Raw genomic sequence first — 45,489 nt, 5'->3', positions numbered from 1 at the left:
GCGGGTGTTTTACCGGCGTGAGGTTCCGCGGACGATGTCGCCTTCGATGTAGGTGAATCCGTCTCCGCGGCCGTCACGGAGCGCGAAGTGGTAGTCCGCTTGGATCCACACGGTATCGAAGTGTCCGGCGTCGGTGAGTGTGCCGAGTAGGTCTCGGTCGGCACCGTTGGGGAAGAACGCCACTCCGGACGAGGGCGGGTAGTAGCGGTTGAGGGTGTCGATCAGGGATTCGACGCTTCGGCATTCGGCGGCCGCGTCGAGGGCCTTGTCGTAGGTGGTCCAGTAGTCGTCGATGTCGTTGGCGCTCATGGGTTGTGCTCCTTCGTCGGGTTGGATTCGGTGATCGAGGCCGGTTAGATCGTGCCGTTGCTGGCGTGCTGTTCGGCGAGTGTGGGGGTGTCGCGGCCGATGGCCCATGCGGCTTCCTCGTAGCCGGGAAGCATTGCGATGACGGCAGTTTCGAGGGCGGCGCAGAAGTGGTGCGCTTCGGTGTCGGTCCAGTTGTCGACTTCGCCTGCTTGGTAGCGGTAGCAGTTGATGGCTTTGAGGACTTCGACGGCTGTACGCCAGCCACGGGGCGGGGTGTGGGTGTAGATCTGGAGGTCGTCGTCGTTGTAGCGGTGGTTCACGCTGGCGGTGTTCTGGTCGAGGAGCATCTGCCCGATTGCGTCGACGCTGGCGCGGGTGAGGCTCCGTGTGCGGGTGTTCGGGCGGTTGATCGACCATCCTGCGCCGACGCCGTTTCCGGTGGTTGCATTGAGCGGGAGACCGCCGTCGGTGGGTGCCGGGATCTCCCACTGGAGTGGTTTGTGGTCGACGGCGAGTCCGGCGGTGAGCAGGACTGCGATGTGTTCGTTGCTGACGGTGAATGCGCTCATGGTGTGGGCCTCTCCCCTACTGGTGTGCCGACTGGACTTGCTGCTCTGCCAATTTCTTGTCGCTGTCATCTGGCGTGAGGAGAGACAGCAGCGCACGGGGACGACGGGGCAACGCCGCGGCTGGACAGTTTTCGTGGGAGCGCAGCGACTGCTCTACGAAAAGTGTTCGGAGCCTTGGCCGTAGCGCAGCGGAGCGAGGGGTTGAGGCGGCGGGCACGGGTGATGCAGTATCGCCGGGAGCCAGATGTGCGACAAGAAATTCGATGTCTTTTCACGGTGCGGAGCGCAGCGGAGCTCGGTTCGGGGGACGCCCGCAGGGTGGCCGGCACCGTGGACAGGCGGAATGCGAGACCGCTCGTCGACGCCGGCGGCTGGGCCACCTCCCGGCCGTGGAGCTCGCAGCGTGATTGTGCGGGAGCGACGGGTGTTGACCACGCTCGGTGACGCGGTAGCTCTCAGGCCTGGTCGGTAATCGTGAATTTGTGTCTGGGAGCGCAGAAGTCAGTTCGGGAGTATTGTTCGGAGTGGTCCTTTTCGACGGGAAGAGGCGACGGAACCAACTGGAGGTAGAAGATGCTCAGTCGTAATGCGCAGGAGATGGCCGCGGAGATCGCTGGTCACGATTGGTCTGATGCGCCGTATCGTCTCGATCGTGCTGGTCACGATCGGAATTCGGATACCAAGCGGACCGATGACGCTCTATCGAGCGATGAGACCGATCGTGTGCGGTGGAACGTGGTGATGGTGACTGCGCAGGTCTTGCTTTTCCAGGATCCTGACATGGATATTGTCGAGTACGCGATGGCGTGTGGGTTGCCGCGTAGGTTGACGCACAGGTCCAACGGCAAGCCCAACGGTGGTTTGACGATGGGGTTGCGGTTGACCTAGCCGTTGACCAATCGGGTTGTGTGACAGTGGGACTCGGGTGTTGAGTGAGTCCCACTGCCGTTGGTCCAGCCCCCGTCCGATCGGAGATGAATTACCGGCGGTTCGACGGCCTCAGGTCGCGGGCATCCGAGCTTTGATGTCGTCGAGGTTTTGGTTTAATTCGCCGAGTTCTTTCCGCACTTGTGCAGTGAGTCCGTCGACCGCGTCCGTAGCCCCGTTCATTTTTTCATGGAAGGCGGTGAGTACGTCTTCCGCTACGGCGAAGGCGGTGGCGGAGTTCTGGAGGGTGGCGAACACTTGTGCCTGCGCGGTGAGGTACGCCGCCCGTTCTTCGTTGCCGTTCTGGTCGGCTTCGTCGGCCTGCCGAAGCAGTTCGAGCGCCTTGTTGTGAAATTCTGTGTCTACCATCAGTGTTCGCCAATCTGTTTGTCATGAGCTGCTTTTCGTTCGTCCCGGATCGTTGCTACGCGATGATTCGGTTCGCTTCTCGACCGTACCTGCCAGGGCGGTCACGGCAGTGGATCCCACAATGGAGTGATTAGATTCAGGTTGGTATCACTCCAAAGTAAGGCTGGTGGCGGCAATGCAGTTTCCGATCTACCTGACATTCAAGCAATTTACGGACAATGCTCCCGCTGAGAGACGTGCCCAGCCTTGGCAGGTTTCGTGGAACGACTACCTGGCGTGGACAGAATTGTTTTCGCACCGCACATTCGAGATGGCCCGCGAGCAGATCCCGGCGGGTGCACCGGCGGAAGGCGTCGATGGTTTCGCACGCACGGTCATCACAGAGGGAATCATGCGAGCGCACTTCGGGGACGATTGGTTCGACTCGGTGTACAACGAGGAGAAGAGTTCACGCACCACCAAGGCGTTCTTCTACCCGAATGCGGCGTACGAGGAGCTGGCGGAACTAACGCATCACCGTAAGGAGGAGCTGGCGCGGCGGGTTCATCAGCTTCAATACGCTGACTGGTTCGATCTGGTTGTGGCCAAGGTTGCCAGTGGTGACGCACTCTCCGGCGTCGCTTTCGAGCTCGACGCCGCCCTGTACCTGATGAACCTCCCCATGAACGTCGAGCAGAAGCCTGCCTCCGGGGAGCGGGAGGGAAAGGGCTCGGATTCCGGACGGTCGTATGACCTGCGGTTCTGGGTCAGCGATCCGCCGAAGGCGGTCGAGGTCAAAGCGAAGCGCGATGACACGCCATTTACAAAGAAGACAATTGATAGCTCAATTAAGGACGCCTCCGAGCAGATTCCCGAAGGCGAATCGGGTTTTGTGTTTCTTCGGCTACCACCAGCTTGGGTTGGACAGGGTTTCGAAGACACATATGCGGACTATCTGGGCGCGGCGCTGCGACCGCGCGCAGAAAAATCGACTAGAAGCAGGGTTTCAGTGGTGTTCTCCGCAGTAGACAAGATATCCACGTCGCCCGGTGGCCGAAAGGTGGTTACGAGGGTGTGGCAGCCGTTCAAATCCGAGTGGTGTCCGCAGGACGACTGGAAGCTCGCGATGGACCTGAAGCAGTTCCAGGAGGCTGGGCTCACTGCAATGGCACCACCAGACCCGTTCTAGATTGCCAGCTACCAGGTGGTTGCGCCACGCCGCAAGCGATCACTGTCGCTCTAAGGCGAGAAGTGACGGTAGAGGGTGCGTTTACTGACTCCGAGTACTTCTGCAATATCTCCGATAGTGTTGCCCTGGTTGCGCATTCGGGTTGCCTCCCGCTTCTTGGTGACCGTAAGTGCGGGTGGGCGTCCGCCGACCTTTCCTCGCTCCCGAGCTGCGGCGAGGCCTGCATGTGTGCGTTCTCGCAGTAGTTGACGCTCGAAGCTGGCGAGTGCGCCGAAGATGTGGAAGACGAGTTCCCCGCCTGCGGTGGTGGTGTCGATCTGTTCGGTGACCGACGCGAAGGCCACTCCCCTAGCTTTCAGGTCTGCGATGAGCTCGATGAGGTGCGGGAGATTGCGGCCGAGTCGATCGAGCCGCTGTCAGTTTCAGAAGACGACTGCACAGTTTCAGAAGTCGGCTGCACTCCCGACCCGAGCCTCTGATGGTTGTGAACCGCCGATCTCAGGCGGGGGTATTGCGGTGACGTTGGAGGCGACGGACGGCGGGGAAGCCTGTGATTACCCCGAGGACGATGCCGAATTGCATGAGCATCCAGAATGCAGCGTCGGTGGCCGGGGGCATTGTCTCGGTGTAGTGCAGCAGCAGCATCCAGCCACCCATCCCGAGGTCGAACGCCAGTACGGTCAGTGCAGCGACACCGAGCGCAGCCGCGGCTGAACGCCGACGGATGTCCTGTACACCCACGGTCGGTGTGATGACCGAGCGCTCGTATACGAAGAGCATCCCCGTGGCCAGTACCGCGATGACGATGATCATCACCCAGAGGTCGATGCCGGCGATGGTGAGCCCGGAGGCGATGACCAGCGGCACCCCGATGAGGTGCGCGGCGGCGGAGGCTGTACCGCCGGGGAGTCCTGCGGCCACACCATGGGGTGCCGCCTGCATCGTGGTACTCGTGTCGGGGATGACGCGGCCGTGACGGCGATATGCAAGGAGGGCGAAGGGGCCGAGATAGAGACCGGAGCCGATCCACACCAACTCGGTGGCAACGGTGAGATGGCGGTGCCCGCGGCGGTAGATGTCGTCGGCTATGACCGCTGACGAGAAGAGGGCGAGGGTGAGGACCACCCAGGCCAGTGGGGTCATCCAAGTGGGCAGAGTCGAACCCATGGTCATGTCCATGTTCATGATGCGCCTTTTCGTCGGGGAGAGCCCCAGCCCCCACCACTCCGTGGATGGAGCGGTGGAGCGACCCGGGGCCAGTGGTGCGATGAGAGGGGACAAGGCCGACACGACGTGGACGAAACGGCCATCCACGCGGTGCAAGCCCATCGAAAGACAGGGGCTCAGGATTGTGACCCGAGCGACCTGTCAGACCCTGCTCACTGACAGCTGCGCCAACGACAGCACCGTCCACGGCGGCCAATCCGAGCCATGTGACACCTGAAGCCCACGCGTGGGATACCGCCCCGCCAACTCGTCGAGCTCGGCACCCGTTCGTACCCCGAGGGTGAGAGCCGATACGGCGCTGAGCGCAACCACCGCCACCGCGTCCACACACGCGAAACCACCCGCGATTTCGCCGCAGTCCACGCTCTCGTGAGCCTCGCTGGTCACCACCGACACTCCGGTGTCTACGACTGGTGTACGCGCGAGTGCCGCAGCGGTCGAGCCCATTTTCGTGGCGGTCGAGCCCACTTCCGTGGCGGTCGAGCCCATTTCCATCGGAGTGCCGGCAGCCGCGAACGTTGCGGGCAGGCGTTGGCAGAACAGTGCACAGACGGTGACGACCACGACGACCGACACCACGAGGACACGCCGCACGATGCTGGTCAATACCGACATCGATCAAGGGTAGCGTCCCTGGCCCTACCGCAGCGATGGGGTACTACATTACGTCGTAGGTGTAGTCGTGTCCGCTCGCGATGATGCCTCCGCCCCGACAGTAGCGGAGGGTGGGCACCACCCGGTTCGGCGCTACCCCTGGGGGGGGGTATACCCCTGCTACCGTCGAGGGCATGCAATCGGCAGTCGAGCGTGGGCGACGGGGCACGGCCTCGGCGATCGGTGCGCTGATTGCCCTGACGGTGTTCGGTGTGCTGTTGATGCATTCGGTGACACCGATGTCAATGTCCGTGACCGGCTCTATGTCCATGTCGATGGGTATCGGCCATGCCTCGACGGCGGCGCCGTCCCACGACGCCGACTCGGTGTCGATTCCGGTGATGGCCGGGGAACACGACTGCCCGTCGGGGCACCAGATGATGCACCCCTGTGTCGGCACGACGCCGTCGTGGCCCGCGCTGACGGTCCCGGCGCTCAGCACTACCTCCGACCTGGCGACGCCGACATCGGTGAACCGGCTCGTCGGACGCGCCGACTGCACGCTCGAACGTGCGCCGCCGTGGACGTTGTGGGAGTTGGACAGATCGGTGACCTTACGAGTGTGACAGGGAGCCCGACAGACGCATGTCTGTCGGCGGATCGAACGACATCCGAATTCTCTGTATCATTCACTCTTGCAAGGAGTTTCCTCATGCGTACCAAAGCCACTGCCTCACTCGCTGCTGCTGCTGCGAGCGCATTCCTTCTCGTCGGCTGTAGCGACAACTCGGCCGATTCGTCGATGGACGGCCATTCGATGGGCTCGATGTCCTCGATGTCCTCGATGCCGGCATCGTCCGCGCCGGCGAGTTCGTCGGCGCAGTTCAACGATGCCGATGTCATGTTCGCGCAGATGATGTACCCGCACCACGCCCAAGCAGTCCAGATGGCCGACATGGCGAACGGCCGCACCGACAACCCGGACGTGCTGTCACTGGCGGCGGCGATCGCCGCCGCGCAACAACCCGAGATGGACCAGATGACCACCTGGCTCACCGAATGGGGCCAGCCCATGCCCGACATGGACATGAGTGACATGGGCGGGATGGACCACAGCTCCGGCAGCGGCATGATGACCACTCAGGACATGGACGCGTTGATGGCAGCGTCGGGCCCCGAATTCGACCGCCAATGGTTGACGATGATGATCGCCCACCACACCGGCGCCATCGAGATGGCCAACACCGAAATCGCGGACGGTTCCAACCCTGACGCCCTGGAGATGGCCCGCACCATCGTCGCCACCCAACAGCAGGAAATCGACACCATGCAGCGACTGCTCGGCTGACCCGGCCCGCCACACAAAACAATGGCCGCATCCTCTCCGGCGGAGAGGATGCGGCCATCAGCGTTTCCCAGTCGTCAGGGCTGCGTTTCCGGTACGAGATCAGCTCTCACAGTGACGGTGTGCGCTGCGACGGAGGATTGGAACTCCCCTCGTTCACCGCTCCGGCGATGGCGTCGGGCGCGAGGTCGAGGCGACGCAGCAGCTGCGCATTCGCGGCGACGATGATCGTCGACAGCGACATCAGGATCGCGCCGATCGACATCGGCAGCACGAACCCGACCGGCGCGAGCACTCCCGCCGCGAGCGGAACGGAGATCAGGTTGTATCCCGCTGCCCACCACAGGTTTTGCTTCATCTTCCGGTACGAGGCCCGCGAGAGTTCGATCACCGACAACACCGACCTCGGGTCGTCGCTGGCGAGGATCACCCCGGCCGACGCGATAGCGACGTCGGTACCCGCCCCGATCGCGATGCCGACGTCCGCTTGCGCGAGAGCGGGCGCGTCGTTGACTCCGTCGCCGACCATCGCCACGGTGCGTCCTTCGCTCTGGAGTGCAGCGACGGTGTGGGACTTGTCTTCCGGTTTCACCCCGGCGAAGTAGCGGTCCACACCGAGCTCGGTCGCGACGGACTTCGCGACAGCATCGGCATCACCGGTGATCATCACGACCGTGATTCCGCGGGCGTGGAGCGCATCGACTGCGGTGCGTGATTCGAGGCGGATCTCGTCTGCCAGCGCGAGTGCACCGATCACCACACCGCCGGCGAGGACGTGCAGGATGATCGCCCCGTCCCCGCGCCACCGATCGGCGACGGCGAGTTCGGATCCGCGTTCCTGCTCGAGCAGTGCCGGCCCGCCGACCTGGACCCGGGTGCCGTCGACGTCGGCTGCGACCCCGACGGCGGGGGACGACTGGAAGTCTGCTGCAGCCGGGACGGTCAGGTTCCGCGCGCGTGCGGCCGCAACGATAGCCCGTGCGAGTGGGTGCTCTGAGTCGGCTTCTGCGGCAGCAGCCAAAGCGAGGACATTGTCGGCGGTGCGCCCGTTCGTCACCTCGATTGCGGTGACGGTGGGTTCACCCTTGGTGAGGGTCCCGGTCTTGTCGAAGAGCACGGTGTCCACCGTGCGCATGGTTTCGAGTGCGAGCCGGTCCTTGACCAGAACCCCGCCGCGGGCGGCACGTTCGGTGGCGATGGAGACCACCAGCGGGATCGCGAGTCCGAGTGCGTGCGGGCAGGCGATGACCAACACGGTGATGGTGCGGATGACCGCGTCGTCGGGCATCCCGAATAGCGTCCATACCAACGCGGTGATGATCGCAGATCCGAGAGCGAACCAGAACAGCCAGCCGGCGGCGGTGTCGGCGATGCGCTGGGCCCGCGAGGTCGAGTTCTGGGCGTCGGCGACCAGGCGGCCGATGCCGGCGAGGGCGGTGTCCTCCCCTACTGCGGTGACCTTGATGCGCAGGCCGGAGTCGGTGGCGACAGTGCCGGCGACGACCTGGTCGCCATCGCTGCGGCGGATCGTGCGTGATTCGCCGGTGATCATCGATTCGTCCATGCTCGCCGATCCGGAGACGATGGTGCCGTCCGCGGGTACGCGGCCGCCGGGGCGGACGACGACGACATCACCGAGCTGCAGCTCGGAGGGGGGCACCGGCACCACATCGTCGCCCTCGACTCGTTCGGCGGTATCGGGCAGCAATGCGGCCAATGAATCCAGGGCGGAGGTGGTCTGGGCGAGGGATCGCATTTCGATCCAGTGCCCGAGCAGCATGATCACGATCAGCAGGGCCAGTTCCCACCAGAAGTCGAGCTGATGATCGAGTACGCCGAGGCTCGCTCCCATCGACGCTATGAATGCGACGGTGATCGCGAGGGCGATGAGCAGCATCATTCCTGGTGCACGTGAACGGATTTCGCCGATCGCGCCGGTGAGGAACGGGGAACCACCCCAGGCGTACATCACGGTGCCCAGTACCGGGGAGACCCAGGCGATCCACGACGAGTCGGGCAGTGAGTATCCGAGAAGCATCGCGAACATGTTCGATGCCACGATCACCGGAACGGCGAGGACCAGAGCCGGCACCGTCTGGTTCGAGGACCCAGATTCTGCTCAAATCGCGTGGGTCACGTCGTATCACGAACCGCCCCAGATCCTCTCGCCGCGCAACCCACGGTTTGAGCGCGTTCGAGAAGTAGTGCACGTGATCGAGAACGAAGCCCGTGCGCGTCAAACGTCGCCGGATGACGGGAAGAAAGTCCACCAGGAACGCGGTTTCGCCGAGCACCACACGAGGGGCGTGACCAGCTGCGGCTACCTCGCCGGCCCACACGGCGGCCGGAGTGTTCCCAATCCCTGTGTGAACGCTCGCGTGATACGAGGCTATGGCCAGGACCAGCCAGCGCTCCAACTCACGCAATGTCAACGCCGCGTGCTTGTCCGAGTCGTAACTTCCTCGGTCCGCTGGGTTCGAGAAGGTGGTCCCAGGCAGCTCGTGCACCGCCGTCATCGCCGTTCCGATGATGCGTTCGACGATCCCGCCGTAGTGCGGTCGGCCCGGAGGACGGTATTCGAGTGTGATGGCGTGCTGGGCGCATCCGCGGCGCAGCGCTTCGCTTTTGAACTCGGAGGCGTTGTCGAGATACAACTGTTTCGGCTTCCCTGCCATCGGCCACTGCACCTGCTCCGCGAGCTCGCATGCCTCCAGCCATGTCTGCTTCTCGCAGCACACGCGGCCCAGGCACAACCCGACCGATATCGACGACGGCGGCTCCAAAGTGACGACGAACCCGAGTACGGAACGGCTGAAGACATCAATGGCGATCGTCAGGTAGGGGCGGCCGATCGGTTGCCGCTCGTACTCGTCAACGACCATCAGATCGACGACGGTGTGGTCGATCTGGACCTGATCGAGAATCCCCGCAACTGGAGGTGGACTGTCGCCGGCGGACTGACGTGGGCGGGCGGCATCGGGTCCTCCGCGTGACCTGGCCACCGATGCCGGATGGAGCGCGGCGATACGCGCGGTGACGGTATTTCTGGCCGGCACTGGCAGACCCGCGCGGTGGCACGCCAGTGCTATACGTCGGTGCAGCGCAGCGACACTCAGCTTCTGGCGGTGAAGAAAATAGCGGGTGAGATGATCGCCGATCACGTCCTCGACCGCAGCCGTCACTCGGCTGCGGCCACGCCCTCCCGACGAGACCTTCGTCAGAAGATCGGTGACTGTCCCCGTCCCGTTCCTGAGCCTGCCGACCAACGTGTAGACCTGCCGCCTGGACAATCCCAACCGTTGCGCGGCATCGTCGACCGCTTCCGAACGCACCGGATGCATCTCCAGCAAGGGAGTCAGGACAGCGAAACGGGCCTCGGCCTCAGACCACCGCTCCCCCGACGCTGTCAGCACACCGGTCTCCACGACGTCGAGCTTGTCGGGGTCCATCACAAGCCTCCCTGTCACCGAGAGCCGCCCGTGCACCGCACTTCTGACATCAGAATGTCAGAAGACACGTGCACTCACCCTCGAAACGCCTGCAAAGACTGCAGCCGTCTTCTGAAGTTGACAACCGGTTCGGCCGCGGGGTGTCTCGATAGACGATCGTCAAACAGGACACGACCCCTACGCGCGCTCGGCGAACACCAACAACCAAGGCTGCCCGCCACCGCCAAACTCCGACCAAATCGTGACCGTCGCCCACTCCGTCACGTCGAAAGACTCGCGCACATCCTGCTCCCGCCATTACTTGAAGTACCTTGGCTTAAAAGACGCCGCTATTCCAAATTCCGGAGGTACTCTTGCTGGAGCACCTTGCAGTTTCCGTAAAAAGAAACTTCTTCATAGGAGAGAGAATAGTCGGAGGGGATTTTCGGGAAAAACGTGTCGCATTCATATGTGTCGTCCACACTAGAAACAAGGAGAACATCTGCCAGGCGACGCGCAATGGCTTCATCGTAGATCCGCTGACCGCCGAAGAAAAAACACTCTCGACACGTGGATGCGAAAGGGAAGTTTCAAGCGCCTCATCAATAGTGCCTGCCGTTTCAATTCCGTGATCAGGCGGGAATCGGCTAGTCACCACGACATTCAGCCTGTCTCGCAAGGGCCGATACCTTGACGGAAGCGACAGGTAGGTCGACCTTCCCATGATTATCGCATTGATAGCCTCGGGTTTTGTAGTAGATTTTGTGATCTCGGCGACGCGTTTCTGCTCGCCGGGGATTTTCCACGGGATGACACCGCCCTTGCCTATTCCCCGACCACCATCATGAGCGACAATCAGTTTAGTTCTATACGAACCCATGTTGGCCTACTTGTCATAAGCGTGCACGCTAATACTGATTTAAGAATACCACAACAATCTTCAGCTACCTGTTATGACTTCCAAACGCTTTGGTTGTGGACCCGGCGCGGTCTCGCCCGAATCGCAGCTCACGTAAGTAGGAATCAACTACCGGCACGACGTAGTCGTCATCGATAACGGTCCAAGAGCTCCCACCGGACGGCATCTTCACGGGAAACGCCTTCACACGCTCGACCCATCGAAAGAGACGAGACGCTACAACCAACACATCCCGAGAGAACCAGAACGAAAGGCTACGCGGCATGGTTGCACAACATCACGTCACGGGACGAGAAACCCCAGAGAAATGAATCTTGGCCAGATTTCCGCCGTGTTCGTGGACGGCGAGCAGGCTCAAACGGGGTTGGCCGATGAGGGTGACGTGGTGGCCGGCGGCGGATGGTTCGGCGATGAGCGCGAGGAGATTCGATCCCGCGCCGCTGACGGTGATGGCGGTTCCGCGGGCCAGGGCCCTGCGCGGGAGCAGTGCGGCCAGGGGCGGGGGCATCGGCATGGTTCGCAGGGTTTGGCAGCGTACGGCGGCGGTGAGCGGTTTGGGCTCGCCGTCGACGGTCGGTGCGCTGGGTTCGGCGCGGTCGGGAGCGGTGATAGCGGAAAGCTCGGCGGGTGCGTGGTCGCGGCGGCCTCCGGGCACGGTGGCCATGCGGCGGCGCAGAACATCGAGCTGGGTGGCTTTGTCGAGACCGGTGAGGTCGGGGACGGCGTCGGCGGTGGCCATGGGGATCGACCTTTCGCCGTACCGGTAGAGACATTGCCAGCGTATCGAACACTAGTTCGACTGTCGAACGTGCCGGTCAGCTCGTCCGGCGGGGAACGGAGACGCCGTCGAGGTCATCCCTGGTGAAGGTCCAGGCGAGATGTCGGTACAGGTGGAGGACGTGTTTGACCTGGTCGAGGGCGTGAGAAACGGCCGGGTGGTCGGGGTCGTGGCCTTCCGATCGGATGGCTGCACGCTCGTCGTCGTCCATGTCTTATTGGACGCACGAGGTGGTGCGGCGGTTCCGGCAACAGTCATTCGATGAAATGACTAGACGGGGAGGTTCGGAGACGCAGCAGTGGCCGCCGACGGGTCGTTTCGAACGAAACAAGGGCCGCGCATCGGTGATGCGTGGCCCTGTTCGATGTTGGGTGACGGTGTTCGCCAGTGCGCCTCTCGGCAGGTGGTCGCTCGTAGCGGCTAATGGTTGGTACCCGGGGCATTGGGATCGAACGCCGTCGAGTTCTACAACGACAGTGCTGTCGGTGGTATTCCAGCCCGTGCGGGAGACAAAAAAGGGGGGTCCCGTTATGCCGATTGCCGCGCCCATCCACCGCGTCAGGGTGCCGTTCATTCAATCGTTCTAACTACCTCGGCAGAGGGCTCCGCTGGAAAGTCAGCGCGGTACAAATATCAGGCGGGAACCGCTCCCGTGTGCCTCTGCCAGATAGTCGAGGGGATTTCATGAAGAAGCGAATCTCAACGGTCGCAGTCCTTGTGGGCCTGCTTTTCGCCCCCGCGGTGGGTGCGACCGCCAGTGCCCAGCCCGCATCGGGTCCGGCCGCAACACCAAGCGTTGTGGCCGACAACGTTCACCTCGCCGCTGACAAAATCAAGTGGTGCGTGTATTCCAAGAACAACTACTCGTCGTTCCACGACTACAACTGGGCGGTCGCTGCTTACTGCTGGGCCACGGGAGGCAAGATCCAGGACCGCCGTCCGTGACGGCGGGTCGTGGGGGCGGCGCTGTTTCGACAACTTGGGTTCCCTGGCCATGTTCGCCGGTACAGAGCTAGCGCGGCTGCCGCAGTCGTCGAGGTCGTGCAAATGCACGTGTGTTTCCCACGGATGCACGGCTCCGATCTGGGAGACGAAAAAGGGGTCCCGGCCCCGTGGTGGGACCGGGACCCCCGTGGGGCCTGGTGCTCAGTGGGTGCACCAGAAGGAACCGACCGGGATGACTGCTCCCGGCTGTCCGGCGCACCACCGGCAGGTGGTGTCGTGCTCGATCCGTCCTAGCACTCCCTCGGCCTCCTCGATGAGGATGGGCAGCTCTGCTGCGAGCGCGAGCGCTTCGGTGGCCCACCGGGCCGCGCGCGGATCTTCGGCGGGGAGCTGAGCGGCATTGCCGATGAGCTCGGTGATGATCTGGTGATCGTTGAGCAGGTTGTTGTTCATGGCAGGGACACCTTCCAAAGGTTCGGATGAGACGTCCCCGATCGACATGACGAGGGTGGACTGTCAAACCGCGTCTTGGGAGCGTGCGACCGCGGTTTGATTGGACGGGGTCCCCGGCATGTCAGGCTGGGACGACTCGTACGACCAAATTGGTGACCCATATGGGGCGGCCCCGGAGGGGACGTGCGACCGCTTGCGGTCGGTTTTCGATGGTTCGCCGATCGCCTACGCGGGCATCCGTCGTCGATGCCCCCGAATCCGTTGTCTCCGATGCTCGCCACTCCTGGACCGCTCCCGTCCGGGCCTGTCTGGGTGTGGGAATGGAAGTGGGACGCAACTGCGCGGGTTCACAGAAACTCGCGGACGATAGCGGCGCAACTCGCGCGTGGGTGGAGCATCAACCCCTGAGGGACAACCGCATTCGCAGACTGGCGACCATCAAACGCCTTCTGCGGCCGCCAGCACAGCCTCGCGTTGGATCCGGCAAAACCACTGCCGTCTACCGATCGGCTCCGGCCCACCCCTTCCCTCATACCCCCACGGGTACTTGCATACCCCCCTAGGTATGTGTCACAGTAGTGATGTACCCGCCAGAAAGGACCGCCATGTGCTACCCCGTCCCGTGCCCGGCATGCGGTAAGACCACCTGGGCTGGCTGCGGTCGACATGTCGACAGCGTCATGAAGAACGTTCCGCGGTCGCAGCAGTGCTCCTGCTCCATGGAGACACCCGCCCCAGCTACACGCGACAACTTCTTTCGTTCCCTGTTTCGTCGCTGACCCCCACCCCAACAGCACTCCACTGCATTTCGCAGGAATCTCTGGGCGTCTTCAACACTTCTGAATACCCCCACCCGTATTAGGAGAAGCAATTGTGACCAAGCCCGCTACCGCGGCGGCCACCGGCCGCCACGACCGCCATCGGCCACCGGCACCCGGCGCACTAGGCCGCCTGGGAAGCACGATGGTCGCGCGTCGCCGGTGGGTGTTCGGCATCTGGCTGATCGCCCTCGTTGCTCTGGGATCGGCTGCGCCATCGGTGTTCTCATCCTTGGCCGGGGCCGGCTGGCAGGCCAACGGTTCCGAATCCGTCCAGGTCCGCGAGCTCGCCCAGCAGCATTTCGGCGGCAATTCCTCTGCAGCAGTGCAGGTGGTCGTTCACTCCGACACCGCCACGATCGAAGACGCAGCGATGCAGCAGACACTCACCGACGTCGCGGCCGTATTCGACGGTGACACTCGCTTCGGTGAGGTCATCGCCCCCCAGCCGGGCATGACGATCAGTCCCGACGGTCACACCGGCATCTTGATCGCCGGCGCAAACGCGAGTACCGACGACATGGTCAAGGCCGTCGACGAGGTGAAGGGCGAGCTGACCGAACTCTCCGGCGACGGCATCGAGGTCTACCCGACCGGATCCTCCGCACTGTGGTCGGACTTCAACAAGGCCAACCACGACGCCATGATTCAGGCCGAATTGTTCTCCTGGCCGGTCACTTTGGCGATCATGGTGCTCGCGTTCGGCTCCCTCGTCGCCGCGGGATTGCCGCTGCTACTCACCGTTGCCGGCCTGGTCGCATCCGCAGGCGGACTCGTTCTGCTCAACGGCGTCACGCCGATCTCGGTGTGGGCGATGAACTTCGCGATGATGTTCGCCCTCGCCCTCGGAATCGACTACGCCCTGTTCATCGTCGCCAGGTTCCGCGACGCACTGCGCAACGCCGATCCACGTGCCGCGGTCGCCGAAACCATGGACACCGCAGGCAAAGCCGTGGTCCTGTCCGGTCTGACGGTCTTGGTGAGCCTCTCGGCCGTCCTGCTCGTTCCCGCACCGGCGGTGCGCACCATGGCCGTCGGCATCATGCTCGCCGTGACCTTCGTGCTGATCGCCACCATGACCCTGCTCCCCGCAACCCTGGGTGCACTCGGTTCCAAGGTCAACGCCGCCTCCCTGCCCTACGCCAAGCGCCAGCAGCACCGCTCCCCGAAATTCGCAGCCTGGGGTGAACTGCTCCACAAGCACCCCTGGCCGTTCGCTCTGGTCTCCGTCGGCATCCTCATTGCGCTGGCCCTTCCGGTCCTCGGACTGAAAGTGGCGATGCCCTCGATCGCCGTCGTCCCCGAAGACGCACCGGTTCGCCAGGGTTACGAGCTCGTCCAGGCCCAGTTCGGTGCCGGCGCACCCGGCGCACTGCAGATCGTCGTCCCGTCCGCGGATGCCGCCGCGACCGCCACGGCAGCCAGTACCGTCGACGGGATCTCGATGGTCACTCCGCCCCAGCCTGCCGCGGACGGCTCGAACTACTCACTGCTACAAGCACTTCCCACCGTTGACCCCTCGGACGAGAGAATGGGCACCATCCTCGGTGACCTGCGCGCCGAACTCCCGGAGTCGGCGTTGGTCGGCGGTGCCCCAGCGGAGAACCTCGATCTGCAGCAAGCACTGAACGACTACCTACCGCTGGTGATCGGTATCATTCTGGCGCTCGGTTTCATCCTGCTGCTCGTCGCACTCCAAGCACCGCTGATCGCGATCCTCGGCACCGCAGTCAGTCTGCTCTCGACCGCCGCAGCGTTCGGGGTCGCGAAGCTGATCTTCCAGGACGGGCACGGCGCATCACTGCTCGGATTCACCCCGCAAGGCTTCCTCGACGGCTGGGGTCCGGTGTTCTTCTTCGCGATGATCTTCGCCATCGCCATGGACTACACAGTGTTCCTGCTCGCCACCGCGAAAGAGCACTACGAGAAGACCGGGGACCCGAAAGCCGCTCAGGTCGACGGCCTCGCCCACTCCGGCCGGGTCATCTTCGCCGCCGCCGCGGTCATGGTCGCAGTGTTCTTCACCTTCGCACTCTCCGATCCGCTCCCACCGAAGGAGATGGGCATCATCCTCGGCGTCGCGGTACTGCTCGACGCCTTCTTGATCAGGCTGATCCTGCTGCCGGTCCTGCTGCGTTTGAGCGGACACGCCGCATGGTGGTCACCGGCCTGGCTGCGCAAGGTGTTGCCCTCGATCAGCTTCTCGCACTGACCACCCTTACAACCCGAACTGAGCAATCATGATCGATCCGAACACCACTCGCTCGTCCGCGTTCGCGGGCTGGCCGATCGAACGTATCGTCCCCGCCCTCGCCGCCGGCGTCACCGCCACCGGCCTGGCCCTCGGCGAACTCCACGCACCGCAGTGGCGACTGCTCAGCGCGTTCGCTGCCGCGAACCTCGCCCTTTACGCAGCGGTCGGCTGGTGCCCGGCCAGCGCGCTTCTCACCAGGGTGGGCGTGCCGAGTATTCGCCAGCCCCGAATCGGGTAGGCCCAGATCACCGCAGTTCGACGACCGAAAGGAACTTCCCTTATGAACATCGCACTCTCGACCACTCTGACCGACACCGACTTCGACACCGCAGTCGACGCCGTCAAAGCCTCCCTCGCAGATCAGGGCTTCGGTGTTCTCACCGAAATCGACATGCAGGCCACGTTGAAGGCCAAGCTCGGCGAGGACATGGAGCAGTATCTGATCCTCGGTGCCTGCAATCCGTCCCTCGCGCACCGCGCCGTCGGGGTCATGCGCCAGATCGGCTTGCTGTTGCCGTGCAATGTCGTCGTCCGCGCCGACACCTCCGCTTCCGGATCGGTCATTGTCGAAGCGATGAACCCCGACATCATGGTCCAAGCGACCGGCGAGCCAGCACTGTCCGACGTCGCGGCCGAGGCCACCACCAAGCTCCAGGCCGCCATCGACGCACTCGGTGGCCAGGACGCAGCCCACAGCTGATGACCCTGACGCTGGCACTGGTCCTCGGCGTCGCCGTCGGCATCCTGCTCGGTCTCCTCGGAGGCGGCGGGTCGATCCTCGCCGTCCCGGTTCTCGTCTACGCCCTGGGAATGGACCTGTCGGAGGCGATACCGGCATCGTTGCTGGTGATCGGTGTCGCCTCGGCGACCGGGGCCATCCCCAAGGTGCGGGCGAAGCTCGTCGAATGGCGACTGGCGGCGATCTTCGCGGCCACCGGTATCGTCGGCACGCTGGTCGGCAGCGTCCTGGGCAGGCATCTGCCCGAGGCCGCAGTGATGATCGGCTTCGCGATCGTCATGATCATCGCCGGGGCGCGGATGCTGCGCAGCACCGACGATGTCGGAACCGCTTGCAAGACAGGAAGTTCCGGGATCGATTGGCGGCGATGCGCACCACGGTCCATACCGACCGGGTTCGGGGTCGGTGTCCTCACCGGACTGTTCGGCGTCGGCGGAGGATTTCTGATCATCCCCGCTCTGGTGCTGTTGCTGGGAATCGAGATGAGTGTCGCTGTCGGAACGTCGCTGGTGGTCATCGTCGCCAACTCCGCCGCCGGACTGATCGCTCAGGCCGACGGGCTCGGCGGGAACTGGCCACTGAAAGCGGCGTTCGCCGGTGCTGCGATCGCAGGCTCGCTGGTCGCCGGAAAACTGAGCACACGCATCGACACCGACAAGCTGCGCACGTGGTTCGCCTACCTGGTGTTCGCCGTCGCGGGCTATGTACTTGTCGACACCCTCGTTCTTTCATGACCGACTGCACACACCGAACCGATGCCCCCGGGGGTAATCTGGAACGACTACCACCATCACACACCCTCAGGAGACCGCAATGATCGGCGACGAAGACAGCATCGCATTGGTACTCAACCGTCTGCGCCGCGCACACGGCCAACTCGCCGGTGTGATCGGCATGATCGAGAACGGACGCGACTGCAAAGACGTCGTCACTCAACTCGCCGCCGTCTCCCGCGCCCTCGACAAAGCCGGATTCAAGATCGTGGCCACCGGCCTTCGTGAATGCATGACCGGCGACACCGCAGACAACAAAGAGCCCATGACCGAAGCAGAACTGGAAAAGCTCTTCCTCGCACTGGCCTGAACGAGGACGTTTCACGTCAGAAACGAGGCCGACCCGATTACACCGTAGGAGTACCCCGTGAGCACCACCGATCCAGACATCGCAATCATCGAAACGTCGAGCCTCGGCGACCGCAGCTACCTGATCAGCCACGACGGCATCGCCGTCGTGATCGATCCCCAACGTGACATCGACCGCGTCCTGGCACTGGCCACGGAGAAGAACGCCGCGATCACCCACGTACTCGAAACCCACATCCACAACGACTACGTCACCGGCGGACTCGAACTCGCACGCGCCACCGGAGCCGAATACGTTGTCCCCGAGGGCGACCCGGTCGAATACGAACGGCGCGCAGTCGGCGACGGCGATGTCGTCGAAGCGGGATCGGCGACATTTCAGGTGATGCACACTCCGGGCCACACACATCATCACGTCAGTTACGTGCTGCGACTCGGCGACGAACCGATCGCGATCTTCACCGGTGGCTCGATGCTGTACGGATCCACCGGCCGCACCGACCTGCTCGGTTCCGAGCACACCGACGAGCTCACCCACGCGCAGTTCCACTCGGTCCGTCGTATCGCCGCCGAGCTGCCCGCTGATGTCGAGGTCTACCCCACCCACGGGTTCGGTAGCTTCTGCTCCGCGACCCCCACCAGCGGCGACTCGTCGACCATCGGTGAACAGCAGCAGTCCAATCCCGCGCTGACCCAGGACGAGCAGACGTACGTCGACGAGTTGATCGCAGGATTGTCGGCCTACCCCGCGTACTACGCCCACATGGGCGTCATCAACACCGAAGGTCCGGCCCCGATCGATCTGTCCACCCCGGAGCCTGTCGATCCCGACGAACTACGCAGGCGCATCGACGATGGCCAGTGGGTCGTCGACCTCCGCGCACGAACCGCCTTCGCTGCTGGACATCTCGACGGCTCCCTCGGTTTCGAGCTGTCGACGACGTTCGTCACCTACCTCGGATGGCTCTACCAGTGGGGTGCGCCGCTGACATTGATCGGTGACACCTCTGACCAAATCGACGATGCCACACGAGAGTTGGCGCGCATCGGCATCGACCGCCCCTCCGGTTCGGCTGTCGGTGAGATTCACTCACTCGCCGGCGACGGCCACGTGCGGTCCTACGAGGTGTCCGACTTCGCCGGACTTGCCGCAACCGACTCCGACATCACTGTGCTCGACACACGTCAACAGTCCGAGTACGCGGACGGCCATATCCCCGGTGCAGTGAATATCCCCCTTCACGAACTGCCGCACCGACTTGCAGAGGTCCCCGACGGCGACGTGTGGGTGCACTGCGCCTCCGGCTACCGAGCTTCGATCGCGGCCTCACTGCTCGACCGCGAACACCGCACCGTGACGCTGATCGACGACGACTACGACCACGCCGTACAGCTCAAGCTTCACACTGCGCGCACCTGACGGACGCGCCGCACAGGCCCACCCGCCAACACGAGTACACGCCTACAACTGAGTCGCCTGACTGAAGTGCTTGACCTTGAAGCCCGGGTCCTACAGGTTCGGAAGCTCGCTCGCCGCTTCCCCACCTCCGGCGACGTTCGACGTCGAGCCGCTTACGGCGCGGTGGGATCGACGTCGAATTGTCCGGGGTGAGCGGTTCTGACGTACCGCACTGCGGTGGTGTTACCGATGCCGAAAACGGTCATCAACCTGACGGGATCGCCGGTCTGGGTTGCTTCGTCGAGGATGCGATCGACCCGTAATTGCCCGGCGGTCAGGCCGATCTCCCGGAACGGTCTGGTGATGTAGTGGCGGCTGACGGGCACTGCGGTCGGCGCGGTGTATCCACTGATCAGCAGGTAGGGGTTCGCGCTCGATGGCCACCGTACGTGTCGATACGCCAGCCAGCTGTGCAGTAATTCGGTGGTGAGCTGGTCGAACCACACCGTGTGCCGTGTGTGAGGTCGGACGATGGTCGCTCGGCCGCTCGTGCGGTTGATCTGGTCCAGACGCAGATCGATGATCTCCTCGATGGTCAGTGCGTGAATTGCCACGAGTGCCAGGATGATTCGATGATCGGCGCGCTCGAATTGCTCGAACAGTCCGTGCAGTCGGTCCGAAGAGACAGGGCGAAGCATCCGGCGGTTGTAGCGCCCGGCGACAGCTCGTGCCGGATCTGCGAATACACGCCGTTCTCGCTTGAGCCCACGAAAAAGCGACCGCAGAGCGGTGTGAACGTTGTGCCGTGACTGCCCGGCATGCCCAACCAGAGCCTCTTCGATGTCCCGGACTTCGACGGCACGCAGGCTTTCGTGTGTCTCGCCCCAACCGATGAGGACCGGCAGCGCGAAGTTGAGGTAGATCGCGATCGTCGCCTCCGACAGCGGACGCGACGGCCGTCGGCCCCGACCACCCAACGCCGCGACCCAAGCTCGAACGTCCTCCTGGAACTGCGGCGGAGTGTCGTCGATCATGCGCAACGTCCGCTGGGTATGACGGGCGGCATTGCTGGCGATCGACCCGGTCGTGGGGCTGCAATCAGCCATCAGTTCGGGGGTGGCACTCGGCGGGTACCGCGCAATCTTTTACCGGTCACAGGCGACGACGGCCTTACTCGATCGCCGACTACACGTGCTACTGGTTGCTCCAAGTGGCTGGCAGCAGCCTCTTCTGCCTGCATCAGATCGCCGACGGTGCAGTTCAACGCCGAACAAATCTTGTCGAGATCGTCGAGACGCACGGTGATGGGGGCCGAGGACCACAACGCTGCGGCCTTGCTGAGCGAAGGATGGAAATCGACTTCCTCGAATGCTTTCAGCAGCTGCGTTGGGCGCCAGATGTCTCGTTGCGCCGCGACCATTCGCAAGTTCCACTTCATAGTTCTCAGTTCTCCGTACTCAAGCGCCGTACAGCGCGCTGTGTCGATTCGATGACCGCCCGTTCCGGGTCACCTCCGGCCGACGCCAGGTAACCCACAGTCGTGCTGGCCCACTCGTGTCCCAGCAGCTTCTGCACATCCCACAACGGCATGCCCTGCTGGTAATTGTGTGTGGCACAAGCGTGGCGCAGCAGATGCGGATACAGCTCGGTTACCGGGCCGTTCAGGTGACGGAGCGAGGCAGTCTTGAGGTTGCGCCGAAATGTCGAGGGCTGAATTGCTGGTGCCACAGCCAGGTCAAGCGCCACCACAGCAGTTGGTAGACGCTCCGATGGCCATAGAGGTGCGCCGGCATCGGTGGGGTCATCGGTGAAGTCACCCCGAATTTGTTCGAGGTACCACCACAGCAGATCACGGCCTTCTTCGAACAAGAACGCTTGCCGCTCCCGCGGCCCTGATCCACGTGCGCCCTTGCCCTTGACGACAAAGCGTCCCCACTGACCAACTTCCCAATGGATATCACCGATCCGTACGGCGCACAGCTCCGACGCACGTACTCCAGATAGGTACGCAATCTTGGCCATGGTGTAGTCACGGGCGTTGACGTGGTACTTCCGCGAACACGGAAGCGCGTCACGCCAGTCAGCGAAGAACGCCGTCATCGCCCGGTGAGACGGCGGGATCCTGAGCTTGAAATCTCCTCGGTGCCGGGGCCGGTTGAACGGATCGACTGGCGATTCGACACCGACGCCGAAAGACCTCAAAAGCTCACCCGCGTATCGCTGCTCAAGGAACCGAAAATAGTTGTCGATCTGGACTGTCTTCTTGCGCACGGTTGCGTGGCTGCGTTTACCAGGACCCGAGAAATACTGGTCGAACTGTTTCTGCGTCAATCGCCATGGCACACAATCGAAGTAGTCGCACACCTCGATAACTGGATACATGATCTGTTGCAGGGTCGACGGAGTCAGTCCCGCGACGTCTCGGGCCCATCCGTATTCGACCAGGGTGTTCCGGTAGAACTCGCGCTCGTCTACATCAGGATCGAGTCGCTGCAGCGACTCGACATCGGCTAGTGCCCGCGCCGGAGTAGCCGCGCCAGTCGGTGCCGAGTCCGCAGCAATGCGCTGCCTGCGACGAGTAGCGAAATCTGACACAAACGGTGAAGTTACGCAATCAACTGGCAGATTCCGCTAGTTGTGGGTGAAATCTGGGTGGCTACCGGATGAAGAGAACCACCGGCCCTGACCAGCGGTGCAGTATCGATACCAGGAACCAGCGAACGCCGGAACCCGCTCGAACTCCAGTGGCCAACGCGGGGTCAGCGTTGTCGACGGCGCATCGCGGGTGAAGCTTTTCTCGCGCAACGGAAACGACATCTCTGCCTCGTTCCCGGACGTGGCGGCGGCGTTGTCGGAGACGACGGCGGGTCGATCGGTGACCCTGGACGGCGAGTTGGTGGCACTGGATTCGGGCGGTCGGCCCGATTTCGGGCTGCTGCAGCGCCGAATGCATGTCGCGCGGCCGTCGGCGGTGTTGTTGAGGTCGACCCCGGTGACGTATTTCGTGTTCGATGTCCTCGACGTCGACGGCGAATCGGTCCGAACGCTGCCCTACACGCAGCGCCGTGCGCTGCTCGAGGGCCTCGGCGTGGCCGACGGGCACCGGGTACAGGTGCCGCCGGCCATGACGGGAATCGACGGCGAGACGTTGATGGGCATTGCCGCCGACAACGGCATCGAGGGGGTCGTCGCGAAGAAAGCGGCGTCGGTGTACCGATCGGGGATCCGGTCGCCGTCGTGGATCAAGGTACCGATTCGGAACACACGCGAAGGCGTGATCTGCGGATGGGTTCCGACGGGCGGCCGCGCCGGCGGGACACTGGCGGCACTGCTCCTCGGAGCGTACGACGAGGCGGGCGAGTTGGTCTACATCGGCCGTGTGGGAACGGGTTTCACCGATCGGATGCGCCGAGAGCTGCGGAGCGCGCTCACCGAGCGCACTCGTCCGGACAGTGCGCTGCACGGTCCGGTTCCGCGCACCGACGCAGTCGGAGTGTCCTGGGTGACACCGGAATTGGTGGCGACTGTGGAATACCGCGAACAATCGGCAACGGGGCGTTTACGGCATCCCGCATTCAAAGGAATCCGATCCGATATCGCTCCCCGCGATGTCGTGACATGAAAGGGTGCAGCTCATCGCCACATTCGTTGGTTACGCTGTCCGGTACCCGAGTCCGTGACATTGCGTGTGATCGAAAGGTTTTCCGGCTGTGGCCAAACGAGTGACAACCCAATTGGTGGACGATATCGACGGTTCGGTCATCGACGACGATGCCGGCGAGACCATCGAATTCGCGGTCAACGGCGTCGAGTACGTGATCGACTTGAAAGCGAAGAACGCCAGCGAGTTTCACAGGAAGCTCGACTACTACATCGAGCATTCCACTCGGGTCGGTGGCCGCAAGCGTAAGCCCTCCCCCGCCGGCGCGACGACGCCCGCGAAGACCGGGACACCGGCCACCCGTGACCCGGCGCAGACACGCGCGATCCGGCAGTGGGCCGCCGACGAAGGCTACGAGATCAACGATCGGGGCCGCATCCCGGCCGCCATCGAAGAGGCATACAACGCCGCGCACTGACCTTTCGTCAGCCGCCTGCCCGTCGTGAGCAGTCCGGTGGTGGGGCGTCGAGCGGGGGAGCTCGAGGGGCTGCCGCAGGCCCCCTCGACCCGGGCCGGGGACGCTCCCCCACCTGCGCTGCGGGGCCGATACTGTCCGGCGATGGACAGATACCGAAGTGCCGCCCTCGGCCTGTACGGGCTCGCTGTTGTCGCCCGGCTGTTGACCTGGGGTGAGCTCAGCGCGTCCGAACGCAGCGAGAGCGCAGTGATGCTGCTGCTCGTCGGTGCCGCCATCGCGGCGGTGCTCAGCCTCGGCAGTACTCGCACCAACCGCAGCGACGGATGAGGGGTGGCGGGCACATGATGCCCGCCACCCCTGCTCCATTACTGGTCGGCGGCGTTGTCCTCACTGGGCGCGGTGAGCGCGTCGTACGCCTGCTCGGGGGTGAGCATTCCGGCTGCGGCCTGCTCGACCACGGTCAGCACGTGGCCGTGCTGGTCGAGGAAGCCCAGGTAGTTGTCCTGGTTGCCCCAGGACGTGCGACGCCAGGAGTCGTTGCCCTTGCCGCTCACTCGTGCTTCGTAGGCGGCGAGGATCTGCGCGAGCAGGATCACCTGCGCGCGGGTCTCGCTGGGCGTCTTGTCGATCATGGCGACGAGCGCTCGCCGCGCGGCTTTGTCCGCGACACCGGGGTATCCGGCGCTGGGGCTGGTGTCGGCGGGCACGGTCACACCGAGCAGCTCTGCGAGGTACTGCGGCGCTTTGTTCTCGGTCAACAGTCCCGGCTCGTCGACGAGGGTTTCGGTGATCCACTTCCCTGCCCCCTTCGGCAGGGTCTTGCGGGTGAGGAACTTCGTCAGCCATTCCTTGCGGACGATCGTCGCGGCGGCGCTGGCCTTGTTCAGTGCGACGGTGCGCCGCCGAGTGGCCTTCTCGGCTTCCTTCTCCGCGAGCGCTGCCTGCGCTGCCTTCTTCTCGCGTGCCTTCCTCTCGGCTACGGCCTGGTCGTCGGACGCGTCGGGTTCACTCGACGCTGCGGCCAGGATCGGCCCCAGCTTCACACCGGCCGCGTCGGGGTCGGCGGTGAAGTACTCCGGCACCCACACCTGGGCGACGGTGACGTCCTTGTGGTGGTGGTAGCCCTCGGTGGCAACAGCCTTCGGGGCTCCTTCGGTCGCCCAGTCGATCGACTCGGACTCGATCACCTCGCCGCTGGCGGTGAGGGTGATCTGCTCGTTCGGGGTCAGCCACACCGCCCAGTGCTCGGCCGCGCCGTCGATGACGGCCTCGGTGATCGGGTCTCCGTCTGCGGTCACCAAGTCCTCAGCGGCGACGTAGGGGCTGTCGTAGAACGGCTCGTCTGCCAGGACCGTCAGGCCCTTGTCCGCGTACGGGGTACCGGCTTCGGCGCGGGCCTTGCGTTCGGCGCGGTCCGCGATCAACTCCTGCGCGACGGAGCGGAACCGTGATCCGGCGTCGAGCAGTTCCTCGACAGCCTCGGTGTCGCCGTCGGCGTCGAACACCGCGACCACTGCCGCCTGCTCGAGGTCGAGCTGTCCGGCGTCGAGCGCCTCGCGGGCGGTCTGCGAGCGACCCGCTGTTCCTGCTGCTTTGGCGGTCTCCCGGCTGTCGTACTGCATCGTCTTGGCGATCTTGGTAGCCGACAGACCCAGCTCGAACATCTCGGTCACCGCTTTCGCGCGTTGACCGTCGGTGAGGGCGATACGGCGGTCGTTGGTGTTCACCTGCTGGGTGAGGCGTTCGATTTCGCGGTCCTTGGCCTTGCTCGCAGTCGGCCGAATCAGTACCGGAACACTGTCGACCCCGGCTTCGAGAGCGGCGAGGGTGCGGACCTGGCCGTCGATGACCACGATGCGGTCGCCGTCGCGGCGCGCGAGGATCGGCAGGAGCACACCGTGTTCGGTGATGGAGGCGACGACGGCGCGGAACTCATCCGAGTCGGTGTCGACCTCGTCGCGGACGTTGGGGCCGACTTCGAGGGCGGTGGGGTGCAGGCGGGCGAACTCCTCGCCCGCCCCCACGACCGGCGTGGTGCCGGTCGTGGGGGCTTCGGTTGCGGCGGTGGTGGTTTCGATGCTTGCGGTCATGGTGGTATCTCTCCCTGGTAGATTCTTCGGTTGGAGACACCGGGCAGGTAAGAGCTGTCCGGTGTTTTCTTGTTTTCCGGGCCTGTACGGGCCCGGGGGTTATTGCTGAGCGGTGGCTGCCTGGTGGTGGCCTGCCTGGCGTGCGGCGTGGATTTCGGCCTCACTGGCTCCGTTTTCGCGGGCGGTGCATGCCCAGAACGCGGCCCGCTCGAGGTGCGCATCGGCGGTGGTCGAATTTGCATCCTCAGCAGCTCGGTTGACCTGCTCGGTGTAGGCGGTGACCTGCGCGAGTGCGTGGGTCTTGACCTGCGCCGGTACCTGACGGATCGCGGTCATGACGGCGGTGTGCAGTCCCACCGTCCTCGGTCCTGTGATGGTGTCGTGCATGTCGCTACGTCCCTTCTCAACTGATGGCCAGACCCTGTTGCCCTGCCACGTTTTTTCGCCGTTTCTGGCGTGAGGAGAGAAATCAGCGCACGGGGACGACGGGGCAACCCTTCGGCCGGGCAGTTTTCGTGGGAGCGCAGCGACTGCTCGACGAAAAGTGTTCGGAGCCTTGGCCGTAGCGCAGCGGAGCGAGGGGTTGAGTCGGCGGTCACGGGTGATGGATGCTCGCCGGTAGCCAGAACCGGAGTGAAAACGTTTTTGCTCTTTCGAGTGCGGAGCGAAGCGGAGCTCGATTCGGTGGACACCGCCAGGTGGCCTGATCCGCCGGCCGGAACTCTCGGCCGGCGTACCTACCCCCACCGAGCTACGCGGCTTCCCCGGTCTCGGTGTCCTCGCCGGCGTCCGACGCGGCGGCGGCGGTGTCAAGTGCGTCGGCCAGCTCGTGGACTGCGGTCAGTACTGCTTTCGCGGTGGCGGTGACCTGCTCGAGGTCTCCTGCTGCCCATCCGGCGATGTAGCCGACGCTGTAGGCGCTGGTGTCGAGTCCGAGCATCCCGGCCAGGACGTAGGCGACGGATTCGGCTTCGACTTCCATCCGGCCGCGGTGCAGGTCCTTGCGGGCTTCGGGGCCGATGAGGTCGGGTGCGTGCATGATCGCGTGCGCTGCCTCGTGGATCATCGTTTTCGCGGCCGCTGCGGGTTCGAGGGCTGCATCGACGACGATCCGGTGGGAGCCGTCGGTGGTGGTGTAGCCGTTCGCGCTGCTGGCGATCGCCTCGCGGGTGACGGTCCAGCCGCGCCCGGTCATGATCGCGGCCACGCGGTCGTAGATCGCGTCCGGATCGGCGCCGGTGAGAAGCTGGGCGATTTCCTCGGGCTGGGGGTGTCCCTCGATCGGGTCGGTTTGGGAGTGGTCGAACACCGACAGAATCGGGAACGTGGGCACCTTGCGGGTCTCTTCGTCGCCGGTGCCGGGGTCGGTCTCGGTGACGATGCGGGAGCTGTAGCCGTAGATCCGGATCGCCCTCTGCCCCTTGCGGACCTGCCGCCCGCGCTGTTGCCAGGCACGGAATCCGGCGACCTGCGTGGCCTCGGGCTTCTGGGCGAGGATCAACAGGACGTTGTTGAAGAAGGATGCGGAATAGCATCAGGTGCACGATCGCCGCCTCGCCCGTTGCAGCCGAAACGATCTCACCATGAACTGACCCCCGTTGTGGCCGCACCGGCACGCCATCCGATTCGAGGGCAGACTCGCTCGTATGAAGGTGGAGATCTTGTACTTCGACGGATGCCCGAACTGGCAGGAAGCTGCGGACCGGGTTCGTGCTGCAGCCAGCCTGATCGGACAGTCAGACATCGAGATCGGACACCGGCTGATCTCCTCCGACGCCGAGGCAGCGGCGTCGGCCTTCGCAGGCTCACCGACCATCCTCGTTGACGGCGTCGACGCCTTCGACGATGCCGTGCAACTGACCGAACTTGCCTGCCGCGTCTACTCGACCGACCGCGGCCTGGCGGGTCTGCCGACCGTCGACCAACTCGCCGCGTCGCTGCGATCCAAAGGCGAAGCGTTGCAACGATGAACGCAGCGAAGGGTCGCGTCACGCCGACCCGGTCGAACGCCGAGCGGTAGCGTCCGCGCGGCGACCGTGCACCTCGGCCCGCACGCACTCCCCGAAGGCACGGCAGTGTTCGCTTCCTCGTGCCGTTCGTTGGCGTTAGTGTTGCCCATGCGTATGTCCAGAGCGGTCCCCGCACTGCCGGTACGGCACATCGAGACAGCTGTCGCTGTCTACACCCGCTCCTTCGGCTTCACGGCGCAGTACTCCGATCCCACCTTCGCCAAGCTCACTCGAGACGACGTCGAGATCCACCTGTGGGCCGCCGACGACGACAGCTGGAGCAGCCGGCCCGACACCGCACCCTGGCCTGTGTGCAGCGGAGCGGAGACCTTCCTCGCGGGAACGGCCAGTTGCCGCATCACTGTCGACGAGGTCACCGCGCTGTACGACGAACTCTCGCGCGCGGGCGTTCTGCACCCGGCAGACGCCGGCCACCCCGTCGCGACGGACTGGGGGACGATGGAGTTCGCGACCGTGGACGGAGACGGCAACCTGATCACGTTCTCCACGAACACTATCCGGACCGAGAGCTCAGTCGTCGACGGTGACGGTGACGCTTTCACCACTTCCTGACCGGCGGTGCCTGGTTTTGCACGATCAGAGTGCGGGGCGTGGCGGGATGACGACGGCGGAGATCATTGCGGCCAGTGCAGCAGCGGCTGCGGCGAAGAGGAACGCGTGTTGGAACCCGGTGTCACCGCCACCCGCGACGAGGCTGAGTGCAGCGATGCTCGAAACGGTTGCCACGCCGATGGATGCACCGAATTCGTGGAAGGTGCTCAGCAGACCGGATGCGATGCCGGCCTCCTCGGGGCCGATCTGTCCGAGCGCGGTGGCTGAGGCGACGACGAACAGCGCGCCGATACCGAATGCGCCGAAGCTGACGCCGATCGTGGTCGCCGCGGTGGTTGCCCACAGGGCTGGCACAAGTAATCCCAACGCTGCGATGAGCATCCCGGCGGTGCCGAGGATTCGTGCGCCCCAGCGGCCGATGAGGCGTCCGCCGAGGTTCGCTCCCGTCATCGTTGCCACGGCGATCGGTAGGAACAACAGTCCGGTCACGAGGGGGCCGTGCCCGGCGGATTGCTGGAAGTAGAAGGTACCCAGGAAGAACACTGCGACCATCAGGGCTGTGGCGATCAGGATCACGAACACTCCGGCCCCGACGGGACGTCGGCTCAGCAGCTCTAGGTTCATCAGCGGGGAGGACGCAGCCTGCTGTCGCCAGTAGAACAGCAGGTATAGCGCTGCCGCGGCCCCGGCTGCGGTGAGGGTCTGCGGGTTGGTCCATCCGATTTCACCGGCGACGGTCAACGAGTAGATTGCCGATCCGGTCGCAGCGGTGACCAGTAATGCACCGAGAACATCGAGCGCGGGCCGCGGCCCGGGTGCTGGGGTAAGGGGCGGTAGGACGCGCAGAAGGCCGAAGATGACGATCAGTCCGACCGGGATGTTGATGTAGAACACCCAGGGCCATCCTGGCCCGGCGGTGATCAGGCCACCGAGCAGGACGCCGACCGCCGCGCCGCCGCCGCCCAATGCAGACCAGATGCCGAGGGCGCGGTTGCGTTCGTCGCCGTCGAACAGGCGCACCACAACCGACAACGCCGCCGGTGAGAGCATCGCTGCGCCGATGCCTTGGACTATGCGTCCGGCGAGCAGGAACTCGGCATTGGCAGCCAGTCCGGCCGCCAGGGAGCCGGCGGTGAAGACGGCCAGGCCTGCGAAGACGATCGGTTTGGACCCGAACAGGTCCGCGCTACGCCCACCGAGGAGCATCAACCCGCCGAAAGTCAGGGTGTACGCGGCGACGACCCACGTCACCGCCTCCCGCGAGAGGGCCAGGTCCATGCCCATCTGTGGCAGCGCGATCGCGACCACTGTGACGTCGAGAATCAGCATGAACTGCGCTGTGCCCAGCAGGGCCAGTGCGAGCCATCGCTTCGGGTGAAGCCCTTCGCCCGCTTCCGGTGTCGTTTTCGACGTGGTCACCACGGCCCCCTAAGTTGTACATAGTTGTTTGAGTTGGACACTGGTACCGTAACTCATACAAACGTGTTCGGGAAGTGAGGGTTCATGGCGACCGATACGTCGCAGGTCGTCGGTAAACGAGCCGACGCGGTACGCAACGTCGAGCGGATTCTCGATGCCGCGATCGTCTGCCTGTCTCGGCGGCAGAACGCCACGATGGGCGATATCGCACGGGAAGCCGGTCTCGGGCGGGTGACGCTCTACGGTCACTTTGCCTCTCGCCCAGCGCTCATCGATGCCGTGGTGGCGCGTGTGATCGATCGCGGTGAGCAGACGTTGGCTGCGGTCGATCTGGGTGGGGATCCCCGAGAAGCGTTGTCCCGGCTCATTCACAGCAGCTGGGAGCTGGTGGACCGGTCACGATCGGTCATTGCCGCCGCCGAGGAAGAACTTCCCCCAGCGCGTATCCGCGAGCTTCACGACGGCCCCGCGAGCCGGGTCGAATCGTTGATCGAACGCGGACGCAGTGCGGGACTGTTTTCACGTGACATGCCCACCTCGTGGCAAGTCGCCGTGCTCCATCAGGTCCTTCACGGTGCCGGAGCCGAGATAGCAGCAGGGCGACTGGATTCGATGGACGCACCCGATTTGATCGTGAGGACCGTCCTTGCTCTACTCGACACCCATTGAGGCTTGGGCGCACCACCTTCCGCTCGGGCGAAGGCACACCTTCGGTTCGGTCGGCGTAGATCGGTGAACCGTCGCCCTCGTTCACGCAAGACCTTGCCGTTACCTGTGGCGTTGTCGACGGCGGCGGGCGTCCTGGTTGTGTCGTTGTGGGCGAGCGGCGCGCCCTCGATGGTCTATCCGCTCTTAGCGGATCGGTGGCGAGTGGGTGAGGTCGTCACGACCGCGTTGTTCGCTACCTATCCGGTAGCGCTGGTTCTCGCTCTCGTCGCGTGTGGGTCTCTCTCGGACTCGATCGGGCGACGCCGCGTACTGCTTGCCGGCGTCGGCATGGTCGCCGTCGGCACTGCGCTGTTCGTGGTCACAAGCGGTCTCGTCCCGATCTTCATCGGCCGCACTCTTCAAGGACTCGGGGTCGGGCTGGCGATGAGTGCGGCCAGCGCCGCACTTGTCGAGTTCGCACCGCGCCGCACCGCGGCACTGTCCACTTCCGTCAATACTGCGGCGACGGCCAGCGGTACCGCACTCGCGCTCGTTGTCGGCGGTGCGCTCGTGCAGTACTCCGCCTTGCCCACGACGTTCCCGTTCGCCATCTTGCTCGGCGTGACGATTGCTCTGCTGCCGCTGGCGTGGTTCCTCCCCGAGGAGGCCACGCGCAGCAATGTTCGATGGCGGCCCAGTCGGGTGCGAGCACCCGCGAGGAATCGAATGCAGTTCGCCATCGGTGTTGCTTCCCTCACCGTGGCCTTCATGATGGGCGCGGTGTTCATCGGGCTCGGTGCGCAGATCGTGAGGGATCTCGTCGGTACCGTCGACGCTTTCGTCGCCGCGTGTGCACTTGCGTGTTGGGCTGTTGCCATCGTTCCCGCGTCCATCCTTGCCCGGCGCGGTTCGCCGACGTCCGCATCTTTGGCCGGTTCGGTGCTTTCCGCCGCCGGGTCTGTCACCCTCGTCGCCGCATCGCACGTGGACTTGCTCACGGTCTTCCTGCTCGCTGCGGTCATCAGTGGGGTGGGGTACGGCCTGATGTTCTACGGCGGGCTCGGGATGGTCGTCGCAGCCTCCGAGGCCGAGACGCGGGCCGCGACACTGTCGTTGATGTACTTAGTGGCGTACCTGTCGCAGGGTCTCACTGCGGTTGGGATCGGCGCGCTCGCAACCTTCTGGGGGCTCGACAGGGCGATCGTGATCGCGATGCCGACGCTCGCGACACTCAGTATCGCGAGCGGGATGTTGGTTCACTGGTTCGCACGACCGAGAGCTGACGTCCGACTGGCCAGCTGAACGATGCACCGACGGCTACCCCTAGGGGGTATGCCCTGTTACCGTCGAGAGCATGAACTCGACGATTCGGCGCTCTCGACGGGGCACAGCCTCGGCGATCGGATTGTTGATTGCAGTGACGGTGTTCGGGGTGTTGTTGATGCATTCTGTGACACCGGCATCGTCGATGGCTGGCCAGATGTCGGAGTCGATGAGTGGTGGTCATGCCGCGATGGCGTCGAGAGCCCCGGGCAGTAGCTCGGCTTCGGTGATGTTCGGGGAACACGATTGTCCGTCGGCGCATCAGATGATGCATCCCTGTGTGGGGACTCCGGTGTCGTGGGCTGCGTTGTCCGTCCCGACGATGAGCACCGAGATAGGCCAGTCGCCGACAGCGGTGGACGGGATCGGCGGGCGCACAGACTCCACCCTGGAGCGCGCACCGCCGTGGACCTTGTGGGAGTTGGACAGATCGGTGACCTTGCGAGTGTGACAGGGAGCCCGGTAGACGCGCGTCGACCGGCGGACCGAAACACGTCACACACCCCTGATTGTCCACTCTTGCAAGGAGATTCCACATGCGTACCAAAGTCATGGCTTCACTCGCTGCTGCCGCCGCCAGCGCGTTCCTCGTCGTCGGCTGTAGCAACGACTCGACCGATTCGTCGATGGACGGGCATTCCATGGGCTCGATGTCCTCCGCACCGATGTCCTCGGCCCAAGCAAGCGCGTCCGCAGAGTTCAACGATGCCGACGTGATGTTCGCGCAGATGATGTATCCGCACCACGCACAAGCAGTCGAGATGGCCGACATGGCGAACGGCCGCACCGACAACCCGGACATGCTATCACTGGCCTCGGCGATCGCATCCGCGCAACAGCCCGAGATGGACCAGATGACCACCTGGCTCACCGAGTGGGGCCAGCCCATGCCCGACATGGACATGGGCGACATGGGCGGGATGGACCACAGCTCCGGCAGCGGCATGATGACCGCTCAGGACATGGACGCGTTGATGGCAGCGTCGGGACCGGAATTCGACCGCCAGTGGTTGACGATGATGATCGCCCACCACACCGGTGCCATCGAGATGGCGAACACCGAAATCGCGGACGGTTCCAATCCTGACGCCCTGGAGATGGCACGCGCCATCGTCGCCACTCAGCAGCAGGAAATCGAGACCATGCAGCGGCTGCTCGGCTGACCTGGCCCGCTATACACAACGATGGCCGCATCCTCTCCGGCGGAGAGGATGCGGCCATCAGCGTTTCGCAGTCGTCAGGGCTGCGTTCCCGGTACGAGATCAGCTCTCACAGTGCCGGTTCGCGCTGCGACGGAGGATTGGAACTTCCCTCGTTCACCGCTCCGGTGATGGCGTCGGGCGCGAGGTCGAGTCGCCGAAGCAGCTGCGCGTTCGCGGCGACGATGATCGTCGACAACGACATCAGGATCGCGCCGATCGACATCGGCAGCACGAACCCGACCGGCGCGAGCACTCCCGCCGCGAGTGGGACTGAGATGAGGTTGTATCCCGCTGCCCACCAGAGGTTTTGCTTCATCTTCCGGTACGAGGCGCGCGAGAGTTCGATCACCGACAACACCGACCTCGGGTCGTCGCTGGCGAGGATCACTCCGGCCGATGCGATAGCGACGTCGGTGCCGGCCCCGATCGCGATACCGACATCAGCTTGCGCGAGCGCTGGGGCGTCGTTGACTCCGTCGCCTACCATCGCCACCGTGCGTCCTTCGCTTTGGAGTGCAGCGACGGTGTGGGACTTGTCTTCCGGTTTCACCCCGGCGAAGTAGCGGTCCACACCGAGTTCGGTGGCGACGGACTTCGCGACGGCATCGGCATCACCGGTGATCATCACCACCGCGATTCCGCGGGCGTGGAGCGCGTCGATCGCGGTGCGTGATTCGGGCCGGATCTCGTCGGCGAGCGCGAGTGCACCGATCACGCCACCGTCGGCGAGGACGTGCAGGATGATCGCCCCGTCACCGCGCCACCGGTCGGCGACGGCGAGTTCGGATCCGTGTTCCTGCTCGAGCAGCGCGGGCCCGCCGACCTGTACGCGGGTACCGTCGACATTCGCAGAGACCCCGACAGCGGGGGACGACTGGAAGTCAATGGCCGCCGGGACGGTCAGGTTCCGTGATCGTGCGGCACCGATGATGGCGCGTGCGAGTGGGTGCTCTGAGTCGGCTTCTGCGGCAGCAGCCAAAGCGAGGACATTGTCGGCGGTGCGCCCGTTCGTCACCTCGATTGCGGTGACGGTGGGTTCCCCCTTGGTGAGGGTCCCGGTCTTGTCGAAGAGCACGGTGTCCACTGTGCGCATGGTTTCGAGTGCGAGCCGGTCCTTGACCAGAACGCCGCCGCGGGCGGCGCGTTCGGTGGCGATGGAGACCACCAGCGGGATCGCGAGTCCGAGTGCGTGCGGGCAGGCGATGACCAGCACGGTGATGGTGCGGATGACGGCGTCGTCGGGCATCCCGAATAGCGTCCACACGGCGGCGGTGATGATCGCGGATCCGAGAGCGAACCAGAACAGCCAGCCGGCGGCGGTGTCGGCGATGCGCTGAGCGCGCGAGGTCGAGTTCTGGGCGTCGGCGACCAGGCGGCCGATGCCGGCGAGGGCGGTGTCCTCCCCTACTGCGGTGACCTGGATGCGCAGGCCGGAGTCGGTGGCGACAGTGCCGGCGACGACCTGGTCGCCGTCGCTGCGACGGACGGTGCGTGATTCGCCGGTGATCATGGACTCGTCCATGCTCGCCGATCCGGAGACGATGGTGCCGTCCGCGGGTACGCGGCCGCCGGGGCGGACGACGACGAGATCACCGAGCTGCAGCTCGGCCGGGGACACCTGCACTACGTCGTCGCCGTCGACGCGTTCGGCGGTGTCCGGGAGCAGTGCTGCCAACGAATCCAGGGCGGAGGTGGTCTGCGCGAGGGATCGCATTTCGATCCAGTGCCCGAGCAACATGATCACGATCAGCAGGGCAAGTTCCCACCAGAAGTCGAGCTGATGATCGAGCAGGCCGAGGCTCGCTCCCATCGACGCGACGAATGCGACGGTAATAGCGAGGGCGATGAGCAGCATCATTCCTGGTGCGCGGGAACGGATTTCGCTGACTGCGCCGGTGAGGAACGGGGAACCGCCCCAGACATACATCACGGTGCCCAGTACCGGGGAGACCCACGCGATCCACGCTGCGTCGGGCAGCGAGTATCCGAGGAGCATCGCGAACATGTTCGAGGCAACGATCACCGGGACGGCGAGGACCAGCATGATCCAGAACAAGCGACGGAACATACCGACGTGATCACCGTGCCCGGCATGGCCACCGTGCCCGGTATGGCCTTCGTGTTCAGTCTGCTCGCCGTGTCCGGTGTGGGCTGCGCTGTGTCCAGACGGGTCGTGGCCCGACTGTGTGCCCGCTGTCTCGGCCACGCCGACATCGGCATGTGTGTGGTTGTTCATCGTGCGAATCCTTCTCTCCACCGAGTTCAGCGGCTACGCGGTGCGTGAATCTGCGGGTTGCGGTTCGGCTGTGTATCCGGCATCGCGAACGGCGGCGACGACCTGGGCGTGGTCGGGCTCATCGGCGCTTGTCACCGTCAGCGTCCCCGCCGACGCCGATGCTTCGACCGTGTCGACCCCGGCCACAGCACCGACTTCTTCCCGGACCGACGTCTCGCAGTGTCCGCAGGTCATGCCGGTGACTCGGTAATTCGTGGTGATCATGAGGTACTCCTTCATCTTGAGTGATACCCCCAGGGGGTATCTAGCGACGATTCGGACCATACCCCCTCCCCGTACTGTTGAAAAGGGGGCATCCATGTCACCGCTATTGCAACTGCGTCGATTTCCGGGGCGGCCGCGGGCTCGTCGATGGTGTCGGCAGCAGCTGAAGAGCATCGCGTGAACATGCATCGAATGACTGTTACATTCATCCAGTGCCGGTCGACCCTGTTGCCAAAAAGCCCGCGTCCGATGCCAAAGGTTCCGCCGACCGCTTCCTCAGTGACGGCGTCGTATTACTGGTTCCGGAGGAAACGGTCCTGGAAGGAATGATCGACGGATGGGAGACGCAGCAACGTGCGCGGATGCTCGCAAACTTGACGATCGAGCGGCGGACGCAGATCGTGCGGAGGCTGGTCGCATTCACGAACGATTACCCCTGGAACTGGTCGTCGATGGACGTCGAGGAGTGGACCGCACATCTTGTCGATTCGGGGGTCGCCCACTCGACTGTGCGGCTCTACCAGATGGCCGCGTCGCTGTTCTGCGCCTACATCACCGATGTCCGATATCGGTGGGACGAAGTGTGTCAGCGATACTTTCGCGTTCACCCGGTGCAGGTTTTCCATGAATGGAACACCGTCGTCCACCGCGGGGAGTACGAAGGTCGACCGGGAAACCGGCCACTGACGAGGGACGAGTTACAGGCCTTCTTCGACTACTGCGATGAGCGGGTGAACCGGGTTGGGTTGTCCGGCCGCAAGGGATGGCTTGCCAGTTACCGAGACGCGACGTTGTTCAAGGTGATCTATGCCTGGGGGCTGCGTCGCCGCGAGGCAGCGATGTTGGACATCGTGGACTGGACCGCGAACTCCGCGGCCAAAGAGTTCGGCCGCAATGGCGCATTGTCGGTTCGCTACGGCAAAGCCCTCAATGGAGGGCCCCCGCGCCGCCGAACGGTGCTGACCACGATGGGGTGGGCCGCCGAAGCCGTCGCCGAGTGGGTCACCGAGATTCGCCCCCTGTACGACACCGACCATCTCGCCATGTGGCCGACAGAACGTCGGGCACGCGTCGGCACCGAGTCGATTTCGCACCGTTTCGCCGAGTACCGGGACGCAATCGGACTGGAGAAGCATCTCGGTCCGCGCTGCCTACGGCACTCGTATGCGACACACCTACTCGAAGACGGTTTCGACCACCTGTTTGTTCAGCAACAACTCGGACACTCCTGGGGATCTACCACCGCGATCTACACCAGCGTCGGCACCGACTACAAGAACAATGCCCTCCGACGGGCATTGGACCGAGCGTTCACCGCAGAGTAGGACGGAGACAGGGATGCAACAGCCACGCTTGAACTACGACTGGCACCTACGCCGACTGTTGGCCGAGAGGGGAATATTCGCGACGACCGGTTTGGGACCGCTGCTTGCCGAGCGCGGGATCAGTTTGTCCGAAGCTCAGGTGTATCGCCTGGTCACTGGGACGCCGGAACGCCTCAGCCTGCGTACCCTCGCGGCGCTCTGCGACATACTCTCGTGCACACCGAACGATCTGATCGAACCAGTCGCCGACCGGGCGACGGTGCGAGCGACCGGTACAACTACCCATCGGCCCAAGACCGCAGCAACACCATCCGACGCGAAGACGCGCACACCACGGCGAGCGGAAATCAAACGCAAGAAATGACCAATACTGTTTGTGTACTGTGTAATTCAACCGTAGACCGCGTCCAGGTGTGCGACCGCTGCAGGAAGAGACGCCGACAGCATCGCGGCGCGTGCACCGGCTGCGCGAAATCCGACAAGCTGTTGGACGACAACGCATTATGCCGATGGTGCCGCGAGAAGGCGCAGCGAAGCTGCCCGCGATGCCCCAGCGTCGGTCAGCCCCTGATTGCCATGAACGGCGAGCGAATGTGCGCGCGATGCGCGCTTCGCTGCCACCTCGAGAACGTCTTGCCGCCGACCCCCGACGGGCTCCTGGAACCTCTCCGTGACGCCATCATGCAAGCCGAACCGAAGACCACACGGCGATGGCTGAGCCGCAACACGGACCTACTGGGCGGCCTCCACGACGGCACCATTCCCCTTACCCACGGATCACTCGACCTGCTTCCCCGGCCCAAGTCGGTCGACTATCTCCGATCACTTCTCGTCGCCACGGGCATCCTCGACCCTGACGTCCACCGCACCCTCCGGAGGCTCGAGACGGCGCTCCCGCACCTTCTCAATGGACTCGACACGGGCCACCGCAGGCTCGCTAGTCAGTGGACGCACTGGGCTGTGCTGCCGCGTTTGCGAGGACTCGAATCGCACCGACCGATCGGCACCGCCGTACAGAACGCACGTTGCCAGATCCTCCAAGTCATTCAGTTCCTCAACACACTCGAACGACGAGGAACTGAGATGCACCATTGTGCGCAATCCGACATAGACGCCTGGTTCGCGGAGCCCGGTGCGTCCCGATGGCACATACGCCCGTTTTTGACCTGGGCACAAAGAACACGGCACCTGCCGAAAGAGATTACCCTCCCGAAAGAGCGTCGAGCCCATGCAGAACTACCGACCGACGCCGAGGATCGCTGGCAGATCGGCCGGCGCCTTATCCACGACGAGTCACTCGACCCGGTAGATCGACTGGCCGGTGCGCTGGTCGCCCTCTACGCCCAGCCGCTACGGCGAATCGTCAGCCTCACCACCGCCGACGTGATCGCCACCGCGACAACCACAGGTCTACGACTCGGTCCCACCGACGTCCTCGACCTGCCAGATCCGTTCGCAGCCATCGCCCGAAAACTACCCCTCAAGCGGCGCACCGGAACTGCGGAACAACTACCTACGACATGGCTTTTCGCAGGTGGCCACGCAGGCAAACCGTTGAGTGCAACCAGTCTAGGAAACAGGCTGCGCGCCATCGGAATCGAGCCCCGAAAGCTACGACTGTCCGCCACCGAACAGCTAGCCCGTGAGCTCCCGCCGAGTGTGCTCGCGGGAATCCTAGGGCTCAACGCTCATACCGTCGCCAAACACACCTTCAAGACGAACGGCCAATGGGCAAACTACGCCGCCGACCGCCGACCCTGAGCGACGGCATTCGCACCCCCCGAATACACCATCCCTGCCAGTGCTGTAGGAGTGGAACGAGGCTACGTGGTCGAGGTACGCGCGCCACGTGTCGGAGCTGGTCAGCTCGGCTACCTTGTCGGTGATCGAGGCGTGCAGTGATGCCGCCAGCTCGCGGCGTGCTTCGGCCTTGTCCGCTGCGCTGGTCTTGGTCCGTGATGCCATGACTGGCCCCTCTCCCTCGTGACCGGTCCCCCGGCTTGCTCTGCCAATTTCTTGTCGCCGTCATCTGGCGTGAGGAGAGACAGCAGCGCACGGGAACGACGGGGCAACCCCGCGGCCGGACAGTTTTCGTGGGAGCGCAGCGAGTACGGGACGAAAAGTGTTCGGAGCCTTCGGCCGTAGCGCAGCGGAGCGAGGGTTGAGGCGGCGGGCACGGGTGATGCAGTATCGCCGGGAGCCAGATGTGCGACAAGAAATCGATGTCTTTCGCGGTGCGGAGCGCAGCGGAGTTCGGTTCGGTGGACGCCCGCAGGGTGGCCGGCACCGCCGGCAGGCGGAATGCGAGACCGCTCGTCGACGTCGGCGGGTGACCACCTCCCACCCGAGGAGCTCGCCCGGTGACTGTGCGGGAGCGACGGAGACCGACCACGCTCGGTGTCGCGGCAGCTCAAAGACCCTGGATACATTTTTTGTCGAACATTTATCTATTCCGCGCAATTAATCGTGAATATTCGGAAATTAATCAGAGATCTCCGCTGCTTTTAATCCGGTAATAATTCGCGCTCGATAAGTACGCGATTAAACTTATAAACCGGCTTTGACCTGGCAATACGTGGCTACCGGGCATTCTTCGAGAGGGTTGCGGAAAGGCCCTCGATATGGGACTCTGATGGAGGCGAAGCAACCGCTAAGCCAAGATATCGAGAATCCAACCGAAAGGCCGATATGCCACACGTGTGCGCAAATCACCCCAACAACGGGACGGAATTTCACTACGAAGGGAAAGTATTATGGCTGCAGAAAAGAATAATGGGTCCGAGACCGGGCGAGCAGGCTGGAGAGGATGGTTCACCAGGTTCAGGGGTTCACGACCCGTGAGGACCTTGTTGACACTAGGGCAGGTGAACTCACTGGTGAAGCTGGTGGGTCAGGTGTTCGGTGTCGAGATGCCGTGGCCAGGCGACGAGGTTTCGTCTCCTGTGTGGGCAGTGCTGCTGGCGGTCTGGGATGTGGTGGGTCCGTGGGTTCACGGAGCCGTTGACTTGCTGATCGCTTGGTTGCAGTTGTTCTAAGGCTGATAAGTAGAAGCACCAGGATCCGGTGGCCGTTCACGGTCACCGGACTTTTGGTTGTAGGGGTTGGCGAATTCAGCAGTGTCGCGCGTGGCGGCTGCGGTCGTTGGCCGTGGCGTTCGGTTCCGATTGGGGCCGGGCGATGTTCAGTTCCACGAGCGCGAGGAGTCGCGCTGTGTTCGCTGCGATCTCTGCTGGTAGCGGTGGGCCGGTGAGTGTTCTGATTCGCATGAGGGAAAGTATTGCAGTGGGGACCGACAGAGTCGTTCTCTCGCAACGCTTTCAGGTCTGCTCCCCTTGGCCTGCCTATAGGTAGAGCAGGTGGGTGGCGGTGCCGTCGAAGTGTTCGAGGTTGTCCAGGACTCCGGTGTAGTTGCCGGGTCGGCACGCTCCGAGACTGACGATGAGGGCGCATTCTCCGTCGATGGTGACGAGGTACGTCGGTGGGGTGTTGGTGGGGCTGGTGTCGGCGTGGGCCTGGGCGTCGAGGAGGGCGTAGCGGACGGCGTCGGCAGCGGCTCGTTTCGATGCGTCGAGGCTGGGTTCTGCTCCTGCGGCGGTAATGGTTTCGGGTTGGCGGTCGGGTCGGGTAGTGACGGTCCAGGTGATCATCGGTGTCGTGTTCCTTCGGGTGGGTGAGCCGGGCGGCCTGTGGTGCGTGGTTCTTCCAGCATCGCGTACCGAGCGCCAGCGAGGTCCGCGATGCGCAGGCATTTTCCGGAATCTGGGGATAGAAGACTCGCCTGTGGATGGATACGACTCGGCCCCGGGACCGTGTCGGGTCCGGGGCCTGCGGGCGTCTCAGAGGCGGCGTCGCCAGGGTGCGGCCATGTCTTCCTGGTGTTCGCGTTCGGCGTCGTCGAATGCGTCGGTGAGGGTGGTCGGGTCGCTGAGGTACTGGTCGCCGTCGGTGAAGATCGCGACGGCCATGCGGTGCACGTTGCGGAGCTCGTCGAGCATGGTGACGTAGCCGAGTCGGTCGATGATGCGCCAGGTGACCGGACCCATGTGGACCTCGACCCAGTGCATGGTGCGTCGACGTGCGGGTACGTACTGCTCGCGTGGGGTGACGGCGGTTTCCGGTGGCGCAATCCAGACGACGGACATGGCGGCGCGGGCGTAGTCGTCGCCCGGTCCCCCGGTCTGGGGTGCCTGGTTGTCGATGCGGCCGATGAGGGTGCGGGCGTCGGCCAGTCCGGCGATGAACGCGTGGACGGCGGCGGCGGAGCGGAAGGTCATCATCAGTCGGTTGAAGGTGACGATCATCTGGGCGTCGTCGGTGGCGGCGGCGTGGACGTTGACCACGGCTTTCTGGCGGCCGACGATGGTGGCGGTGGTGTGGGTGACCACTGCGCCGTAGTTGTCGGTGTCGGTGCTGCTGTGGGCTTTCTGGGCGGTGGTCTTCGACATCTCGCGCTCCCCTGCTCAACGTGACGAACCGGGTGGCCCGCCAATTTTTTTGCCGTTCTGGCAGGGGAGAGTTGGACCGGCATGAGGGGGCCGGAGTGCAATGGTCGGGCCGGAAAGTTTTCAGCCGGAGGCGTCTGTGAAAAGTTTTCGGAGCCCCTTGGGGCCGGGAGCGCAGCGGACGCCGGCGGTTGCGCGGAGGTCACCGCCGGTCAAAATCGGAAGGCCAGAAGGGAATCTCAATAGGTTTTGTCAAGCTCGGCCGCAAGCCGATCCGATCGGACGACCCGAAGGCGTCGCAGTACGGGACAAGCCCATCTGGGACATTCCGGCCGCTCTCTGTACTGGTACCCCTGCATATCAAGTCTGGTCGTATAGCCCATTGCCTCGCTGGCAGTGAAGACGCACGGCATGTGCCTTGACGTCGCAGTCACCAAGCCGGAGTCCTGCCGGCCTAGGTCCACCCAGCGACTTGTTCCGATACTGTCGGGCGCTCCAGGGCACGTCCCTGGCGTGCCTTGGCCGAACACGAAATCCGTTCAACAATCTGACGCGCTAGGAAGTCGTGCATCATGGGCCGAGCGCGAACAGCACGACTTTGGTTGTTAGCGGTCGCCGTCGCCGTGGCGACTCTCGCGCTGATCATCGGGCTGGCTACGAGACCGGGCGAAGTCGAGGACCCGGGGGGTGTTTGACGGTCGATTCGAATCTGAGCGAGCTGCTTCTGAGTCGGCCATCGGTTGGCCCACTTCAAACCTACGTTTCGGTAGCTGAAGAGGTTGCGCCACAGGGCGAGCCTGGTCCGCAGTCTTCTTTTCCGAACTCGTTGCGATGGCAATTCTGTGGACACTGACCACCACAATATCCGACCAACCGCTGCTGGCCTTTGCTACGACGATAATATCGGCAATGATCTCCGCGGGTGTGGTGGCGGCGCGAGGCTGGAAGATCGTCGTTTTCACGATCCCGCTGTCGCTGTTGCGAGCTGGTTTGACGTGGGTGGTACTGGCTGTTGCAGCTGATATTTTAAGTGCGCCATCCTGCTGGCCCGGCGAATAGGTAAACTACATGCGTGAATGTGGCTACAACTAGATCGACACCGTGGTCGCCGGCGCAGATATCCTGCCGCCTATCACAGCCAGCCTGAACCCAAGGTCGCGACTGTTCAGATCTGCTTCATCGGAATCGCCGACGAATAAGCGGCAGCGTAGAGCGAAACACGCTGCCGCACAGCGTATGCAGACGTTGGTCGGTAACCCTGCATATCGAGACTGGTCGTATCGAAGTCCGACCTGCGAGAATGGACTCATGCCCATTCTGATCGAACCCACGATTCCCGAAGGATCTTTCGCCGACGCTGAGCAACCCGTCATCGGGGTGTCACGGTCAATTTTGCTGCGGCCGTGGGATGGTGGTGATGCGGCAGCGGTGGTGGAAGCTTTCCAGGACCCACTCATTCAACGATGGCACGTCCGGCGCCCAGATTCCGTGGAGGAAGCAGCAGGATGGATCGAAGCGTGGCAGTCCGAGTGGCGCAAAGAATCCGGAGCCCATTGGGCTGTGGTCGATCCATCTTCGGACCTTCTACTCGGGCGAATCGGGTTGAAGAGTATCGATCTGTACGACGGAACAGCCGAGCTGGTGTACTGGATGACCGTTCCGGCGCGTGGGCACGGAGTGTGCTCCAACTCGGTAATAGCGGTGTCGCGATGGGCTTTCGATGACATGTCATTCAATCGCCTCGAGCTCGAACATTCGGTCGAAAATGTTGCTTCGTGCCGCGTCGCGGGTAAAGCCGGATTCCAGTTCGAAGGCACTCGTCGTATGTCAGCACGTCACGCAGACGGGTGGCATAACATGCATGTGCACAGCCTTATCCGGGGAGATTCGATCGCAGGCTGAATAGCCTTAATCCGGTGTCCGACCGGCGCGCAACTGCTCCGGTGACACCGATTCGAGGTTGCGCAGGGCACACCTCGTCATCACCGAAAATGTTGCGGCACAACAAATGCAGACGCTTACCGGAACCCTGCGTATCGGAACTGGCCGTATAGCTCACCCGCTCGCACAGCCGGGGCAGTCCCGAAGTGATTCTGGTCTAAGCCGGTGGGCCTGCCCGTTCGTAGTCACGGTTCATGGTGCCCGCGCATCAATGAAAGCGGTGAGGTCGGGTATGTGAGGATTGGGCTATGACTGCAACGTGGGAAGAGTTCACCTGGATCCCGGATGAATACCCGTGGACACCCGGCGGTGTGTCGTTCACGTTTGTCCGTCACGACGACGCGGAAACGGTACTCGATGCAATGACCACATCGACGACGGGCACCGTTACCGGTTTGGAAGGCGTCAATGCCGATGTCGAGGTCGTCGGTGTTGTGCAGGTCGGTGATTGGGTTCTGGCGGTCGCTCCGTCCGTAGCAGGGTTGTCCGATGAAGTAATGGCACCGTTGTCGGTCGGTGGCGAAGTCCTCACTTTTGCCACTCAGGTGGGTCACAGCAATTTCGCCCAGTGGGTCGACGGTGCCCGAACGGCGATGTTCGATGCAGCCCTGAAGGATGGGCCTGGCTTCGATGCCCCCGACAGTCCCTGGCGGGATCGCATGCGTGAAGTTGGTGCTGACCCCGACAGCGAGGGCCCGATGTCCGACGGCCGGTACCACACGCTGGAGATCCATTTGGCGATGATCGTCAGCCACACTGGCGTGGAGCTGGCTCGAGAGCTGTTGCGTAGCGGGCAGTTTCAGGTCGGCGATTCCCTCGAGTGAGGGACGCCGGCCCGTACCCGATGACTTACTGCTGATGTGTTCGCCCCGTTACGGCAACACCGTCACCTCGGTGTGCATGCGACTGACCAGCCGCTGGCTTTGGCCGGGGAACGTCGGAGCATGTGTTGCCGAACCCTCTGCCGCGGAGGGGTCAAGTCTGGGCAATCAACGGCTCCTCGAGGCGCGCTTGCCGGTACGGGAGGCCATCGGCCAGTTCACGCGCGGTGAGCACTTGGATGCGCCAGGGATCCAAGCGCAGAACGTGGAACTTTGGGTCACTCGGGCCCGTCCAGTACTGGCCCGGGTCGTACCCGTTTCCGAAGGGAGACCCCGACCGGTACAGGTTCCAGACGTGGTCGGCGGTCTCGGCATCGTTGACCCACGCCGTGACGCTGTCGATGGTGACGACGTTCTGCCGGGGAGTCCAATAGGAGGTCGACACATGCGGATTTCGTGCGAGGTGTGCCGTTTTCACCGGTGTCTTGTGCGTTGCGAGCCAACCGACCGGGTTCTCCCGGTCGAGTTCCCATACCGCGATGAGGACTCGCGACCTGGGGCGGCCGAGCTTGTCGACGGTGGTCATCGTGGCATAGACGGTGCTTCCGATGATCGTCGCGGCGTCGTCCGCGAGGTGACGATAGGGCACCATTCGGGCCATCAGTCGGCCACCTGGATCGAGCGCGTCCGTTGACGGACTGACAGTAGGAGCCCGATCAGGAGGGCGAGCCCGGCGGCCGCAGAGGGAACGATCAGAGCCCGTTGGTAGTCCTCGAGTTGAGCGGGGCCAGGATCGCCTCCGACGAGAACGATCGTCACAGCCGACACTCCCAGAGCGGCACCGAACTGAAAGCCCGTGTAGACGATTCCGCCCGCGACGCCGTGTTCGCTCTCGTCCACTCCTTCCACCGCTGCAGCTGTCAGCGGACCGTAGATGAACGCGAACGCCACACCCAACAGAAGGAGCGACGGCAGAAGGTCGAAGAATCCTGAAGTCGCATCCAAGCGAAGCGTGAGCGCGAATCCGACCGCGACCGCGCCGAGGCCTGTCACCATCACAGCGGCGTTGCCGAATCGTTCGACCAACCTGGGTGTCAAGAAGGGGGCGATGAGCAATTCGATTCCCATGGCCGAGAACGCCAAGCCTGTTTGCAGAGGTGTCCATCCCAGGAGTTCCTGCAGGTACAGCGTCAGCACGAACTGCCAGGCGAAGAATGCGCCGATGAACAGCAAGCCGATCGAACTCGCCCACGGCAGCAGACCCCTAGTCACTACTCCGGCCGGGATCAACGGATCCGACGCGCGGCGTTCGATGACAGCAAAGACGCCGGCCAATATCGCTGCCACTCCGAACGCGATCGGACCGAAGGGGTTCGAGGCATTTTCCCCGACCGTGACGATTCCGAAAACCACACTGACCATCGCCGCGGTCAGCGTCAGCCCGCCAGCGAGATCGAACTGTCCTCGCTGATTCGTTGATGCCTTGTCCCTGGATGGATCGCGTGCGATGAATGCCCATCCGACGACCAAGAATCCGAGTGCGAGCGCTGCCGGTGCGAAGAACACCAACCTCCAGTCCAACGACGTGAGGACACCGCCCACGACCACACCGAGGAGGAATCCGGATGCGCCGATGGCACCGTAGATCGCGAGGGCTTTGTTGCGGAGCGGTCCTTCGGGAAACGTGGTGGTCAGGAGGCTGAACCCTGCGGGGGTCATGAACCCGGCGGTAGCGCCGGTAATGAAGCGGACCAGGATCAGCACCCAGGAATCTTGCGCAACACCGCCGAGAGC

Annotated in this window: 50 protein-coding genes and 3 pseudogenes; 26 read left to right on the top strand and 27 right to left on the bottom strand. The window is 63.8% G+C overall.

Going from position 1 to position 45,489, the window contains the following annotated elements:
- Positions 1-9: 9 nt before the first annotated feature.
- The 3 genes from CH293_RS27390 to CH293_RS27370 all read right to left on the bottom strand — a co-directional run bounded on the left by CH293_RS27390 (position 10) and on the right by CH293_RS27370 (position 2,174).
- Positions 10-309 (bottom strand): hypothetical protein, encoded by a 300-nt coding sequence (locus CH293_RS27390; RefSeq protein WP_037154309.1) that lies wholly within the window; start codon positions 307-309, stop codon positions 10-12.
- Positions 310-353: 44 nt separating this feature from the next.
- A complete protein-coding gene (locus CH293_RS27385) occupies positions 354-878 on the bottom strand; it encodes a hypothetical protein (protein WP_052058728.1) in 525 nt (174 codons plus the stop codon).
- 999 nt (positions 879-1,877) lie between these two features.
- Positions 1,878-2,174, bottom strand: a complete 297-nt coding sequence (locus CH293_RS27370) for a hypothetical protein (RefSeq protein ID WP_032382556.1) — start codon at positions 2,172-2,174, stop codon at positions 1,878-1,880.
- A gap of 166 nt (positions 2,175-2,340) precedes the next feature.
- On the opposite strand from CH293_RS27370, the gene CH293_RS27365 reads away from it, so the two are divergent.
- A complete protein-coding gene (locus tag CH293_RS27365) occupies positions 2,341-3,342 on the top strand; it encodes a hypothetical protein (protein WP_141217246.1) in 1,002 nt (333 codons plus the stop codon).
- Positions 3,343-3,392: 50 nt separating this feature from the next.
- Here the strand turns inward: CH293_RS27365 and CH293_RS27360 are convergent.
- The 3 genes and pseudogenes from CH293_RS27360 to CH293_RS27350 form a co-directional block, all read right to left on the bottom strand.
- Positions 3,393-3,743 (bottom strand): annotated as a pseudogene (locus CH293_RS27360) (recombinase family protein); the annotation flags it as partial.
- 97 nt (positions 3,744-3,840) lie between these two features.
- Entirely contained in the window at positions 3,841-4,527 is a 687-nt protein-coding gene (locus CH293_RS27355) for a DUF4396 domain-containing protein (protein WP_165430178.1), read from the bottom strand.
- Between the two features lie 183 nt (positions 4,528-4,710).
- Positions 4,711-5,184 (bottom strand): hypothetical protein, encoded by a 474-nt coding sequence (locus CH293_RS27350; RefSeq protein ID WP_037154312.1) that lies wholly within the window; start codon positions 5,182-5,184, stop codon positions 4,711-4,713.
- A 173-nt stretch (positions 5,185-5,357) separates the two neighbouring features.
- On the opposite strand from CH293_RS27350, the gene CH293_RS27345 reads away from it, so the two are divergent.
- Positions 5,358-5,789 carry a DUF6153 family protein gene (locus CH293_RS27345; protein WP_037154315.1) on the top strand — a complete coding sequence of 144 codons (432 nt, stop codon included), beginning with the start codon at positions 5,358-5,360 and terminating at the stop codon, positions 5,787-5,789.
- An 86-nt stretch (positions 5,790-5,875) separates the two neighbouring features.
- A complete protein-coding gene (locus CH293_RS27340; protein ID WP_037154317.1) occupies positions 5,876-6,511 on the top strand; it encodes a DUF305 domain-containing protein in 636 nt (211 codons plus the stop codon).
- 106 nt (positions 6,512-6,617) lie between these two features.
- Here the strand turns inward: CH293_RS27340 and CH293_RS27335 are convergent, their stop codons facing one another.
- The 6 genes and pseudogenes from CH293_RS27335 to CH293_RS28370 all read right to left on the bottom strand — a co-directional run bounded on the left by CH293_RS27335 (position 6,618) and on the right by CH293_RS28370 (position 11,844).
- On the bottom strand, positions 6,618-8,555 hold the full coding sequence (locus CH293_RS27335) for a heavy metal translocating P-type ATPase (protein WP_094722020.1): 1,938 nt from the start codon (positions 8,553-8,555) through the stop codon (positions 6,618-6,620).
- Positions 8,556-8,598: 43 nt separating this feature from the next.
- Positions 8,599-9,957 (bottom strand): annotated as a pseudogene (locus CH293_RS28865) (Mu transposase C-terminal domain-containing protein); the annotation flags it as partial.
- 329 nt (positions 9,958-10,286) lie between these two features.
- A complete protein-coding gene (locus CH293_RS28860; RefSeq protein WP_369597579.1) occupies positions 10,287-10,445 on the bottom strand; it encodes a hypothetical protein in 159 nt (52 codons plus the stop codon).
- A gap of 83 nt (positions 10,446-10,528) precedes the next feature.
- A pseudogene (locus CH293_RS28855) lies at positions 10,529-10,816 on the bottom strand (dihydrofolate reductase); the annotation flags it as partial.
- Between the two features lie 316 nt (positions 10,817-11,132).
- The gene (locus tag CH293_RS27310; RefSeq protein WP_052058730.1) at positions 11,133-11,594 is read right to left on the bottom strand and encodes a hypothetical protein; all 462 of its coding nucleotides are present in this window, start codon (positions 11,592-11,594) and stop codon (positions 11,133-11,135) included.
- A 76-nt stretch (positions 11,595-11,670) separates the two neighbouring features.
- On the bottom strand, positions 11,671-11,844 hold the full coding sequence (locus tag CH293_RS28370) for a hypothetical protein (protein WP_176460144.1): 174 nt from the start codon (positions 11,842-11,844) through the stop codon (positions 11,671-11,673).
- Between the two features lie 473 nt (positions 11,845-12,317).
- On the opposite strand from CH293_RS28370, the gene CH293_RS27305 reads away from it, so the two are divergent.
- Entirely contained in the window at positions 12,318-12,578 is a 261-nt protein-coding gene (locus CH293_RS27305) for a hypothetical protein (RefSeq protein ID WP_037154320.1), read from the top strand.
- Between the two features lie 201 nt (positions 12,579-12,779).
- Here the strand turns inward: CH293_RS27305 and CH293_RS27300 are convergent, their stop codons facing one another.
- Positions 12,780-13,031: a hypothetical protein gene (locus tag CH293_RS27300; RefSeq protein ID WP_037154323.1), complete on the bottom strand. Its 252-nt coding sequence runs from the start codon at positions 13,029-13,031 to the stop codon at positions 12,780-12,782.
- Between the two features lie 963 nt (positions 13,032-13,994).
- Between CH293_RS27300 and CH293_RS27290 the strand changes: the two genes are divergently transcribed.
- The 6 genes from CH293_RS27290 to CH293_RS27265 all read left to right on the top strand — a co-directional run bounded on the left by CH293_RS27290 (position 13,995) and on the right by CH293_RS27265 (position 19,344).
- Positions 13,995-16,061, top strand: coding sequence for an MMPL family transporter (locus tag CH293_RS27290; RefSeq protein WP_027494152.1), 2,067 nt, complete (start codon positions 13,995-13,997; stop codon positions 16,059-16,061).
- Between the two features lie 28 nt (positions 16,062-16,089).
- Positions 16,090-16,341 carry a YgaP-like transmembrane domain gene (locus tag CH293_RS27285; RefSeq protein WP_027494151.1) on the top strand — a complete coding sequence of 84 codons (252 nt, stop codon included), beginning with the start codon at positions 16,090-16,092 and terminating at the stop codon, positions 16,339-16,341.
- Positions 16,342-16,383: 42 nt separating this feature from the next.
- Entirely contained in the window at positions 16,384-16,803 is a 420-nt protein-coding gene (locus tag CH293_RS27280) for a DUF302 domain-containing protein (RefSeq protein WP_027494150.1), read from the top strand.
- Positions 16,803-17,576 (top strand): sulfite exporter TauE/SafE family protein, encoded by a 774-nt coding sequence (locus CH293_RS27275; protein ID WP_037154327.1) that lies wholly within the window; start codon positions 16,803-16,805, stop codon positions 17,574-17,576. The genes CH293_RS27280 and CH293_RS27275 overlap by 1 nt, the downstream gene beginning before the upstream one ends.
- Positions 17,577-17,655: 79 nt before the next feature.
- Positions 17,656-17,925: a metal-sensitive transcriptional regulator gene (locus CH293_RS27270; protein WP_027494148.1), complete on the top strand. Its 270-nt coding sequence runs from the start codon at positions 17,656-17,658 to the stop codon at positions 17,923-17,925.
- A 57-nt stretch (positions 17,926-17,982) separates the two neighbouring features.
- Positions 17,983-19,344, top strand: coding sequence for a rhodanese-like domain-containing protein (locus CH293_RS27265; protein WP_037154330.1), 1,362 nt, complete (start codon positions 17,983-17,985; stop codon positions 19,342-19,344).
- Positions 19,345-19,496: 152 nt separating this feature from the next.
- Here CH293_RS27265 and CH293_RS28365 read toward each other — a convergent pair whose 3' ends face one another.
- From CH293_RS28365 to CH293_RS27250, 3 genes are all read right to left on the bottom strand, one after another.
- Positions 19,497-20,357 carry a site-specific integrase gene (locus tag CH293_RS28365; RefSeq protein ID WP_170945174.1) on the bottom strand — a complete coding sequence of 287 codons (861 nt, stop codon included), beginning with the start codon at positions 20,355-20,357 and terminating at the stop codon, positions 19,497-19,499.
- Between the two features lie 71 nt (positions 20,358-20,428).
- Positions 20,429-20,761 (bottom strand): helix-turn-helix transcriptional regulator, encoded by a 333-nt coding sequence (locus tag CH293_RS27255; protein ID WP_052054821.1) that lies wholly within the window; start codon positions 20,759-20,761, stop codon positions 20,429-20,431.
- A gap of 5 nt (positions 20,762-20,766) precedes the next feature.
- Positions 20,767-21,918, bottom strand: a complete 1,152-nt coding sequence (locus CH293_RS27250) for a site-specific integrase (protein ID WP_206539353.1) — start codon at positions 21,916-21,918, stop codon at positions 20,767-20,769.
- 97 nt (positions 21,919-22,015) lie between these two features.
- Between CH293_RS27250 and ligD the strand changes: the two genes are divergently transcribed.
- From ligD to CH293_RS27235, 3 genes are all read left to right on the top strand, one after another.
- Positions 22,016-22,945: a non-homologous end-joining DNA ligase gene (gene ligD / locus CH293_RS27245; RefSeq protein WP_094722019.1), complete on the top strand. Its 930-nt coding sequence runs from the start codon at positions 22,016-22,018 to the stop codon at positions 22,943-22,945.
- 88 nt (positions 22,946-23,033) lie between these two features.
- Positions 23,034-23,402, top strand: a complete 369-nt coding sequence (locus CH293_RS27240; protein ID WP_037106624.1) for an Lsr2 family protein — start codon at positions 23,034-23,036, stop codon at positions 23,400-23,402.
- 141 nt (positions 23,403-23,543) lie between these two features.
- Positions 23,544-23,729 (top strand): hypothetical protein, encoded by a 186-nt coding sequence (locus CH293_RS27235; RefSeq protein ID WP_032382549.1) that lies wholly within the window; start codon positions 23,544-23,546, stop codon positions 23,727-23,729.
- A gap of 38 nt (positions 23,730-23,767) precedes the next feature.
- Here the strand turns inward: CH293_RS27235 and CH293_RS27230 are convergent, their stop codons facing one another.
- From CH293_RS27230 to CH293_RS27220, 3 genes are all read right to left on the bottom strand, one after another.
- Positions 23,768-25,492: a ParB N-terminal domain-containing protein gene (locus CH293_RS27230; RefSeq protein WP_094722018.1), complete on the bottom strand. Its 1,725-nt coding sequence runs from the start codon at positions 25,490-25,492 to the stop codon at positions 23,768-23,770.
- 99 nt (positions 25,493-25,591) lie between these two features.
- Positions 25,592-25,879 (bottom strand): hypothetical protein, encoded by a 288-nt coding sequence (locus CH293_RS27225; protein WP_094722017.1) that lies wholly within the window; start codon positions 25,877-25,879, stop codon positions 25,592-25,594.
- A 364-nt stretch (positions 25,880-26,243) separates the two neighbouring features.
- Positions 26,244-26,993 carry an ArdC-like ssDNA-binding domain-containing protein gene (locus tag CH293_RS27220; RefSeq protein WP_255123013.1) on the bottom strand — a complete coding sequence of 250 codons (750 nt, stop codon included), beginning with the start codon at positions 26,991-26,993 and terminating at the stop codon, positions 26,244-26,246.
- Positions 26,994-27,138: 145 nt separating this feature from the next.
- Here CH293_RS27220 and CH293_RS27215 point away from each other — a divergent pair, with 145 nt between their 5' ends.
- On the top strand, positions 27,139-27,462 hold the full coding sequence (locus tag CH293_RS27215; protein WP_032364207.1) for a hypothetical protein: 324 nt from the start codon (positions 27,139-27,141) through the stop codon (positions 27,460-27,462).
- A gap of 147 nt (positions 27,463-27,609) precedes the next feature.
- A complete protein-coding gene (locus CH293_RS27210; protein WP_094722026.1) occupies positions 27,610-28,074 on the top strand; it encodes a VOC family protein in 465 nt (154 codons plus the stop codon).
- Positions 28,075-28,098: 24 nt separating this feature from the next.
- On the opposite strand, the gene CH293_RS27205 is transcribed toward CH293_RS27210, so the two are convergent.
- Complete coding sequence (locus CH293_RS27205) at positions 28,099-29,493, bottom strand: MFS transporter (RefSeq protein WP_217900795.1); 1,395 nt, start codon at positions 29,491-29,493, stop codon at positions 28,099-28,101.
- Positions 29,494-29,577: 84 nt separating this feature from the next.
- Here CH293_RS27205 and CH293_RS27200 point away from each other — a divergent pair, with 84 nt between their 5' ends.
- From CH293_RS27200 to CH293_RS27185, 4 genes are all read left to right on the top strand, one after another.
- Complete coding sequence (locus CH293_RS27200; RefSeq protein WP_032407145.1) at positions 29,578-30,162, top strand: TetR/AcrR family transcriptional regulator; 585 nt, start codon at positions 29,578-29,580, stop codon at positions 30,160-30,162.
- Positions 30,163-30,225: 63 nt separating this feature from the next.
- Positions 30,226-31,443, top strand: a complete 1,218-nt coding sequence (locus CH293_RS27195; protein WP_141217241.1) for an MFS transporter — start codon at positions 30,226-30,228, stop codon at positions 31,441-31,443.
- 52 nt (positions 31,444-31,495) lie between these two features.
- A complete protein-coding gene (locus tag CH293_RS27190; protein WP_094722015.1) occupies positions 31,496-31,915 on the top strand; it encodes a DUF6153 family protein in 420 nt (139 codons plus the stop codon).
- An 85-nt stretch (positions 31,916-32,000) separates the two neighbouring features.
- Positions 32,001-32,627: a DUF305 domain-containing protein gene (locus tag CH293_RS27185; protein WP_094722014.1), complete on the top strand. Its 627-nt coding sequence runs from the start codon at positions 32,001-32,003 to the stop codon at positions 32,625-32,627.
- 106 nt (positions 32,628-32,733) lie between these two features.
- Here the strand turns inward: CH293_RS27185 and CH293_RS27180 are convergent, their stop codons facing one another.
- Positions 32,734-34,902, bottom strand: coding sequence for a heavy metal translocating P-type ATPase (locus CH293_RS27180; RefSeq protein ID WP_094722013.1), 2,169 nt, complete (start codon positions 34,900-34,902; stop codon positions 32,734-32,736).
- Between the two features lie 33 nt (positions 34,903-34,935).
- Positions 34,936-35,166 (bottom strand): heavy-metal-associated domain-containing protein, encoded by a 231-nt coding sequence (locus CH293_RS27175; RefSeq protein WP_094722024.1) that lies wholly within the window; start codon positions 35,164-35,166, stop codon positions 34,936-34,938.
- Between the two features lie 212 nt (positions 35,167-35,378).
- Between CH293_RS27175 and CH293_RS27170 the strand changes: the two genes are divergently transcribed.
- The 4 genes from CH293_RS27170 to CH293_RS28360 all read left to right on the top strand — a co-directional run bounded on the left by CH293_RS27170 (position 35,379) and on the right by CH293_RS28360 (position 39,526).
- Positions 35,379-36,491 (top strand): tyrosine-type recombinase/integrase, encoded by a 1,113-nt coding sequence (locus tag CH293_RS27170; RefSeq protein ID WP_255123012.1) that lies wholly within the window; start codon positions 35,379-35,381, stop codon positions 36,489-36,491.
- 13 nt (positions 36,492-36,504) lie between these two features.
- Positions 36,505-36,855: a helix-turn-helix transcriptional regulator gene (locus CH293_RS27165; protein ID WP_094722012.1), complete on the top strand. Its 351-nt coding sequence runs from the start codon at positions 36,505-36,507 to the stop codon at positions 36,853-36,855.
- A 212-nt stretch (positions 36,856-37,067) separates the two neighbouring features.
- Entirely contained in the window at positions 37,068-38,252 is a 1,185-nt protein-coding gene (locus tag CH293_RS27160; RefSeq protein ID WP_094722011.1) for a hypothetical protein, read from the top strand.
- Between the two features lie 1,103 nt (positions 38,253-39,355).
- Positions 39,356-39,526, top strand: coding sequence for a hypothetical protein (locus CH293_RS28360; protein ID WP_176460142.1), 171 nt, complete (start codon positions 39,356-39,358; stop codon positions 39,524-39,526).
- 75 nt (positions 39,527-39,601) lie between these two features.
- On the opposite strand, the gene CH293_RS28355 is transcribed toward CH293_RS28360, so the two are convergent.
- From CH293_RS28355 to CH293_RS27150, 3 genes are all read right to left on the bottom strand, one after another.
- Positions 39,602-39,757 (bottom strand): hypothetical protein, encoded by a 156-nt coding sequence (locus CH293_RS28355; RefSeq protein WP_176460141.1) that lies wholly within the window; start codon positions 39,755-39,757, stop codon positions 39,602-39,604.
- Between the two features lie 75 nt (positions 39,758-39,832).
- A complete protein-coding gene (locus CH293_RS27155) occupies positions 39,833-40,138 on the bottom strand; it encodes a hypothetical protein (protein ID WP_094722010.1) in 306 nt (101 codons plus the stop codon).
- A gap of 189 nt (positions 40,139-40,327) precedes the next feature.
- Positions 40,328-40,936: a hypothetical protein gene (locus CH293_RS27150; protein WP_094722009.1), complete on the bottom strand. Its 609-nt coding sequence runs from the start codon at positions 40,934-40,936 to the stop codon at positions 40,328-40,330.
- A gap of 828 nt (positions 40,937-41,764) precedes the next feature.
- On the opposite strand from CH293_RS27150, the gene CH293_RS28010 reads away from it, so the two are divergent.
- The 3 genes from CH293_RS28010 to CH293_RS27140 all read left to right on the top strand — a co-directional run bounded on the left by CH293_RS28010 (position 41,765) and on the right by CH293_RS27140 (position 43,698).
- Positions 41,765-41,992 carry a hypothetical protein gene (locus tag CH293_RS28010; protein ID WP_141217239.1) on the top strand — a complete coding sequence of 76 codons (228 nt, stop codon included), beginning with the start codon at positions 41,765-41,767 and terminating at the stop codon, positions 41,990-41,992.
- 177 nt (positions 41,993-42,169) lie between these two features.
- Positions 42,170-42,835 (top strand): GNAT family N-acetyltransferase, encoded by a 666-nt coding sequence (locus tag CH293_RS27145; protein ID WP_369597578.1) that lies wholly within the window; start codon positions 42,170-42,172, stop codon positions 42,833-42,835.
- A 287-nt stretch (positions 42,836-43,122) separates the two neighbouring features.
- On the top strand, positions 43,123-43,698 hold the full coding sequence (locus CH293_RS27140; RefSeq protein WP_094722007.1) for a DUF6461 domain-containing protein: 576 nt from the start codon (positions 43,123-43,125) through the stop codon (positions 43,696-43,698).
- Positions 43,699-43,849: 151 nt separating this feature from the next.
- Here the strand turns inward: CH293_RS27140 and CH293_RS27135 are convergent, their stop codons facing one another.
- Both CH293_RS27135 and CH293_RS27130 read right to left on the bottom strand, forming a co-directional pair.
- The gene (locus tag CH293_RS27135) at positions 43,850-44,356 is read right to left on the bottom strand and encodes a pyridoxamine 5'-phosphate oxidase family protein (protein ID WP_255123011.1); all 507 of its coding nucleotides are present in this window, start codon (positions 44,354-44,356) and stop codon (positions 43,850-43,852) included.
- Positions 44,356-45,489, bottom strand: a 1,134-nt coding sequence (locus CH293_RS27130) for an MFS transporter (RefSeq protein ID WP_094722006.1), incomplete at its 5' end; no start/stop codon positions are given. The genes CH293_RS27130 and CH293_RS27135, both read right to left, overlap by 1 nt.

Origin of the sequence: Rhodococcus sp. 14-2470-1b (assembly GCF_002259415.1) — a bacterium.
Lineage (GTDB): Bacteria > Actinomycetota > Actinomycetes > Mycobacteriales > Mycobacteriaceae > Rhodococcoides.
The sequence above is the reverse complement of the archived record's forward strand: the minus strand, read 5'-3'. Positions and strand labels throughout refer to the sequence as shown.

What these genes read in the sequence shown, in the direction of transcription:
- CH293_RS27275 (WP_037154327.1), top strand. Translation starts at nt 16,803, where the DNA reads ATGACCCTGACGCTGGCACTGGTCCTCGGCGTCGCCGTCGGCATCCTG.
- CH293_RS27140 (WP_094722007.1), top strand. Translation starts at nt 43,123, where the DNA reads ATGACTGCAACGTGGGAAGAGTTCACCTGGATCCCGGATGAATACCCG.
- CH293_RS27215 (WP_032364207.1), top strand. Translation starts at nt 27,139, where the DNA reads ATGAAGGTGGAGATCTTGTACTTCGACGGATGCCCGAACTGGCAGGAA.
- CH293_RS28010 (WP_141217239.1), top strand. Translation starts at nt 41,765, where the DNA reads ATGGCAATTCTGTGGACACTGACCACCACAATATCCGACCAACCGCTG.
- CH293_RS27185 (WP_094722014.1), top strand. Translation starts at nt 32,001, where the DNA reads ATGCGTACCAAAGTCATGGCTTCACTCGCTGCTGCCGCCGCCAGCGCG.
- CH293_RS27255 (WP_052054821.1), bottom strand. Translation starts at nt 20,761, where the DNA reads ATGAAGTGGAACTTGCGAATGGTCGCGGCGCAACGAGACATCTGGCGC.
- CH293_RS27350 (WP_037154312.1), bottom strand. Translation starts at nt 5,184, where the DNA reads ATGTCGGTATTGACCAGCATCGTGCGGCGTGTCCTCGTGGTGTCGGTC.
- CH293_RS27210 (WP_094722026.1), top strand. Translation starts at nt 27,610, where the DNA reads ATGCGTATGTCCAGAGCGGTCCCCGCACTGCCGGTACGGCACATCGAG.
- CH293_RS27230 (WP_094722018.1), bottom strand. Translation starts at nt 25,492, where the DNA reads ATGACCGCAAGCATCGAAACCACCACCGCCGCAACCGAAGCCCCCACG.
- CH293_RS27200 (WP_032407145.1), top strand. Translation starts at nt 29,578, where the DNA reads ATGGCGACCGATACGTCGCAGGTCGTCGGTAAACGAGCCGACGCGGTA.
- CH293_RS27305 (WP_037154320.1), top strand. Translation starts at nt 12,318, where the DNA reads ATGAAGAAGCGAATCTCAACGGTCGCAGTCCTTGTGGGCCTGCTTTTC.
- CH293_RS27390 (WP_037154309.1), bottom strand. Translation starts at nt 309, where the DNA reads ATGAGCGCCAACGACATCGACGACTACTGGACCACCTACGACAAGGCC.
- CH293_RS27355 (WP_165430178.1), bottom strand. Translation starts at nt 4,527, where the DNA reads ATGAACATGGACATGACCATGGGTTCGACTCTGCCCACTTGGATGACC.
- CH293_RS27155 (WP_094722010.1), bottom strand. Translation starts at nt 40,138, where the DNA reads ATGATCACCTGGACCGTCACTACCCGACCCGACCGCCAACCCGAAACC.
- CH293_RS28365 (WP_170945174.1), bottom strand. Translation starts at nt 20,357, where the DNA reads ATGATCGACGACACTCCGCCGCAGTTCCAGGAGGACGTTCGAGCTTGG.
- CH293_RS27135 (WP_255123011.1), bottom strand. Translation starts at nt 44,356, where the DNA reads ATGGCCCGAATGGTGCCCTATCGTCACCTCGCGGACGACGCCGCGACG.
- CH293_RS27290 (WP_027494152.1), top strand. Translation starts at nt 13,995, where the DNA reads ATGGTCGCGCGTCGCCGGTGGGTGTTCGGCATCTGGCTGATCGCCCTC.
- CH293_RS27270 (WP_027494148.1), top strand. Translation starts at nt 17,656, where the DNA reads ATGATCGGCGACGAAGACAGCATCGCATTGGTACTCAACCGTCTGCGC.
- CH293_RS27385 (WP_052058728.1), bottom strand. Translation starts at nt 878, where the DNA reads ATGAGCGCATTCACCGTCAGCAACGAACACATCGCAGTCCTGCTCACC.
- CH293_RS27225 (WP_094722017.1), bottom strand. Translation starts at nt 25,879, where the DNA reads ATGCACGACACCATCACAGGACCGAGGACGGTGGGACTGCACACCGCC.
- CH293_RS27310 (WP_052058730.1), bottom strand. Translation starts at nt 11,594, where the DNA reads ATGGCCACCGCCGACGCCGTCCCCGACCTCACCGGTCTCGACAAAGCC.
- CH293_RS27190 (WP_094722015.1), top strand. Translation starts at nt 31,496, where the DNA reads ATGAACTCGACGATTCGGCGCTCTCGACGGGGCACAGCCTCGGCGATC.
- CH293_RS27300 (WP_037154323.1), bottom strand. Translation starts at nt 13,031, where the DNA reads ATGAACAACAACCTGCTCAACGATCACCAGATCATCACCGAGCTCATC.
- CH293_RS27340 (WP_037154317.1), top strand. Translation starts at nt 5,876, where the DNA reads ATGCGTACCAAAGCCACTGCCTCACTCGCTGCTGCTGCTGCGAGCGCA.
- CH293_RS27280 (WP_027494150.1), top strand. Translation starts at nt 16,384, where the DNA reads ATGAACATCGCACTCTCGACCACTCTGACCGACACCGACTTCGACACC.
- CH293_RS27175 (WP_094722024.1), bottom strand. Translation starts at nt 35,166, where the DNA reads ATGATCACCACGAATTACCGAGTCACCGGCATGACCTGCGGACACTGC.
- CH293_RS28370 (WP_176460144.1), bottom strand. Translation starts at nt 11,844, where the DNA reads ATGGACGACGACGAGCGTGCAGCCATCCGATCGGAAGGCCACGACCCC.
- CH293_RS27235 (WP_032382549.1), top strand. Translation starts at nt 23,544, where the DNA reads ATGGACAGATACCGAAGTGCCGCCCTCGGCCTGTACGGGCTCGCTGTT.
- CH293_RS27335 (WP_094722020.1), bottom strand. Translation starts at nt 8,555, where the DNA reads ATGTTCGCGATGCTTCTCGGATACTCACTGCCCGACTCGTCGTGGATC.
- CH293_RS27145 (WP_369597578.1), top strand. Translation starts at nt 42,170, where the DNA reads ATGCAGACGTTGGTCGGTAACCCTGCATATCGAGACTGGTCGTATCGA.
- CH293_RS27160 (WP_094722011.1), top strand. Translation starts at nt 37,068, where the DNA reads ATGAACGGCGAGCGAATGTGCGCGCGATGCGCGCTTCGCTGCCACCTC.
- CH293_RS27345 (WP_037154315.1), top strand. Translation starts at nt 5,358, where the DNA reads ATGCAATCGGCAGTCGAGCGTGGGCGACGGGGCACGGCCTCGGCGATC.
- CH293_RS27370 (WP_032382556.1), bottom strand. Translation starts at nt 2,174, where the DNA reads ATGGTAGACACAGAATTTCACAACAAGGCGCTCGAACTGCTTCGGCAG.
- CH293_RS27165 (WP_094722012.1), top strand. Translation starts at nt 36,505, where the DNA reads ATGCAACAGCCACGCTTGAACTACGACTGGCACCTACGCCGACTGTTG.
- CH293_RS27180 (WP_094722013.1), bottom strand. Translation starts at nt 34,902, where the DNA reads ATGAACAACCACACACATGCCGATGTCGGCGTGGCCGAGACAGCGGGC.
- CH293_RS28355 (WP_176460141.1), bottom strand. Translation starts at nt 39,757, where the DNA reads ATGCGAATCAGAACACTCACCGGCCCACCGCTACCAGCAGAGATCGCA.
- CH293_RS27150 (WP_094722009.1), bottom strand. Translation starts at nt 40,936, where the DNA reads ATGTCGAAGACCACCGCCCAGAAAGCCCACAGCAGCACCGACACCGAC.
- CH293_RS27285 (WP_027494151.1), top strand. Translation starts at nt 16,090, where the DNA reads ATGATCGATCCGAACACCACTCGCTCGTCCGCGTTCGCGGGCTGGCCG.